This window comes from Nocardia stercoris (assembly GCF_003696265.1).
In the GTDB taxonomy this organism is placed as follows: domain Bacteria; phylum Actinomycetota; class Actinomycetes; order Mycobacteriales; family Mycobacteriaceae; genus Nocardia; species Nocardia stercoris.
In genome coordinates, this window is sequence record NZ_RFFH01000006.1 from 227,487 (window position 1) to 283,148 (window position 55,662).

Annotated in this window: 46 protein-coding genes (1 of these 46 cut by a window edge); 19 read left to right on the plus strand and 27 right to left on the minus strand. The window is 69.1% G+C overall.

Annotated features, from left to right (window positions below):
* From tsaD to EBN03_RS16655, 7 genes are all read right to left on the minus strand, one after another.
* Positions 1-137, minus strand: the 5' end (the start) of a protein-coding gene (gene tsaD / locus EBN03_RS16625) for a tRNA (adenosine(37)-N6)-threonylcarbamoyltransferase complex transferase subunit TsaD (protein WP_122189088.1). Its footprint begins 898 nt before the window's first position; only the first 137 of its 1,035 coding nucleotides appear in the window; it begins with the start codon at positions 135-137; the stop codon falls past the left edge of the window.
* A gap of 11 nt (positions 138-148) precedes the next feature.
* Positions 149-619, minus strand: coding sequence for a ribosomal protein S18-alanine N-acetyltransferase (gene rimI, locus EBN03_RS16630; protein ID WP_122189089.1), 471 nt, complete (start codon positions 617-619; stop codon positions 149-151).
* Positions 620-645: 26 nt separating this feature from the next.
* On the minus strand, positions 646-1,338 hold the full coding sequence (gene tsaB / locus EBN03_RS16635) for a tRNA (adenosine(37)-N6)-threonylcarbamoyltransferase complex dimerization subunit type 1 TsaB (protein ID WP_122188944.1): 693 nt from the start codon (positions 1,336-1,338) through the stop codon (positions 646-648).
* 264 nt (positions 1,339-1,602) lie between these two features.
* Positions 1,603-2,055, minus strand: coding sequence for a tRNA (adenosine(37)-N6)-threonylcarbamoyltransferase complex ATPase subunit type 1 TsaE (gene tsaE, locus EBN03_RS16640; protein ID WP_122188945.1), 453 nt, complete (start codon positions 2,053-2,055; stop codon positions 1,603-1,605).
* The gene (locus tag EBN03_RS16645) at positions 2,048-3,136 is read right to left on the minus strand and encodes an alpha/beta fold hydrolase (protein ID WP_233608423.1); all 1,089 of its coding nucleotides are present in this window, start codon (positions 3,134-3,136) and stop codon (positions 2,048-2,050) included. The genes tsaE and EBN03_RS16645 overlap by 8 nt, the downstream gene beginning before the upstream one ends.
* 9 nt (positions 3,137-3,145) lie before the next feature.
* Positions 3,146-4,297, minus strand: coding sequence for an alanine racemase (gene alr, locus EBN03_RS16650; protein WP_122188946.1), 1,152 nt, complete (start codon positions 4,295-4,297; stop codon positions 3,146-3,148).
* On the minus strand, positions 4,276-5,760 hold the full coding sequence (locus EBN03_RS16655) for a bifunctional ADP-dependent NAD(P)H-hydrate dehydratase/NAD(P)H-hydrate epimerase (protein ID WP_122189091.1): 1,485 nt from the start codon (positions 5,758-5,760) through the stop codon (positions 4,276-4,278). Before EBN03_RS16655 ends, alr begins: the two co-directional genes overlap by 22 nt.
* Before the next feature lie 268 nt (positions 5,761-6,028).
* Here EBN03_RS16655 and EBN03_RS16660 point away from each other — a divergent pair, with 268 nt between their 5' ends.
* Positions 6,029-6,460, plus strand: coding sequence for a plastocyanin/azurin family copper-binding protein (locus EBN03_RS16660; RefSeq protein ID WP_122188947.1), 432 nt, complete (start codon positions 6,029-6,031; stop codon positions 6,458-6,460).
* A 49-nt stretch (positions 6,461-6,509) separates the two neighbouring features.
* Positions 6,510-7,346 carry an SDR family NAD(P)-dependent oxidoreductase gene (locus tag EBN03_RS16665; protein ID WP_122189092.1) on the plus strand — a complete coding sequence of 279 codons (837 nt, stop codon included), beginning with the start codon at positions 6,510-6,512 and terminating at the stop codon, positions 7,344-7,346.
* Between the two features lie 5 nt (positions 7,347-7,351).
* Here the strand turns inward: EBN03_RS16665 and glmS are convergent, their stop codons facing one another.
* Positions 7,352-9,217, minus strand: coding sequence for a glutamine--fructose-6-phosphate transaminase (isomerizing) (gene glmS / locus EBN03_RS16670; protein WP_122188948.1), 1,866 nt, complete (start codon positions 9,215-9,217; stop codon positions 7,352-7,354).
* Between the two features lie 172 nt (positions 9,218-9,389).
* On the opposite strand from glmS, the gene EBN03_RS16675 reads away from it, so the two are divergent.
* On the plus strand, positions 9,390-10,259 hold the full coding sequence (locus EBN03_RS16675; RefSeq protein ID WP_122188949.1) for a dienelactone hydrolase family protein: 870 nt from the start codon (positions 9,390-9,392) through the stop codon (positions 10,257-10,259).
* A 3-nt stretch (positions 10,260-10,262) separates the two neighbouring features.
* Here the strand turns inward: EBN03_RS16675 and EBN03_RS16680 are convergent, their stop codons facing one another.
* Positions 10,263-10,568, minus strand: coding sequence for a DUF6802 family protein (locus EBN03_RS16680; protein WP_122189093.1), 306 nt, complete (start codon positions 10,566-10,568; stop codon positions 10,263-10,265).
* 370 nt (positions 10,569-10,938) lie between these two features.
* On the opposite strand from EBN03_RS16680, the gene EBN03_RS16685 reads away from it, so the two are divergent.
* Together EBN03_RS16685 and EBN03_RS16690 are read left to right on the plus strand one after the other, a co-directional pair.
* Positions 10,939-12,579 carry an ABC-F family ATP-binding cassette domain-containing protein gene (locus tag EBN03_RS16685; RefSeq protein ID WP_122188950.1) on the plus strand — a complete coding sequence of 547 codons (1,641 nt, stop codon included), beginning with the start codon at positions 10,939-10,941 and terminating at the stop codon, positions 12,577-12,579.
* A 55-nt stretch (positions 12,580-12,634) separates the two neighbouring features.
* On the plus strand, positions 12,635-13,084 hold the full coding sequence (locus tag EBN03_RS16690; protein ID WP_122188951.1) for a hypothetical protein: 450 nt from the start codon (positions 12,635-12,637) through the stop codon (positions 13,082-13,084).
* Between the two features lie 16 nt (positions 13,085-13,100).
* Here EBN03_RS16690 and EBN03_RS16695 read toward each other — a convergent pair whose 3' ends face one another.
* The 9 genes from EBN03_RS16695 to EBN03_RS16735 form a co-directional block, all read right to left on the minus strand.
* A complete protein-coding gene (locus tag EBN03_RS16695) occupies positions 13,101-13,436 on the minus strand; it encodes a VOC family protein (RefSeq protein WP_122188952.1) in 336 nt (111 codons plus the stop codon).
* A gap of 290 nt (positions 13,437-13,726) precedes the next feature.
* Complete coding sequence (locus EBN03_RS16700; RefSeq protein WP_147471611.1) at positions 13,727-14,620, minus strand: hypothetical protein; 894 nt, start codon at positions 14,618-14,620, stop codon at positions 13,727-13,729.
* Positions 14,607-16,115: a hypothetical protein gene (locus EBN03_RS34200; RefSeq protein WP_158675650.1), complete on the minus strand. Its 1,509-nt coding sequence runs from the start codon at positions 16,113-16,115 to the stop codon at positions 14,607-14,609. The genes EBN03_RS16700 and EBN03_RS34200 overlap by 14 nt, the downstream gene beginning before the upstream one ends.
* On the minus strand, positions 16,112-16,432 hold the full coding sequence (locus tag EBN03_RS16710) for a hypothetical protein (RefSeq protein ID WP_122189094.1): 321 nt from the start codon (positions 16,430-16,432) through the stop codon (positions 16,112-16,114). The genes EBN03_RS34200 and EBN03_RS16710 overlap by 4 nt, the downstream gene beginning before the upstream one ends.
* A gap of 128 nt (positions 16,433-16,560) precedes the next feature.
* Entirely contained in the window at positions 16,561-17,928 is a 1,368-nt protein-coding gene (glmM, locus tag EBN03_RS16715; RefSeq protein ID WP_122188954.1) for a phosphoglucosamine mutase, read from the minus strand.
* A 234-nt stretch (positions 17,929-18,162) separates the two neighbouring features.
* Positions 18,163-18,681, minus strand: coding sequence for a 30S ribosomal protein S9 (gene rpsI, locus EBN03_RS16720; protein WP_122188955.1), 519 nt, complete (start codon positions 18,679-18,681; stop codon positions 18,163-18,165).
* Positions 18,678-19,121 (minus strand): 50S ribosomal protein L13, encoded by a 444-nt coding sequence (rplM, locus tag EBN03_RS16725; RefSeq protein WP_122189095.1) that lies wholly within the window; start codon positions 19,119-19,121, stop codon positions 18,678-18,680. Before rplM ends, rpsI begins: the two co-directional genes overlap by 4 nt.
* A gap of 170 nt (positions 19,122-19,291) precedes the next feature.
* Positions 19,292-20,860, minus strand: coding sequence for a hypothetical protein (locus tag EBN03_RS16730; RefSeq protein WP_233608424.1), 1,569 nt, complete (start codon positions 20,858-20,860; stop codon positions 19,292-19,294).
* A 79-nt stretch (positions 20,861-20,939) separates the two neighbouring features.
* Positions 20,940-23,630, minus strand: coding sequence for an ATP-binding cassette domain-containing protein (locus tag EBN03_RS16735; RefSeq protein WP_122188956.1), 2,691 nt, complete (start codon positions 23,628-23,630; stop codon positions 20,940-20,942).
* A 96-nt stretch (positions 23,631-23,726) separates the two neighbouring features.
* Between EBN03_RS16735 and EBN03_RS16740 the strand changes: the two genes are divergently transcribed.
* Positions 23,727-25,169, plus strand: coding sequence for a neutral zinc metallopeptidase (locus EBN03_RS16740; RefSeq protein ID WP_122188957.1), 1,443 nt, complete (start codon positions 23,727-23,729; stop codon positions 25,167-25,169).
* Between the two features lie 232 nt (positions 25,170-25,401).
* Here the strand turns inward: EBN03_RS16740 and EBN03_RS16745 are convergent, their stop codons facing one another.
* The gene (locus EBN03_RS16745; protein WP_233608425.1) at positions 25,402-26,778 is read right to left on the minus strand and encodes an FHA domain-containing protein; all 1,377 of its coding nucleotides are present in this window, start codon (positions 26,776-26,778) and stop codon (positions 25,402-25,404) included.
* A 166-nt stretch (positions 26,779-26,944) separates the two neighbouring features.
* On the opposite strand from EBN03_RS16745, the gene EBN03_RS16750 reads away from it, so the two are divergent.
* The 7 genes from EBN03_RS16750 (at position 26,945) to EBN03_RS16780 (ending at position 36,418) form a co-directional block, all read left to right on the plus strand.
* Positions 26,945-28,189 carry a DUF7373 family lipoprotein gene (locus EBN03_RS16750; RefSeq protein WP_122188958.1) on the plus strand — a complete coding sequence of 415 codons (1,245 nt, stop codon included), beginning with the start codon at positions 26,945-26,947 and terminating at the stop codon, positions 28,187-28,189.
* Complete coding sequence (locus tag EBN03_RS16755; protein ID WP_122188959.1) at positions 28,189-29,424, plus strand: DUF7373 family lipoprotein; 1,236 nt, start codon at positions 28,189-28,191, stop codon at positions 29,422-29,424. Before EBN03_RS16750 ends, EBN03_RS16755 begins: the two co-directional genes overlap by 1 nt.
* Positions 29,425-29,604: 180 nt before the next feature.
* Positions 29,605-30,846 carry a DUF7373 family lipoprotein gene (locus EBN03_RS16760; protein ID WP_147471612.1) on the plus strand — a complete coding sequence of 414 codons (1,242 nt, stop codon included), beginning with the start codon at positions 29,605-29,607 and terminating at the stop codon, positions 30,844-30,846.
* Positions 30,843-32,093 (plus strand): DUF7373 family lipoprotein, encoded by a 1,251-nt coding sequence (locus EBN03_RS16765; RefSeq protein ID WP_122188961.1) that lies wholly within the window; start codon positions 30,843-30,845, stop codon positions 32,091-32,093. Before EBN03_RS16760 ends, EBN03_RS16765 begins: the two co-directional genes overlap by 4 nt.
* A 116-nt stretch (positions 32,094-32,209) precedes the next feature.
* The gene (locus tag EBN03_RS16770) at positions 32,210-33,919 is read left to right on the plus strand and encodes a serine/threonine-protein kinase (RefSeq protein WP_122188962.1); all 1,710 of its coding nucleotides are present in this window, start codon (positions 32,210-32,212) and stop codon (positions 33,917-33,919) included.
* Positions 33,920-33,938: 19 nt separating this feature from the next.
* On the plus strand, positions 33,939-35,204 hold the full coding sequence (locus EBN03_RS16775; RefSeq protein ID WP_147471613.1) for a DUF7373 family lipoprotein: 1,266 nt from the start codon (positions 33,939-33,941) through the stop codon (positions 35,202-35,204).
* A 20-nt stretch (positions 35,205-35,224) separates the two neighbouring features.
* A complete protein-coding gene (locus EBN03_RS16780; protein WP_158675651.1) occupies positions 35,225-36,418 on the plus strand; it encodes a DUF7373 family lipoprotein in 1,194 nt (397 codons plus the stop codon).
* 76 nt (positions 36,419-36,494) lie between these two features.
* On the opposite strand, the gene EBN03_RS16785 is transcribed toward EBN03_RS16780, so the two are convergent.
* From EBN03_RS16785 to eccCa, 5 genes are all read right to left on the minus strand, one after another.
* Complete coding sequence (locus EBN03_RS16785) at positions 36,495-36,794, minus strand: WXG100 family type VII secretion target (RefSeq protein WP_122188965.1); 300 nt, start codon at positions 36,792-36,794, stop codon at positions 36,495-36,497.
* Between the two features lie 43 nt (positions 36,795-36,837).
* The gene (locus EBN03_RS16790; RefSeq protein ID WP_122188966.1) at positions 36,838-37,164 is read right to left on the minus strand and encodes a WXG100 family type VII secretion target; all 327 of its coding nucleotides are present in this window, start codon (positions 37,162-37,164) and stop codon (positions 36,838-36,840) included.
* Positions 37,165-37,498: 334 nt separating this feature from the next.
* Complete coding sequence (locus EBN03_RS16795; protein ID WP_158675652.1) at positions 37,499-39,013, minus strand: alpha/beta hydrolase; 1,515 nt, start codon at positions 39,011-39,013, stop codon at positions 37,499-37,501.
* Between the two features lie 214 nt (positions 39,014-39,227).
* A complete protein-coding gene (locus EBN03_RS16800) occupies positions 39,228-40,751 on the minus strand; it encodes a type VII secretion-associated protein (protein WP_122188968.1) in 1,524 nt (507 codons plus the stop codon).
* Positions 40,751-44,779, minus strand: coding sequence for a type VII secretion protein EccCa (eccCa, locus tag EBN03_RS16805; RefSeq protein ID WP_122188969.1), 4,029 nt, complete (start codon positions 44,777-44,779; stop codon positions 40,751-40,753). The genes EBN03_RS16800 and eccCa overlap by 1 nt, the downstream gene beginning before the upstream one ends.
* Before the next feature lie 243 nt (positions 44,780-45,022).
* Between eccCa and eccD the strand changes: the two genes are divergently transcribed.
* The 3 genes from eccD to EBN03_RS16820 all read left to right on the plus strand — a co-directional run bounded on the left by eccD (position 45,023) and on the right by EBN03_RS16820 (position 49,127).
* Positions 45,023-46,498, plus strand: a complete 1,476-nt coding sequence (gene eccD / locus EBN03_RS16810) for a type VII secretion integral membrane protein EccD (RefSeq protein ID WP_122188970.1) — start codon at positions 45,023-45,025, stop codon at positions 46,496-46,498.
* 53 nt (positions 46,499-46,551) lie between these two features.
* Positions 46,552-47,919 carry a type VII secretion-associated serine protease mycosin gene (gene mycP / locus EBN03_RS16815; protein ID WP_233608426.1) on the plus strand — a complete coding sequence of 456 codons (1,368 nt, stop codon included), beginning with the start codon at positions 46,552-46,554 and terminating at the stop codon, positions 47,917-47,919.
* Between the two features lie 197 nt (positions 47,920-48,116).
* Positions 48,117-49,127 (plus strand): hypothetical protein, encoded by a 1,011-nt coding sequence (locus tag EBN03_RS16820; RefSeq protein WP_233608427.1) that lies wholly within the window; start codon positions 48,117-48,119, stop codon positions 49,125-49,127.
* Here the strand turns inward: EBN03_RS16820 and eccB are convergent.
* Positions 49,124-50,623, minus strand: coding sequence for a type VII secretion protein EccB (gene eccB / locus EBN03_RS16825; protein ID WP_122188971.1), 1,500 nt, complete (start codon positions 50,621-50,623; stop codon positions 49,124-49,126). The two genes, EBN03_RS16820 and eccB, sit on opposite strands and share 4 nt — an antisense overlap.
* Before the next feature lie 115 nt (positions 50,624-50,738).
* Between eccB and eccE the strand changes: the two genes are divergently transcribed.
* The gene (gene eccE / locus EBN03_RS16830) at positions 50,739-52,472 is read left to right on the plus strand and encodes a type VII secretion protein EccE (RefSeq protein ID WP_233608428.1); all 1,734 of its coding nucleotides are present in this window, start codon (positions 50,739-50,741) and stop codon (positions 52,470-52,472) included.
* A gap of 441 nt (positions 52,473-52,913) precedes the next feature.
* Entirely contained in the window at positions 52,914-53,609 is a 696-nt protein-coding gene (locus EBN03_RS16835; RefSeq protein WP_233608429.1) for a hypothetical protein, read from the plus strand.
* 75 nt (positions 53,610-53,684) lie between these two features.
* Here EBN03_RS16835 and EBN03_RS16840 read toward each other — a convergent pair whose 3' ends face one another.
* Complete coding sequence (locus EBN03_RS16840; protein WP_122188974.1) at positions 53,685-54,245, minus strand: NADPH-dependent FMN reductase; 561 nt, start codon at positions 54,243-54,245, stop codon at positions 53,685-53,687.
* A 45-nt stretch (positions 54,246-54,290) separates the two neighbouring features.
* Complete coding sequence (locus EBN03_RS16845; protein ID WP_122188975.1) at positions 54,291-55,100, minus strand: S-methyl-5'-thioadenosine phosphorylase; 810 nt, start codon at positions 55,098-55,100, stop codon at positions 54,291-54,293.
* Between the two features lie 130 nt (positions 55,101-55,230).
* Here EBN03_RS16845 and EBN03_RS16850 point away from each other — a divergent pair, with 130 nt between their 5' ends.
* A complete protein-coding gene (locus tag EBN03_RS16850; protein ID WP_122188976.1) occupies positions 55,231-55,587 on the plus strand; it encodes a metal-sensitive transcriptional regulator in 357 nt (118 codons plus the stop codon).
* Positions 55,588-55,662 lie beyond the last annotated feature (75 nt).

The window sequence follows — 55,662 nt, forward strand, 5'->3', positions numbered from 1 at the left end:
ACCCCACCGAAACGGGCGTGCTGATCGACGCTGGAGGCGACCTCGTCGGCCAGGAGCTCGCAGCTGCCGTCCCCGTGCCAGCGCACGATGCCCACACCGGTCTCGTCGCAGGAACTCTCGACACCCATGACGATCATGCCGTCGCCGATCACGCGAGCACCTCACTGACGATCGACCCGGTCAGCGCCGGACGCCGCATGGTGTAGGCGTCGGCGCCACTGGGCTGGTAGTAGTTCTTGCGCAGGCCGATGATGTGGAACCCGTGCCGCTCGTACATCGCGATGGCGGCGGCGTTGTCGGTGCGCACCTCCAGGAACACCGGTCCCCCACGCTCCCCGGCCGCGGCCAGCATCGCCAGCAGCAGCAGGGTCCCGATCCCGGCGCGGTGGCAGGCGGGATCGACGCCGATGGTGTGGATCTCGGCCTCGGGATGCGCGTCGGTGCCCAGCAGCGCGACCCCGCAGTAGCCCACGGTGCGGCCGGTTTCGGTGCGCGCCACCAGATATCGGTTGTGCGGTCCGGCCAGCTCCGACCGGAACGACACCTCGGTCCACGGGTCGTCGTCGGGGAACAGCACCTGTTCGAGTTCGACGCAGCGCGCGATGTCCTTGGGGCTCATCGCATCCACCACGATGCCGGTCGGTTTCACGACACCACCTGATAGCTGCGCTCGACCGCGTCGGGCCGCCGCAGGTACAGCGGCACCAGCGGTGCGGCGGGCGCGCCGGTGAGCAGCTCGGTGGCGGCGCAACACACCAGTCCGGCCGGCGACGGTGTCTCGACCGGCAGTACCGGCAGGTCGAAATAGTCCACGTGCGAGGCGGATCCAGCGATCGCGGTGGAGTCGCCGACATCCAGGTCGCCCGGTTTGGACACCTGCGGACCGGCCACCCGGACGAATCCGGGGCCGTCGGTGGTGGCCCGGTAGCGGGCCCAGTAGACCTCGCGGCGGCGCGCGTCGGTGACCACCAGCAGTTCGGCGTCGGGGCCGGTGAGGTCGCGCCGGGCGTCGGCGGCGATCGCGTCCAGGCTGCAGACGCCGTACACCGGAAGCCCCAGCGCGTCACCGAAGGCGGCGCCGGTGGCCATCCCGACCCGCAGCCCGGTGAACGGGCCCGGCCCGACTCCGACCACGACCGCGTCGAGGTCGGCGCGGGTGCGCCCGGCGATTTCCAGGCACGCCAGAATCTGCGGTGTGAGCACCTCGTTGTGTGCCCGTGCATCGACCGTCACCCGGGCGGCGAGCGGCCGGACCCGCGGCAGCGGTGCGGCCTGCTCCAGATCCACCAGTCCCGCCGTCACGGCGGGCGTCGCAGTGTCGACAGCAAGTACAAGCATGATTAGCCCAACGATACCGGTTGGTCACCTGCCCGACGCCATCACCGGCCTCGTCCCACCCCTACTGTTCAACCGGCGTGCTCTCTGCCCCGACCCCACGCCACCGCACGCCCGCGAGCAACGCCCAAGCGCCACAACCGGAACCGCAGAACCGGACGATTCACCCGCCGGCTGGCCCGCCCGTCGCGGTGCGCCCCGGCCGTTGTGCCGCAGCACTCGTGGCGGAAATCACCTCGGAACAGCGAGCCCACGCGACCGGGCGGCCTAGGAGATCCACTCCCACACGATCGTCCGCACATCCGACTCCGGCTCCCGGTGCAGCTGGATCCGCAGGTGCCGATCGGTGAGATGCTCGACCACACCGAGACCCCACTCCACCACCACCACCGCGTGGTTCAGGTCGGTGTCCAGGTCCAGGGCGTCGAGTTCGTCGAGGTCACCGCCCAGCCGGTAGGCGTCGACGTGGACCATCGGGATGGCGCCCGGGTGGTCGCCGGCGCGGTGCTGGCGGGCGATGATGAAGGTCGGCGAACTGACCCGGCCCTGCACCCCGAGCCCGGCGGCGATCCCGCGGGTAAGCGCGGTCTTGCCGGCACCCAGCGGGCCGTCGAGGATCACCAGGTCGCCGGGGCGCAGGTCGGCGGCGAGCTCGCGGCCGAAGGCCTCGGTGTCGGCGACGGTCGGCAAGGTCCGCCGCCCGGATCCGGTCTCAGGCATTGGCCACCCGTCGGCGGCCGGCCGTCCCGGACCGCACGAGCAGCCGGTCCAGGGCGATGTTCACCAGCTCCGGGTACTGCAGATGCACCATGTGCGCGGCGTCGGTGACCCGGATCAGGTCGGCGTCGGGCAGATCCTCGGCCAGGACCCGGGAATTGCGGAACGGGATGATCAGGTCGTGGCTGCCACCGAGCACCAGCGCGGGCAGCGGCGCCAGCGCCGGCAGCGCCGCCCGCTCGTCGTGCACGGTCAGCGGCTGCAGGAAGTGCGCGATCGTCTCCATCGGGGTGCTGTCGATCATCGCCGTGGTGAACCGGGACAGGGTCGGGCTGACGTCGCCGTAGAACGAGCTGGCGTGCAGGACCGGATTCAGAATCCGTTTCGCGGTCTCCCGGCTGAGCTGCACCAGTTCCGGCGAGGTCGCGACCGCGAACCGCAGGCTGTCGGCGACCGGCAACCGCAGTAACTGGGTGACGCCGGAGGAGGTGATCCCGAACGCCGTCGTGGACAGCAGGGCGACCCCGCGCACCCGGGCGTCGAACAGTTCCGGGAACTGGCGGGCGGCCGACAGCACCGCCATCCCGCCCATCGAATGCCCGACGAGCACCAGCGGGCCGCGCGGCGCGCACTGCGCCACCACGTCGACGAGGTCGCGGCCGAGCTGTCCGACCGTGCAGTTACGGGCCGGGGACAGCCCGGAACGGCCGTGGCCGCGCTGATCGTAGAAGACCATCCGCGTCCGCGCCCCCCACAACGGTTCCAGGTCGCGGCGCTGAAAGTGGAAGGACTCCATGGCATTACAGAAACCGTGCGCGAAGATCACGGTGACCTTGGGCCGATCCGGGCCGCACACCCGCACGTTCAGCCGGACGCCGTCGGAGGTGGTCACCGTGGTCGCCGGATCCCGTTCCAGCAGAGCGAAATCCTCGTCCGCCAACTCGTCGGGACTGGCCGGCCACACCACGTGCGAGCCGAGCCGGCGCAGGGCGTGCGTTCCGGCCATGGCGCCCAGGACACCCGCCGTGGCCAGGCCCCCGTACTTGACGGTCGACCACATCGTATGCCGCCGTGCGGAATTCATCGGCTCCCCTTATCGACCGGATCCGGTGTACCGGCGCACCACTCGCCCGCGTGGCGCACACACGATCTCGTAGTGGATGCTACCGAGCGCATCCGCCCACTGCTGGGCGTGCGGACCGCCGGGCACACCACCGAACAGCACCGCGGTGTCGCCCTCCCGCACACCCGCGGGGTTGGCGCCGAGGTCGACCACCAGCTGATCCATGCATACCCGGCCGATATTGGGGTAATCCCGCTCGCCGATCCGGACGGCGAATCGGCCGCCGATACCGCGCGGCACCCCGTCGGCGTATCCGGCGGGAATCAACGCCACCGTAGTGTCCTGGGCCGCGATCCACTCGTGCCCGTAGGACACGCCTTCACCGGCGGCGACCTCCTTGACCAGGGCGACCCGGGCCCGGAAGGTCATCACCGGGCGCAGCCCGTAGTCGTCGCCCTCCACCGGCGACAGGCCGTAGATCGCGATCCCGGGCCGGACCATGTCGAAGGCCAGATCCGGCCGGGTGAGGGTCGCCGCCGAGTTCGCCATGTGCACGAGTTCCGGTTTCAGCCCGTGCTCGGTCGCGGCGGCGACGGCGGCCAGGAACCGGTCGCGCTGACGGTCGATCACCGGATGCCGCGGCTGGTCGGCGTGCGCGAGATGGGTGAACACGGCCCGGAACCGCACCACCTCCTCGGCGACCAGCTCGCTCAGCAACTTCAGTACCTGCGGGAACTCGGCGTCCGAGACGCCGTTGCGGTTCAGGCCGGTGTCCACCTTGAGCGTGACGGTGGCGGTGGTACCGGTGCGGCGGGCGGCCTGCTCCACCGCACGCACATGCGCGACCGAACTGACGCCGATCTCGATACCGGCCTCGATCGCGGACCCGTAGTCGGCGTCGGAGGTGTTGAGCCAGGTCAGGATCGGCGCGTCGATTCCGTTGCGGCGCAACTCCAATGCCTCGGCGATCGTGGTGACACCGAGTTCGGCGGCGCCGGCCGCCAGCGCGGCGCGCGCGACGGGCACGGCGCCGTGGTTGTAGGCGTCGGCCTTCACCACCGCCATGACGGCGGCGGCACCCGCGTGGTCGGCCAGGACGCGCACATTGTGCTGGACCGCATCCAGGTCGATTACCGTCTCGACCTGCGGTTCTGCGCTACTCACAGCATCAGATCCTGCCATCCCGCGACCGTTACGCAACATTCGCCTGTCCCGGGCACGCCGTCGGCCGCCACCGCCGCGGCCAGCGTGCGCAGCGTACGGACCGCCGGCCGCAGGTGCGCGAGCAGTGTTTCGGCGGCGATCGGGGCGCCGTCGGCGGCCAAGCTCGCGGCGAGGGCGTGCGCCCGAGCGGCGGCCGCGGCCGCCCAGGCCGGGTCGGCTCCCGCGGCCAGCAGCGCGCCGATCACGCCGGACAGCACGTCGCCGGAGCCCGCGGTCGAGGCCCAGGCACCGCCGGCCACGTTCACCAGCACCGGCCGGCCCGGAGTGGCGATCAGGGTCGCGTACCCCTTCAACAGGACGGTGACCTGCCACTGTTCGGCCAGCTGCCGGACCGCGGCGACCCGGTCGGCGCCGGGTTCGCAGCCGGCCAGCCGCGCGAATTCCCGGTCGTGCGGGGTCAGGACGGTCGGCGCCCGCCGACCGGACAGCAGGGCCGGTTCGGAGCCGAGCAGGGTCAGCCCGTCCGCGTCCACCACGACCGGCACGTCCTCGGCGAGCACCTGCCGCAGATGCGCTTCGGCCGCGCCACCGGTCCCGCTGCCGGGGCCGACGACCCAGGTCTGCACCCGCCCGGCGTCCGCGACCGAGGACGCGGCGACCACCTCCGGCCAGTGGGCCAGCACATCCGCGGTGCCCGCGTACCGGACCATGCCCGAGGTCGCGGCCACGGCGGCGCCGGTGCACAGCACGGCCGCGCCCGGATAGGTGACGCTGCCCGCGCAGATCCCGGTCACACCCTGGGTGTACTTGTCGTCGTCCGGGCCGGGTACCGGCCAGCCGGCCCCGACGTCGGCCGGGTCCAGCGCGATCAGGTCGGGGGCGGGCAGGCGCAGCCCGATCGGCACCAGCTCGACGCGACCGCAGCGCGGTGCCGCCAGCGCGTGGACCGGCTTGTAGGCACCGAACGCGACGGTGACGTCCGCGGTGACCGCGGGCCCGTCGACCGCGCCGGTATCCGGATCGACCCCACTGGGCAGATCCACCGAGATGATCGGAACCCGAACCGCCGCAACGAGTTCGGCGGCCCGCGGGCGCAGCGGCCCGCGGCCGGACAGGCCGACGATGCCGTCCACCACCAGATCGGGCGCGCCCAGCTCGTCGACGACGCGGCCGCCGCGCCGAATCAGCGCCGCCAGTCCCGCGGCGTGCGCGCGTTCGGGATCCAGCAGCAGGGCCGACACCGCCACACCGCGACCGCGCAGCTCGGCACCGGCCCACAGCGCGTCCCCGCCGTTATCCCCGGAACCCACCAGCAGCGTGACCGCACGCCCGTACACCGCCCCGGTCCGGACCCGCAGCTCCTCGGCGACCACCCGGGCCAGCCCGTGCGCGGCGCGCCGCATGGGCACTCCCGCCGCGACCCGCGTGAACAGTTCCGCTTCCGCCGCCCGTACCTGGTCGGCCGTGTAATACCCGCGCACCCGCACCACCCTTCGGTGCAGGCTGCCCGGACCCCGACGAGCGTCACCGCACCATATTTCGGACTCCATCGAGGGGTTTCCGTCGTTCGTACCGCGAACAGTGCGCTGCGGGCACTGTTCGCCCGCCACCCTATTCGCTCAGCGATACTCGGGGGCGGATGCCGAGAACGCTCGATGAGTCCGCGTGAGAGAAACGGCGCTGACGCGCGCGTCCCGTGCCGCTCAGCGGCCGCGCAACCCCCACCCGCGGGGGCATAGGCTGGCGCGCATGATCTTCGCGCACCGCCGAGCCGTCCGCCTCACCTGTCTCGCGCTGACGGCGGCCGGCGCCCTGACGATCGCCGGATGTGGTTCGGGGACAACGTCGTCGCACCCCACGAGCGCCCACCACACCACGACCACCACCCCGCCGCCGACGATGACCACGCCCGGCGCACCCGGCACCAGCACGGTCACCGTCGAGGTGAACGACATGAAGTTCAGCCCGGCGTCGGTGACGATCAAGACCGGCGACACCGTCGTCTGGAAGTTCGACGACAAGTTCCCGCACAACGTCCAGGGCATCGGCGACTCCGCGATGGGACTCAACAGCCCGATCTTCAACCGAGGCGAATGGAGTCACACTTTCACCATCGCCGGCACCTACCGCTACATGTGCACCCTGCACCCGGATATGCGCGGCACCGTCACCGTGCAGTAAAGCGGTGCGGCGGCTGGATCCGCGCCCGGGTTGCTGCTGGGATGAGCCGGTGACCGACAAAGTTGTGCTCATCACCGGAACCTCGACCGGAATCGGCTTCGACACCGCGGTGGCCACCGCCCAGAGCGGATTCACCACCGTCGCCACCATGCGCGACCTCGCGAAGGCGCAGCCCCTGCGGGAAACCGGCAGCGGCGTGGACATCCGCGAACTGGACGTCACCGACCCCGCCTCGGTCGAGGCCTGCCTGCGCGGCGTGCTCGCCGACTACGGCCGGCTCGACGCCGTGGTCAACAACGCGGGCGCGGCAGCCTTCGGTACCGCCGAGACCCTCACCATGGCCGACATCCGGCAGGCCATGGAAGTCAACTACTTCGGCGTCGTCGAGGTCACCAAGCAGGCGCTGCCCCACCTGCGCGCGGTCGGCGGCCGCGTGGTCACCGTCACCAGCGTCGGCGGCGCGATCGGGCAGCCGTTCAACGATGCCTACTGCGCGGCCAAATTCGCGGTCGAGGGCTTCATGCAGAGCCTGGCACCGGTGGCCGCCACCGTCGGTGTCGGGGTAAGCGTCATCGAACCCGGCGCGGTGGCAACCGCTTTCGTGGCCAACGCCGATGTCGATCCCGCGCAGGCGATCGCCGACGCGGGCCCCTACGCCTCGGCCCTGTCCCGCTACCTCGAACGCACGCTCACTTCCTACACCGAGGCGCAGACCGGCGCCGAGGTCGGCACGGTGGTCCTGCAGGCGCTCACCGCCGAGCCGCCGGTCTTCCGCTGGCAGACCTCGGACTGGGCCCGCACGTTCGTCGGCACCAGCCTCGCCGACCTGGACGGGTCGGGCGTGCTCGGGCTGACCGGCGCCTGGGTGCGACCGCCGCGAGAGTGATCGAGCTACTCGACGGTGACAGACTTCGCCAGGTTGCGCGGCTTGTCGATGTCGTAACCGCGCTGCATCGCCACCTCGGCCGCGAAGATCTGCAGCGGCACCGTGGACAGCAGCGGCTGATACAGCGTCGGCGCGGCCGGGATCTCGATCAGGTGATCCGCGAACGGGCGCACGGTGTCGTCGCCCTCCTCCGCGATCACGATCGTGCGGGCACCGCGCGCCTGCACCTCGCGAATGTTGCTGAGCAGCTTGGAGTGCAGCACGGCGCGGCCCTTCGGCGACGGCATCACCACGATCACCGGCACGCCCTCCTCGATCAGCGCGATCGGGCCGTGCTTGAGCTCACCGGAGGCGAAGCCCTCGGCGTGAATGTAGGCCAGCTCCTTGAGTTTCAGCGCACCCTCGAGCGCCACCGGGTAACCGACGTGGCGGCCCAGGAACAGCACCGTCGACTGGTGGGCGAACTCGCGCGCGATCGCCCGCACCTGCGGCGCCGACTCCAGCACCTTCGCCACCAGCTTCGGCATGAGTTCGAGATGGTTGAACTCGGCCGCCACCTCGTCCGGGTACTTGACGCCGCGCGCCTGCGCCAGCGCCAGCCCGACCAGGTAATTCGCGGTGATCTGGGCCAGGAACGCCTTCGTGGACGCCACCCCGATCTCCGGCCCGGTGCGGGTGTACAGCACCGCGTCGGCCTCGCGCGGGATCTGCGCGCCATTGGTGTTGCAGATGGCGAGCACGCGCGCCTTCTGGTCCTTGGCGTGCCGCACCGCCTCGAGCGTGTCGGCAGTCTCACCGGACTGCGAAATCGCCACGACCAGCGTCGACCGGTCCAGAACCGGGTCGCGGTAACGGAATTCGGAGGCCAGCTCGACCTCGACCGGGATCCGGGTCCAGTGCTCGATCGCGTACTTGGCCAGCAGGCCCGCGTGATACGAACTGCCGCAGGCGACCACGAACACCTTGTCGATCTCGCGCAGCTCCTGGTCCGACCAGCGCTGCTCGTCGAGCACCACCTGCCCGTCCGCGTAATGCCCGATCAAGGTGTCGGCGACCCCGGCCGGCTGCTCCTCGATCTCCTTGAGCATGAAGAATTCGTGGCCGCCCTTCTCGGCGGCGGCGAGGTCCCAGTCGATGGTGAACGGCTTGGTGACCACATCGGCGTCACCGTCGAAATCGGTGACCGTGTAGCCGTCGGCGGTGATCACCACGACCTGGTCCTGTCCGAGCTCGACCGCCTCGCGGGTGTGCTCGATGAAGGCGGTGACATCGGAGGCGACGAACATCTCGCCCTGGCCGACCCCGACCACCAGCGGCGTCGAGCGGCGAGCCGCGACGATCCGGTCCGGGTGGTCGGCGTGCGCGAACACCAGCGTGAACGCGCCCTCGAGCCGGCGCAGCACCGACAGCGCGCTGGCCACGAAGTCGCCGGCCGTCGGCCCCTCGGCGTAGGCGCGGGCCACCAGGTGCACGGTGACCTCGGTGTCGGTGTCGCTGTTCAGCTCGACACCGGCGTCCTCGAGCTCCTTGCGCAGCGGGGCGAAGTTCTCGATGATCCCGTTGTGTACGACGGCGACCTTGCCGGTGACGTCCCGGTGCGGGTGCGCATTGCGGTCGGTGGGGGCGCCGTGGGTGGCCCAGCGGGTGTGGCCCATACCGGTGGCGCCGGCGTAGGCCGCGCGGCCGGTCTGGTCCAGCTCGGCTTCGAGATTGGCGAGCCGGCCGGCCTTGCGCTCGACGGCGAGGGCGCCGGAGCCGTCGACGATCGCCACACCGGCCGAGTCGTACCCGCGGTACTCCATCCGACGCAATGCGTCGACGACGACGTCGAGCGCATCCCGGTATCCGACGTACCCCACGATTCCGCACATGGCTGTCAGCCTACTGGGAGCGCCGGCGTGCGCGAGTCGGGTGCGTCGCCTCCCGAGATGTCGGGTGTGCCGGGCGCCGCGATGCCGGTGTGGCGTGCGCGACGCGGGTCCGGTCGACATCGTGTGCGATCGGATCCCCCGATCCCCTTCGCTATCCGATAAATTCGAGGGCGTGTCCGAGTCTGTGAAATCGCTTCTGAGCACCTTGACGAGCCCCGGTGAATACCGGGTGCTGCGTGGCAATCTGGGCATTGCCGGGCAGCAGGGAGTGGTGTTCACCCCTGATGAAGGGCACAATCTGCCTGCGGTCGCCTTCGGGCACGGCTGGCTGACCGGTGCGGCCAACTACCGCAAGCTGCTGCAACACCTCGCGTCCTGGGGATTCGTGGCGGCCGCGCCCGACAGCGAACGCGGCCCGATCCCCTCGCACCTGAACCTCGCCGGCGACCTGTTGACCACCCTCGACATCTGCACCGGTGTGCGGCTGGGCGCCGGAGATATCACCGTCCACCCGGACCGCTTGGCGCTCGCCGGCCACGGCATGGGCGCGGGCGCCGCGGTGATCGCCGCCTCGCACCGCCCGGTGCGGGCCGTCGCGGCGCTGTTCCCGGCGCCGACCTCGCCGTCCGCGGTCTCGCTGGCCCCCGGTATCGAGACCCCGGCGCTGATCCTGGCCGGATCCGAGGACATCGACGCGATGAACTCCGACGCGATCCCGCTGGCCCGCGCGTGGGGCGGGCCGGCGGTGCTGCGCTCGATCGCCAAGGGCTCACACAACGGGATCGTGGAAGGCCGTCGCGCCCTGTCCGCGCTCGGCGCGAGCAAGCACGAACCGAAGACGGCCCGGCTCACCCGCGCGCTGCTCGTCGGCTACCTCAAGTACGAGCTGCTGGGCGACAAGAAGTACAAGGCCTTCGCCGACCCGGAGGAGATCATCGCCCGCACCGAGGTCGTCGATCCGCACGCCGAGGTGGAAGCCAAAGAGCCCGAACACCTTTCGAAGCGGCAGCTGCTGGAGCTGGCCACCCTGCTGCGCCGCTGAGCCTCAGCCCAGGTGGCCCTGGTCGGTCCGCACCCACTCCGTGGTGCCGTCGGGGTGGTGGTGGAACTCCCAGGCCGCGAAGTCGCCACCGTCGTCGACGATCGTGACGTGGTCGGCGAGACCGTCGTGGTCGAGATCGGACCACACCTCCAGCGAATGGCCGTCGTGCACGGTCTCACCGTCGGCGATGCCGGTACCGCCGATGTCCTCGTTCGGGTGGGTCAACTCCACCGCGCCCAGCCCGCTCAGGTCGGAATGCACATCGACAGCCGGTAGGTCGAGCCCCGGAAGGCCTTCCGAAGAGAACATGAACGGCTCCTCCAGACACATGATTCGGTTGTCACCATGGTGACATCCGAACCACCGCTCGGGTAGCCAGCCCCGCACAGCCGCACCCGCCGCCGCACCTCCCCGGCGCTGCGGAGAGAATCTGGGCATGTGCATGAGAGCCGGGAACCGGCGTGAGCGATCCGGGTGGCAGCCGGCCACCATGGCGCCGGAACCGAACACCGGCGAGGTGGAGGCGTGAGCGAACGTAGTGAGCGAACCGGAGATGCAGTGCGCCGCGCGCACGCCGGAGCCGAGCGAAGCGAGGTGGAGGCGTGAGCGAACGTAGTGAGCGAACCGGAGATGCAGTGCGCCGCGCGCACGCCGGAGCCGAGCGAAGCGAGGTGGAGGCGTGAGCGCGACGCTGCACGCGAAGGGTCTGGGAGCCGGGCACGCCGAGCGGACACTGTTCAGCGATCTCGACCTGGTGCTCGCGCCCGGTGACGTGATCGGCCTGGTCGGGGTCAACGGGGCCGGGAAGTCCACGCTGCTGCGGATGCTCGCCGCCCGGCGCGCCGACGAGGGCGAGATCACGCTCAGCCCGCCCGACGCCACCGTCGGCCACCTCACCCAGGAACCGGAACGGATCCCCGGCGAGACCGTGCTGGAATTCCTCGCCCGCCGCACCGGAGTCGCTGCCGCGCAACAGGAGATGGACGCCGCCGCCGAACGGCTGGCCGAGAGCACCGACGACGAGTACACCCCGGCCCTCGAGCACTGGCTGGCACTCGGCGGCGCCGACCTGGACCAGCGGGCCGAGGAGGTCGCCGCAGACCTCGGCCTGATCGCGAGCCTGCCCGACGGTCTCGCGACCCCGATGACCGGACTGTCCGGCGGGCAGGCCGCCCGCGCCGGACTGGCCTCGGTGCTGTTGTCCCGCTTCGACATCCTGCTGCTCGACGAGCCGACCAACGACCTGGACCTCGACGGCCTGTCCCGGCTGGAGAGCTTCGTGCGCGGCGTCCGGGCACCGCTGATGGTGATCAGCCACGACCGGGAGTTCTTGGCGCGCACCGTGAACCGGATCGTCGAACTGGATCTGGCGCAGCAGCAGGTCGGGTTGTACGACGGCGGTTACGAGTCCTACCTGGCCGAACGTGAGATCGCCCGCCGCCATGCCCGCGAGGCGTACGAGGAATTCGCCAACACCAAGGACGACCTGCAGTCCCGCGCCCAGATGCAGCGCAACTGGATGGAACACGGGGTGCGCGACGCCCGCCGCAAGGCGAAGGACTCGGACAAGATGGGCCGCAAGACCCGCGCCGAGGCGACCGAGAAGCAGGCGTCCAAGGTCCGCCAGACCCTGAAGCGGATCGAGCGCCTGGAGGTGGTCGAGGAACCACGCAAGGAGTGGGAACTGCAGATGTCGATCGCCGCCGCGCCCCGCAGCGGTTCGGTGGTCGCGACGGTGTCCGGTGCCACCGTGACACGCGGTGAGTTCACGCTCGGACCGGTGACCGCACAGATCGACTGGGGTGACCGCATCGTGCTGACCGGCGCGAACGGCTCCGGCAAGTCCACCCTGCTGGCCTTGCTGCTGGGCCGGGTCGCCGCCGATACCGGTACGGCCACATTGGGTTCCGGCGTCGCGGTGGGCGAGGTGGACCAGGCGCGCGGGTTGTTCCGGGGCACCGCGACCCTGACCGAGACCTTCGGTGCCGAGGTGCCGGACTGGAACGAATCGGAGGTGCGCACGCTGCTGGCCAAATTCGGTCTGCGCGGCCCACATGTGTTGCGCCCCAACGACACCCTGTCCCCCGGTGAACGCACCCGGGCCGCGCTGGCCCTGCTGCAGGCGCGCGGGGTGAACCTGCTGGTGCTCGACGAGCCCACCAACCACCTCGACCTGCCCGCCATCGAACAGCTGGAGCAGGCCGTCGAATCCTTCGACGGCACCATGCTTCTGGTCACCCACGACCGCCGCATGCTCGACAACGTCCGCGCCACCCGCCGCTGGCACATGGACTCCGGCACACTCACCCAGAGCCTGTGACCGCAGCCGTCGGCGCGAATCACCGCCCGCCACAGCACCGTTGATCGGAAGACCCGTGAACTCTGCCCGCACCGAACTCGTTCTCGGCCTCGACACGAAAGTGACGCTGCTGGTCACGGGACTGCTGTTCCTCTGGGCGTTGGCGCTCGGCGTGTGGAAGTACCGGCAGATCCGCACCAGCCCCGACGGATCCGCGCACGTCTATGTGGACATCGCCCATCGCGCGGCACTGATGTACAGCTTCGCGGGCGTGCTGCTGGCGGTGTTCGTGGCGCTGTCCGACTGGCCGACCGCGGTGAACCTCACCGCCGCCCTGATCGTGGAGGCGCTCTTCGCCGGCGCCGTCGCCCAGTACTGTCTGCACGGCCTGCGCCGCGACACCACCAACCAGTTCCACGGAACCGTCTCTCCCGCTTTACGATTCGCCATGTACGCGCTGATCGCCGGCGAGTTCGGCGGCTTCGGCGTCCCGTTCACCGGTTTCCTGCACGCCCAGTTCGGCTGAACCGCAGCCGATTCCGCTACTCGGCCTGCCACACCGCGAGCTCGCTCCCACCCGGCTCCCGGAAATGGAACCGCCGCCCACCCGGAAAGTCGAAGGGCTCCACGGTGATCACCCCACCCGCGGCCTCCACCTCCCGACAGGCCCGATCCAGATCATCGGTGCGCACGATCACCAGGGGTGCCCCGGCCTGCTCGGCAGTGTCCGACTGGAACCCGAGGGTGATACCCCCACCCTGCACATCGGTGTAATCGGGACCGTACGCGGTGGACTTCCACCCGAACGCCCGCTCCATGAAGGCCGCGGACTCCGCGGCCGAACTGGACGGAAACTCCACGAAATCGATGGTGAACATCCCCGAACGCTACCGCCGCGCACCGACCCGTTCGGGATGGGCGTGCGAACAATCGCCGCCGGTCGACCCGGATGTAGGTGACTGCGCCCTGCACGACGACACTCGGACCCAGCGGCAGCGCCGAAGCGAGCGCGTCGAACAGAGGAGACGGTGGTTACCTTCAGCCGGTCGCACCCGCAGGCCGCGTTACCGCAACCACGGTGACGATGTCGTCAATTCCGGCAAAGTCTTTCGGGTTCGTCGTGTACAGCGGCACGTTGTTCCGTGCCGCAGTCGCAGCGAGGCCGGCCTCAGCCTGCGCTGATGGTGGAGATCAGTGTCCGGCCGGCGATGGATCGGGTGGTGATGATCTGGGTGAAGATGCTCGCGCGGTCCGCGGGGGGCTGCTGGGTGAGGCGGACCTCGTACTGGCCGTCGACGGCTGGGACGCGGGTGATCTGCACGCAGTAGCGGGTGCCGGCGGGGACCTTGTCGATGCCGCGCTGGATCTGGGTGGCCGGCGGGACCTGGGCGTCGTCGGCGACCACGGCGCGGGCGGCGAAGCCCGAACGCTGCACGTAGTAGGCGCGTTCGAAGGCGAGGATCGCGTCGGGGCCGGAGGTGGTGCCGCCCGGATCGGTGCCCGACACCACCTCCGGGGTGTTCTGGCTGCGGCAGTCGTCGGTGGCGATCGCGGCCGGCGCCGGGGCGGCGGAGGTCGTCGCGGCCACGCCCGCGGGGATCGGCGTGGCCCGCGGGGATGCCGCCATGGCTGGCGTCTTGTGCCGCCCGGTGTGGATCACCGTGAGCAGCACGCTGACCACCACCACCGCGACACCGAGCATGGCCAGCACGCCGAGGATGCGATCGGATCCTCGCCGCGCGTTGCGATTTCGCGGCCGGCGCACGCGCGGCCCCGGGTTGCCGCCGGAGCGGTCGATCAGCACCGGCACCCGGACCGGTGCGTCGTCCTCGGTGGGATCGATGCGGTGACTGGTCGAGGGCCGGGGTGGCTCGGGCGGCCCGGCCGGGCGCGGATCGAGCCATTCCGCCCAGTCACCGGCGGCCGGTGCGGCGGGTGGCGGCGCGACGGGTTCTTGTCGGCGCGCCCGGCGCCCGCGCCGGCTGGGCTCGGGGATGCGCAACATGGGCAATCCGAGGTCGAACGGATTGTCCGGTGGCACTTCGGGTTCAGAGGGAGTCATCACCGAACTCGCCGATGACGGCGGCCGGAACCAGTTCCAGCGCAGCCGGTTCGGTGACGCCGAGCTGACCACTGTCGGGCTTGGGGGCCGTCGTACCGGGCGACGGCGTCGCGGGCAACGCCATGCCGCCGACCGGGCCGGGATCCTGATGGGCGGGCGCGGGCGCGGCGGTACCGGCGGCCGGTGGTGCGGTCGTCGCCGGGTCCGGTGCGGCGGGACCCGGATCCGGTGGGAGCACCGAATAGTTCGGCGTACTGGGCACACTCGGCCCCGCCGGTGCCGGAGTGCTGCCGAGCCCGGGGAAGGTCGTGCCGGTCGACGGCGGCGCACTCACCGAGGGCGCCGGCGTGGACAGCGAGGGTACCGGGGTAGAACCGGAGGGGGCCGGCGTCGACAGGCCCGGGAACAATGTGCCGGTACCGGACGGCGCGCCCGGGATCGCGACCCCGGTCTGTTCGGTGCCCGTCCCGGACGTGGTCCCACCGGTCTCGGTCGAGGCGGTCCCGTTCGGCTGCGGCAGGTGCAGCAGTTCCGGCACCACGGTCTCCGCCTCGGTGGCGACCGAATCGATAAGGTGCGTACCGAGTTCGGCGATCTTGTCGATCAGATGGGTACCGATATCGACCCCGGCGTTGATGGCCGAGGTGCCCAATTGCACTCCCGCGCTGATCAACTGCTGTTGCAGCTGCAACTGGGCCGCCTGCGCCGGATCGGCCGGCACCGCACCGGTGGCCGTCGCGGCAGGCACCACCGACTGATCCCCGGACCGGTTCGCGCTCGCCGGCGCGGCCCCGGTGTTCGGCGCCGGATCCGGCCCGCCGTACTGGGTGGAATTCGCCGGATCGGTTGCCCCGTACTGGTTCACGCCCGTCTGGTTCGACCCGTCGTACGGCGCCGACACCCCCTGCACGACCGTCATCGGGCCGATGTCGGAGAGCCGCTGGGTGTGGTCGGCCATCTCGGTCTGCGCGGTGGTGACGGCGGTGATCGCGTCACGCAAGGCTTGTGCGGCCCGGTTGATCAGCGCATCGGTATCGGGTGCCGCGGTGGCACCGGCCAGGATGGTCTTCGCGTCGGCCCGGAAGTTCGCGATAATCCGGTCCACCTGGGTGGCGGCGCGGGCGGAGGTGTTCTGCGCGTCGGCCAGCACCCCGAGATAGGCCGGCCCGCGGTCGGTGATGTCGCCGAGCTGAGTCTGCGTGGTGCGCAACGCCGGAACCGCCGCCTGCGCGCCCGGACCCGACCAACTCGATTCGAGCGTGTACACCCCGTCGCGGTGCTGGGATTCGGCATCGGCGTTGTGCGAGGAGGCACTGGTGAGCGCGGTGGTGATGACCGGATTCGGCGCGGGCCGCCCGCTGCCCAGCGCGGAACGCAAGGCCAGCAACGGTTTCACCAGCGCCGCCACGATCGGCGGATCCATGGTGCCGAAATGCCCGGTCGCTACCGAGGTTTGCGCGGCGGGCTGGACCGGGCGCGGTTTCAACAGCCTCACAGCTGCTCACCGACTCCGCGCAGCGCGGCGGCGGACGCGGCGTCGGTCGCCTGCTGCTCGCCGGAATACCCTTGCAGCACAGCACCATACGTGGCCACCAGCTGCCCGGCGGTGGCCATCGCCGCGGCGTGCGTGCCGACCGCCTCGGTGAACCGGGCCGCGAACTCGGCCCCGATCAGGCCCAGATCGTCGGCCAGCACCTGGGGCTGCACGGCCTCGGCGGCGGCCGACGACGCCGACGCCAGTTGTTGCGACACCGTCTGTGCGAGTGCGGTATAGGTGGCCATGGCCACCGGATCGAGTCTCAGCGCGTCCATCAGTTCCCCCTCGCGGGACAGCCTCACAGCGACCGAATACGTCTCCACCATAACCCGCACAAGGGACAGATGCGGCGGGACACCGGATCCCGCACCGTCCCAGCCGAATCCGGTCCGGCGAACGAAGATCAGACCGAGGCGACGAGTTTCGCGAGGTCGTCGGCGATCCGGTGTGCGCGGTCGGCGTCGGTGGCCTCCACCATGACCCGCACCAGCTGCTCGGTTCCACTGGGCCGCAACAGGATCCGGCCGGTGTCGCCCAGCTCGCGCTCGGCCTCGGCGACCGCCTGCCGGACGTCGACGGCAGCGGCCACCGCCGCCTTGTCGGCGACCGGAACGTTGACCAGCACCTGCGGCACCGTCTGCAACACACTCGCCAGATCGGCCAGGGTGCGGCCGGTGTCGGCCATCCGCGCCATCAGTTCGAGCCCGGTCAGCACGCCGTCACCGGTGGTGCCGTACTTCGGGAAGATCACATGCCCGGATTGTTCACCGCCCAAGCTGAATCCACCGCGCCGCAGTTCCTCGAGCACATAGCGGTCGCCGACAGCGGTGGTGCGCAACTCGATTCCGGCCTCGCGCATGGCGATGTGCAGGCCCAGATTGCTCATGACGGTGGCGACCAGTGTGTTGTGCGCCAGATCGCCGGTCTTCTGCATGCCGAGCGCCAGGATCGCCAGGATCGCGTCCCCGTCGACGACCGCGCCGTTCGCGTCGACCGCCAGGCAGCGGTCGGCGTCCCCGTCGTGCGCGAGCCCGAGGTCCGCGCCGTGTTCGAGAACCGCGCGCTGCACCTGCTCGAGATGCGTGGATCCGCAGCCGTCGTTGATGTTGAGCCCGTTGGGCGCGGCATTGATCGCGATGACCCGCGCGCCCGCCTCCTGGTAGGCCGCCGGGCCGACGTCGGAGGCGGCGCCGTGCGCGCAGTCCACGACCACGGTGAGCCCGGTCAGGTCCTGCCCGGCCGCCTCGACCAGGTGCTCGACATAGCGTTCGTGGGTGCCGGCGAGACTGTAGAGGTCCTCGACCTGGCCGTCCGCGCCGGACTGGCTCAGCACCCGGCCGATACCGGCACCGGTCGGGCGGGTGAAGGAACCCGCGCGGACCAGTTCCTCGATCCGGTCCTCGATCGCGTCGTCGAGTTTGTGCCCACCGGCGGCGAAGATCTTGATCCCGTTGTCGGGCATGGGATTGTGCGAGGCGGAGATCATCACGCCCAGGCACGCGTCGTAGGCGGCGGTCAGGTAGGCCACGGCCGGGGTCGGCAGCACGCCCACCGAGAGCACGTCGACGCCGGCCGAGGTGAGACCCGCGGTCACCGCGGCCTCCAGCATCTCGCCACTGGCGCGCGGGTCGCGGCCGACGACCGCCACCGCGCGGCTCTTGCCGCGACTCAGGACCTGTGCGGCCGCCGCCGAAACCTGTAGTGCCAGTTCCGGACTCAACGTCCCATTGGCAAGGCCACGGACCCCGTCGGTGCCGAACAACCGTCCCATACTCTCGCCCCTCATAGGTTCATCTGCGAAGTTTCGGACCGAGGCCGCGCGGACACATCCGGCGTACCCCCGGACGCACCCGGCGAAACCACCGACAACCACCTCGTCCTTACAGCACGAAAGCAGGCGTCCCGGTCCGAAAACGAACGGGAGCGCCTGCTCTCGTACAGGTGCCGGTACGACCGTACCCTGTCCCCCGTGGAGGCAGGAAGGGCACGGTCGCACCCGCGAACATCAGCGCTTCGAGTACTGCGGCGCCTTACGGGCCTTCTTCAGACCGTACTTCTTACGCTCGGTGGCACGCGGGTCACGCGTCAGGAAGCCGGCCCGCTTCAGGGCGGGGCGGTCGTCCGGGGTGACCTCGATCAGCGCCCGGGCGATGGCCAGGCGCAGCGCGCCGGCCTGACCCGAGGGGCCACCACCGACCAGGCGAGCGTGGATGTCGAAGGTCTCGACGCGCTCGACGGTCACCAGCGGGGACTTGACCAGCTGCTGGTGCACCTTGTTCGGGAAGTAGTCCTCGAGGGTGCGGCCGTTGAGGGTGAAGTTGCCCGAACCCGGCACGAGGCGGACGCGCACGACCGCTTCCTTACGACGACCGACGGTCTGCACCGGGCGGTCGATCAGGATCGGCTCGGCGGCGAAGGAAGCCTCGGCCTCGTAGCTGTAGTCCTCGTCGACGACCTCGGCAGCGGCGTCCTCGACGACAGCGTCCTCGACGAACTCTTCGGTGTATTCCTCAGGAGCGGTCACTGGGCCACCTGCTTGATCTCGAACGGAACCGGCATCTGCGCGGCGTGGGGATGCGTCGGGCCGGCGTAGACCTTCAGCTTGCGGGCAATGCTGTTGCCCAGCTTGTTCTTCGGGATCATGCCCTTGATGGCACGCTCCACGAGACGGTCCGCGCGGGTGTCGATCAGCTCGCCCACGGTGCGGGACTTCAGACCGCCCGGGTAGCCCGAGTGGGTGTAGAGCTTCTTGTCCTGACGCTTGTTGCCGGAGACGGCAACCTTGTCGGCGTTGATGATGATGACGAAGTCGCCACCATCGACGTTCGGCGCAAAGGTCGGCTTGTTCTTGCCGCGCAGCAGACCAGCTGCCTGCACGGCAAGGCGACCGAGCACCACGTCAGTGGCGTCGATGACGTACCACTGGCGGGTCACGTCACCCGCCTTCGGGCTGTACGTAGGCACAGTGCTTCCCTGTCTGTCGTCGTGTTCTGCCAGCACAAGGCGTGCGATCGAGGTATCCCGGCGGCCGGTAGAGACCCGGGGCTCGTGGGACGACGCGAGCGAACCCGCGACGTATCGCACGCCGACGGGGTACTTTACCAGCCGCTTCCCGGCCCTCGAAATCGCCCGGGTCAGATGTGCAGCGGCGGGCCGGGGTCGGCGGCCGCGGGCACGATCGGCATCCGGTAGTGCAGGTTCTCGGTGCCGTGGGTGGCGCAGTCGTCGGCGGCGGTCCGCGCCCGCTTGACCGGCGGCGCGGGTTGCGGCGCGCATCCGTCGCGGGCGTCGGCGGGCAGCACGACGTCGGCGACCGGGGCGTGCGTGGTCACCTGGGGTTGCGCCGCGGTGGCGGGCCCCGCACTGCCGTGCAGGCCCACGGTCGCGGCGGCGACCGCGCCGGCCAGCATCGAGGCACCGAACAGGCTGTTGCGCGCCTTGTTCCAGCCCCCACCGGCCTGCTCGGCTCCGCTGGATCCGGTTCCGATCGGGCCGGAATTCTCCGGCGACCGCGATACCCGGGTGGTGGCACCGAAGTCGTCGGCGGACGGCTGGGTGAGCCGCGGCCGGGCGGCCGGCGCTTCCTGCGGCCGGCGGATCTCACCCGATCCGGTGTCGTCGGGGGCGGCGCGGCGGGCCTGCGCACCCGGCGGTGTGGCACCCGGCGGCCGCGGCACCGGGCCGGTCGGCGGCCGGTTCGCCGAAGTACCGGGCTGCATCGGGATACCGGCCGGCGAACTGCCTGGCGCAGCCGCGCCACCGAGCTGTCCGCCCTGCGGCGCGGCGCTACCGCCGTGCGGTCCCTGCGCACCCCAGCCCGGCTGCGGTGCCGGACGGCCCGGCGGTGTGGGCTGCGCCGCTTCACTCTCGGTCACCAGCAGATGAGCCGCGCCGAGGACCAGCGCGTGCATCGGATGGTCGGCCACCCGCAACCGGCTGCCCAGATGGTTCTGGAACGCCAGCCGCAAGGCGTCGTTGAAGCAGACGTTGCCGGTCAGCAGCACACTCGAGGTGTCGGCGCCGATCGAGCGCGCGGCGGCCATCACCTCGATCACGGTGTTGTCGGCGGTACGCGAGTCGCGCAGCGCGTCGGAGGTGATCGGCACCCCGACCGATTCGGTGGGCCGCTCGTCGTCGGCGTCGACGGCGACCACCAGGCATTCCCGGCCGTCGGAGTACACGCCGGTGATGCCGGGGGCCTTACGCCCGCCGGTCGACGGGCGGACCAGGCCGAGTGCCCGCAGGTAGCCCGACAGCGCGACCGATTCCGGGATCGGCTCGGCCGCCACCCCGAGGGTTTCCACCAGCCGGGCGTACTCGTCGACCTTCTCGTCGGGCCAGTCGTCGGGGAACGGGAGGGCGACCACCTCGGGCCGGGCCTTCAGGTGCGCGCCGATCGCGGCGAGCGGGTTGTAGAGCCGGGCGCGGAACACCAGCTCGGCCGGCCAGGTCGCGCCGGCGATCACGATCTGCTGGTGACCGAGGATGTCGCGCACGTCGGAGACCGCCAGGCCCAGATCGGGGCGCCGGCGGTCGAGACCGGCGGTGTGCAGACCGCCCTTCGCGTCCGCCAGCAGGTACGCCGGCGGCGTGAATGTACCTTCCACCTGGACCGGACGGATCGGCATCCCGCCACCGCCGGCAGCGACCGAAACCACATCCCAGCCGAGATGTACGGCCCCCACTCGAGCTGTCACAGCCATAAGTGTGCCTGCCGTCTCGACACCGCGCGCGGCAGGTCGTCCCAATAGCGCGAACAGCGTCGCTGCGACACGATCGCCACTACGCCGAGCTGGATTTCTTCAGCCGCAGCCGCCACCAGGTCACCACCGACAGGACCACTGCGAGGACCACGAGCATGGCGACGTCCAACGCCCAGTAGCCCACCTGGTGTTGCCACAGCGCGTCTTTCTGGGCGGCCGGGAAGATGTTGCGGATGTCGACGGTCGCGGAACCGGCGGCGAAACCCCAGCGCGCGGGGAACAGCCACGACACCTGCTCCATCCCGACCCGGCCGGTGACCGGGATGATGCCACCGGCCAGCACCAGCTGACACATGACCACACCCACCAGGAACGGCAGGGTCTGCTCGCTCGACTTGGACAGCGACGACATGAGCAGCCCGATCACCACCGACGACACCGCGGTCAAGGCGATGGCGATGTACAACTCGACACTGCCGTTGTGGATCAGCACACCCGCGCCCGGCGGCTTCTTGCCGAACACCACCATGGCGACCAGCACCGCCGACTGCAGCAGCGCGGCGATACCGAACACCACGATCTTCGACATCAGGTAGGCCGAAGGCAGCAGGCCGACCGCCCGCTCCCGGTAGTAGATCGGCCGTTCGCCGACCAGGTCACGCACGGTCAGCGTGGAGCCCATGAAGCAGGCGCCCAGGATGAGCACGATGAGCAGTGTCTGCACTTCACCGCCGCCGGTGGGCACGAAGACCGGTGCGCCGTCGGCGCCGGTGACCTGGGTGAGCGGCCCGCGCGCCAGACCGTTCTTCCCGGGCACCACGAGGGTCAGCACACCGAGCAGCAGCGGCAGCACGATGAGGAAGATCAGGTAGCCGCGGTCGGCGAAGATCAGCCGCACCTGCCGCCGGGACAGGGTCGAGAACTGTTTCCACGCACTGGATTTCGGCGGGGCACCGGTGTCGCCGCGCGGGGTGACCGGTGGTGGCTGAGTGGTCGCGGCTTGGCGGGAACGGTAATTGGCGAAGGCGCCGTCCGGATCGGCTGCGACCCGGCCGAAGATGTCGGCCCAGTCGCTGGTGCCGAGGAATTCGCCGACCGCGCTGGGCTTTCCGCAGTACGCGGTCTTGCCGCCGGGCGCCAGCAGCAACACCTGGTCGCACATGTCGAGGCAGGCCACCGAGTGGGTGACCACGATGACGGTGCGGCCGGCGTCGGCCAGTTCCCGCAGCATGACCATGACCTGACGGTCCAACGCCGGGTCCAGACCCGAGGTCGGCTCGTCGAGGATCAGCAGCGACGGACCGGTCAGCAGCTCGAGGGCGACCGAGGCGCGCTTGCGCTGACCACCGGAGAGCTTGTCGACCCGGGTGTCGGCGTGCTGGGTGAGCGAAAGCTCTTCCAGCACACCGTCGATGACCTGCTTGCGGTCTTCCTTGCTGGTGTCGGCGGGCAGTCGCAGCTGGGCCGCGAAGTTCAGTGCCTGGCGGACGGTGAGCTGGCGGTGCAGCACGTCGTCCTGCGGGACCATGCCGATCCGGGAGCGCATCGCCTCGTATTCGGCGTGCAGGTTGCGGCCTTCGAAGGTCACCACACCCTGGGTCGGATGGGTAAGGCCCGCAATCAGTTTCGACAGCGTGGACTTGCCGGCGCCGGAGGGGCCGATGAGCGCGGTCAGCGTCCCGCGACCGGCGCGCATGTTGACGTCGACCAGCAGCTGCTTGTGGCCCTCCACGGTGAACGCCACGCCGTGCACGTCGAGTCCCTGCTCGGCGGCGGGCTTCTCACGCAGGACGAGAATGCCGTCCTTGACGGCGAAGTCGGCGTTACCGATGGTGACGACGTCGCGTTCCCGCAGCACCGTGCGGGTTTCGCGGCGGCCGTTGACGAACGTACCGTTGGCCGAACCGGCGTCCTCGATGACCAGACCCTCGGGCGCCTTCACCAGACGCGCGTGCCGGCGCGAGGCCAGCGGGTCGTTGACCACGATGTGGTTGTCGCTGGTACGACCGATGTTCAAGCCACTGGCCGGAATTCGGTCGGCCTTGGCGATCGGGCCGCTCGGCGGCCGCTGCCGCACCGGGGGCAGCGAAGAGGTGTCGGCCTTGCGGGTCATGTTGATGTTGTCGGTCTCGGGGCGCGGCTGCTGCTTGCCGAGGTCGTTGCTCACCGGCGGGCGCAGCTGGTTCGGCTGGCGCGGCGGCACATTCTGCATCGGCCCGCTCTGCGGCGGCGTGGGTGGCCGGTTCTGGGACGGCACGACGGGCTGCTGGTAGGCCGGGGTGGCGGGGCGCGGCTGCTGGTGCGGTCCCCGGTTGGGTTGCGCGCGGTTGTCGAACTGGCCGTGTCCCTGCTGTGGCGGGCCCGGCCGATTCTGCTGCGGGAACTGGGGGTGCGACGGCTGCGCCTGCCGGATCAGGTCGGGATCGACCACCCGGGTCGCGGCCGCGGCCGGGGGGCGGCTGGGCGGAACCAGCTGCACCGCGGGTCCGGTGTGCGCGTCGCCGAGCCGGATCAGCAGCGGCCGGTCGACCGGAACCTCCTGCGTGATCCGGCGAGCGTCCAGGAACACACCGTTGGTGCTGCCGTTGTCGGCCAGTACCCAGGCATTACCCTTCCAGGCGAGCACGGCGTGCACGCGCGAGACGAGCGGGCTGTCGACGAACAACGTCACCTCGGGCGCCCGCCCCATGGTGACCTGCTGACCCGGCTCGAACGCCCGGTCGGTTCCCTCGTAGCGCACGGTGATTCTCTGCGCCCCCGGTGATGACATGGCCCGGATAATATTCGATCGGCCGGACATCGGTGCGGGGTGAATCCGTACCGGCCGCGGGGCGCGCGGTATGGAGTGGACAGACGGGTTGCGGTAGTGGGGAAACGTCGGGTGATCGCGGCGCTGGGGGTGCTGGCGATCGTGGCGGGTGCGACGTCGGGATGTGTGAGAACCATAGACGGCCACGGAGTATCGGTGTACGACAACGCCTTCCAGGTGGCCGGGCTGCCGACGACCGGTGGCCCGTCGGGGCCGCGCCCGGGCGCACCGGCGAGTACCCGGACCGCGGTGGGCGGCGACGGCGGCGAGTTCGACGCGACCGCGCTGAACGCGATCGACGATATCGAGGCCTACTGGCGCGACGAGTATCACACCGAATTCGACGGCACCTTCGCCCCGCCGGCCACGTTCTACTCCTGGAACGCGCGCGCACCGCGGGTGGACGAGACCCAGTTCTGCGGTGCGACAACGAATCACCTGGTCAACGCCGCGTACTGTCGCAACGACAATTCGATCGGCTGGGATCGCGGGCTCCTGATGCCGATGATGAAGACCAGTTTCGGCCCGATGGCGGAGGTGATGGTGCTCGCCCACGAGTACGGTCACGCAATTCAGTCAATGGCGCATCTGGTCGGTCCGAACGATCCGATGATCGTCCGGGAACAGCAAGCGGACTGCTTCGCCGGCGCGTTCATGCGGTACGTCGCCGAGGACAAGGCCGCGCATTTCGTGCTGAACACCTCCGACGGCCTCAACAGCGTTCTGGCCGCGACGGTTTCGATCCGCGACAACAATCCCGGCGACGTGGAGGCGGTGCACGGCTCAGCGTTCGAACGGGTCAGCGGCGTGCAGATCGGGTTCACCGACGGACCCGCCGGATGCAAGAAGATCGACCTGGCCGACGTGAACCGCCGCCGCCACGGGCTGCCACAGAGCTTCGACGGCGACCAACAGCACGGGCAGCTCGCGGTGACCAGGCGCACGCTCACCGAACTGAGCCGGGCCCTCACCGCGCTCATGCCCATCCCCGCGGCACCGGTGTTCGACTATTCGGGCGCGCAGCTGCCCTGTGCGGACGGCAAGGGCACCGAACCGGTCAGCTACTGCCCCACCAGCAACACCATCGGCACCGACGTCCCGGCACTGGCCCAGCGTGGCCAGGTACCGGCCGATCAGGACGAGTTCCCGGCCCGGATCGACGGCGACTACAACGCCTACGTCGTATTCGTCTCCCGCTACACGCTCGCCGTCCAGCACGCCGCCGGCCAGGAACTGACCGGCGCCAAGGCCGGATTGCGCGCCGCCTGCCTGTCGGGGGTGATCTCGGCGAAACTCGCCGACCCCACCCGGACCGCCGCCGCCGGCGACATCGCCCTGTCCGCGGACGATCTCGACAAGGCGGTCTCCGGCTTGCTCGCGGACGGCTTGGCCGCCAGCGACATTCAGGGAAACACGGTGCCCAGCGGATTCTCCCGCGTGGACGCCTTCCGCGCCGGCGTCCTCGGCACCGAGCAAACCTGCGAGTCCCGCTACGCGTGAGGCTCCCCCGCCTCCCCGGGTTTTTTGCGGGCGGCTGGGTGCCGTTGGCGGTTTCGTACCCGTGGCGGCGGTGGGGGTGCGAAGCGATTTTGGGCGTACCCGGTGAGTTACCCGAGCCGCACGAAATCAGTTGCCGCCTTTGGGTTGCGGTTTCGGCCTTCGGTTCACGGGTTCGGATGCGCGCCAGCGCATCTCGTCCTCGCGACGTCGGCGGGCGTGCGTAGGTGCTCGGTCAGCCGAACGGTGGTGGTGTTGTCGGATCCAAGCGCAATACTCGGTTGCCCAGCATCACTTCGGTGCCGTGTTGCAGAGGAATGGGCTGGTTCGGTTGGACGCGAACCCATTCCGGGTAGCCGGGGGGACGGATGCGGGTGCCGTTGGTCGAACCGCGGTCCACGACCGTCACATCCCAGTTGATCAGGCGGAATTCGGCGTGGGCGCGGGACATTCCGCCGGAGGCGTCGTCGATCCGGATGGGCAGCAACCCGTTTCGGGCCGCATCCGAGGTCTCCGGTTCGCGGCCGATCACCACGTCCACCGCCAGCGGGATGGTGGTGCCGTCGTCGAGCATCAGCACACCCAGCGGCGGGCGCAGCACCTCGGTCGGGGCCTGGGTCTGGTCGACCGGCATGCCGCACACCGTGCAGAACGCCGCCCGCGGATCGGAGGGATGCGACCGAGCGCACTTGAAGCCCAGCACTTTCAGCGCCGACAGGTCGGCCTTGGCCGTGGCCTCCAGCCGGCGTTCCAGATCCGGGTCGGGCTGCGGTAGCGGCGGCGGCGTGGCCTGCGGCTGCGGCAGTGGCGGCGGGGTCGCCGGCTGCGCGGCGGTCGGCTGCGGCAGTGGCGGCGGGGTCGCCGGCTGCGCCGCGGTCGGCTGCGGGAACGGCGGCGGGTTGGTCGGCGGCACCGGCTCGAACGGCGGGCGCTGCTGTGGGCGCTCGCCCTGCGGCCGACTCTCCGGCTGCGGCCGACCGACGACGTCGAGTTGCTGTGCGGTGGGCGGCTGTTGGGGCCGCGGTCGCTGGGTGAGCATGGTCGGGCCGTCCTCGTCGCGGGCTCGCGCCCGGTCGGCACCGAACCAGGCGATCGCCCCCGACCCGGGCAGCACGCCCTCGGTCAGCGCGCCGATCCCCCGCTCCGGCAACGCGGGCACCTGTCCGCTGTCGTCGTCGAGGAACACCGCGACGGCGTGCGCCGGCTGTTCCACCACCCGGTCGATGGTGAAGGCCGCGTCCACACCGCGATAGGTCTCGATGCCGTCGGCCCCCGCGAGCAGCGCGGTCACCCGGCCGTGCAGGAAGATCGCCACCCCGCCGGTGTCGGCGGTCGAGAGGATGCCCAGATCGATGGCCCGCTCGGGAATGATCTGGTCCGCGTCGCGGATCAGCCACCGGGTCGCCTCCCGGGCGATCAGCCGGCCCGGGCCGTCGGGCGCCTGGTCGGCCGCCTCGGATACCAGTGCGGCCAGGGCCTCGGCAGCCTGCAGCGCCGGCGACGCGGCGGTCAGCGGACCGCGCTCGCGGTGCCCGACCACCACGATCACCCCGGACACCCGCACCACGACATGGTTGCCCGCAACCACCTCGACCTGCGCACGCGTCACCACCCGATCAGGTTAGCGCCCGTGGCGCGGTTCGCGACCGCTGCCGCCATAAGGGCCTGTGACCTGCGCCGACTCCGAACGCTGAGAACGGATGCTATGTTCGTCGGGCGGCGAACCGGCACGCACACGAGGGTTCGTACGGCATGAGTTCCACGGGAGGGGGACCATCGTGCGCAGATCTTCCGGTGCGCTGGCGGCGCTCGTCCTGGTCGCGGGGCTGGTGACGGCGGGGTGCGGCAGTCACGGTGGCGCAGCCACTCCCGCCGAGGCCGCGGTCGACCTCAGCACGCTCGATGTCGGCCCCTACAAGGCGGAACCGGGCACCTGGGACAAGCCCCGCAATACGGCCCAGGCCATTGCCATGGAGGCCGAACGCCTGGGCAATGTGGTGCCGCTGCCGTCCGACATCGATCCCGCCTTCCAGTACATCGGCGCCCAGAACAGCCTGGTGCTCACCGACGACATCAAAGGTTCGGTGATCTCGGACTTCTGGAAGGACGACCATTTCGCCGAGGACGGCCCCGGCTACGCGGGCGGTTTCGCCACCTACGCCCGCGACGACGCGCACAACAACGGCACCGAACTGCTCAATGCCGTCCTCATTTTCGGCACCCCGGACCAGGCCGCCGCCGCGGCGACCGCCTATCAGGCGCGTGCGTTCGCCGCACCGGCGACCGACGGCCTCGGCGATACCCCCGATCCCGCCCAGCCGGCCAACGAGGTCGTGCCCATCGCCAAATACCCGGGCGCGCACGCGCATTGGCGGCCCGGTCAGCAGGCGATCTTCAGCTGGTTCGCGTTCCGTAATTTCGTGGTGTTCACCTCGGTGTACGGGCAGGACGCCATCGCGTTGCACCATGCCGACCGCGCGGTTCTGATCGACCTGGTCACCCACAGCCTGGACGCCGAATCGGCTGCCCTGCAGAACTACAACTCGACGCCGCCGGACAAGCTCACCGATCAGCCGATGGATCCCGACGGGATGCTGAACCGCACCCTGGAACGTCCCAAAGCGGCCACCGGCGAATGGGTGAATCCGCCGGGCGTCTACAACGCCCGTGCCGCACTGAATTTCACCGACGACCAGAAGGGCGACAAGGTCTGGTTCGAGCGCGACGGCGTGGATCGCTTCTCCGACTACGGAACTCGCCTCTACCGGACCCGCGACGCCGCGGCCGCCCTGGACGCACGTGACGAATTGGGCGGCGGTAGTAAACATTTCAAACCTTCGGAGGCGCCGAAGAATCTGCCCGCAGCGATCTGCCGCGAGTACCGCGGCAAGGAGCTCGGCACGATCCGCTACTACTGCGCGGTGAATTACGGCCGCTACGCGGCGATGTCGTGGTCGGACCAGCTGCTCGACGCTCAACAGCGCATCTCGGCGCAGTACGCGATCCTGGTGAAGGCGAAGTGATGAAGCGATCGATGCGCATCCTGGCGACGGCGCTGGTCGCGGCCGCCTGCACCGTGACCGTCAGCTCCTGCGGCACGGCCGCGAACAAGCCCACCGCGGGCGAGATCGACGTCCGCACTCTCGATGTCGGCAAATACCCGATCGAACCGCTGGACATCAACGCTGATCAGGAGCCCGGCACGCTGGACTGGTCACAGGCCGGCTCGGTGCAGATGGCCGAGGTGGTGGCCACCCCGGATCAGGTCGACCCGAAGCTGATCTACAACGCCGGGGAATACCAGTCCGAGTCGTTCACCGCCGCGGTCCCCAAGCAGATCCTCGGTGATTCCGATCTGCTGGGCCCGATACTGCAGCGCGACCACATGTACTTCGGTTTCACCACAACGGGTTTGGACAAGGCGTCCAACGACTTCTCCGACTACCACTGGCCCGCTTTGAGTTCCCCGGGCAAGGGCTTGGCCATCTCGGTGATGCAGTTCGGCACCGAGGACGACGCCAAACGCGCCGCCACCGACCTCTACAACGCCCGCTTCGACACCTACCACGACCAGAACCAGCCGGTGCCGCTGCCGAAATACCCGGACGCACACGCCCAATGGCAGCCCGGTGTCGCCTCCCTGGAGGCCTTCCTCCCGCACGGCCGGTACGTGACCGTGGCAATGGTGGCCACCCCCACCGCGGACCTCGGTGCCCTCACAGCCCTGGCCCAGCAGACCTTCGACGTCCAGCAGCCCCTGCTGGACACCCGCAAACTGATCAGCGACATGGACGCGGTCCGGCTCCCGCTGGACCCGGACTACCTGCTCAGCCGCACCCTGAACCCGGAACAGTCCGAGAGCCCGTCCTTCGACGACGTCAACCTCGCCGTCGGCGCCCATACGTACCTGCACTACACGATGGACCGGCACGCGTCCCGCACAGTCCTCGACGCCCTCGGCGCCACAGCCGTGGCCCGCACCGACGCCGCCGTCGTGGTCAAAGCCCGCGACACAGCCACCGCGAAAAAAGCCGTCACAGAACACCTCTCCACCCGCCCCAACGGCGCCCCCGCCGACGCCCCACCACGAGTACCGGATTCGGCCTGCATGGAGTACCCGAACTCCTCCAGCTCCCGCTACACCTGCATGGTCGCCTACCGCCAATACGTCGGCTACGTCCAAGCCGGCCAACTGACCGACGCCCAACAACGAGCCGCCGCCCAGTACGCACTACTGGCCAACAGCCAGTGGGAGTGAGCGGGAAGCATCCGTGCCGTCGCCTGGGTGAGGTTCGCTGACCTGCCGAGTCGCCACGCACCGACGAAATTCGGTCGAGGACTCCGGGGTGGTGGATGTTAGGTTCGAGACGTAAGGCGGGAACGCGCGGGGGTCGGCAGCTCGCCGGGGAGGGAAGTCGTGCGTAGTTCAGTGGGGTTGGTGACTGCACTCGTCGTGGTGATGGCGATGGTCACGGGCGGGTGTGGGGACCACGCGGGCAATGGGGTGAGCGATCCCGTCGTCGATCTCAGCCAGCTGGATGTCGGGCCCTATGACCCTGAGCCGCATCCGTTGCCAGCGCCGAAGAACGCGGCCGAGGCGGCACTGTACGAAGGAATACGGCTGGGGAACGTTCTTCCTTTGGCTTCGGACATCGACCCGAAGTTCAAGTACTCCGGAATCCAATCCGGTCTGGTCCTTGGAGCCGGCCCGGACGTGAAGAACGACTTTGTCGGCGCGCTGTGGGCCGACGATCAATTCAGTGAGGACGCTCCTGGCTATATTGGCGGATACACCACATACGGCACCGACAGCCCACACACCCTGGGCAACCAACTGGTCAACGCCGTGATGATCTTCGGCAATGAGCAGCAGGCGACCACGGCAGCAGCGGCCTTCTCGGCACGCGCCTTCAGCGACTCTCACGCCGGCATTTACGGCACACCCACCGACGCCTACGGTAATCAGCTTCCGGACACTGCGAACGAAGAACTTCCGATCGCCAAATACCCGGGCGCACACGCACACTGGAAGTCCGGGTGGCAGCAAGTCCACAGCTGGTACCCCACTGGGAAGTTCGTCGTGTACACGGGGTACCGCGGTCAGGCCGACCTGAAGCTCGGTCACGCCAACCGGACTGTACTGACTCAATTCGTATCGGACAGTCTCGATCACGTGGTCCCGGCACTGCAGAAGTTCACTCCCACCCCACCGGATCAGCTGATGTCGGTTCCGGTGGATCCCGAGAAGATGCTGGAGCGAATGATGCGCCCACCACGAGGGGACAGCGACGACGCGAAGCTGCAACCGGTGGTGTACAACGCACACACGCAACTCAACTTCGAATCCGATCAGGAAGTGGCACGCGCCAGGTTCGATCGCGACGGCATCGATCTCATCGCCGACTACATGACTGTGCTGTATCGCACGCGCGACTCCGCGGCGGCCCTCGAAGTTCGCGATGAACTCGGTGGACCGCACCGGCACAATCGCGCCGCCGCGCCACCGAAGGGTCTGCCACCTGCGCTGTGCCGCGAAGACTTGACTGCGGGCAGGATGGCCAACCGCTTCTACTGTGCGGTGAAGTACGGGCGCTACGCCACAATGTCGTGGTCCAATCAGCTGACCGATGCCCAGCAGCGTATCTCGGCGCAATACGAGATCCTGGTGAAGACGAAATGACGACCATGCGCGGCCTCGCAGTCCTGATCATCGCCATCCTGACCGCCGTGTCGCTGTCCTCCTGCAGCGTCGTGTCCGGCGGACCGACAGCGGGCGAGATCGATGTTCGAACTCTCAATATCGGCAAGTATCCGGTCAAGCCACTCGACATCAACAACGACGCGGAACCCGGAATGCTCAGCTGGTCACAAGTGGGCAGCCTGCGCTTGGGCGAGGATGTCGCCACGCCGGATCAAGTATCGCCCGGACTGGTATCCAACGGTGACTATCACCCTCGGACCTTCAGCGCCCAGAGCCCGGCGAAGGATCTCGGAGACTCGAGCGACATGCAGTCGGTCGCACAACGGCACCGCCTGATGTTCGGTTTCGAATCCGAAGGGTACGACACAGATACCATTTTCGCCCGCTACGATTGGCCGTACATGGCCCAGAACGGTACCGGTCTGAGCATCATGGTCATGCAGTTCGGCTCCCCCGCAGAGGCATCCGCCGCCGCCACCGAATTCTACGAAGCAGATTTCGGACGGTACCAAGACCAGAACCAGCCTGCTCCGATTGCGAAATATCCTGATACACATGCCCATTGGCGTCCAGGGACGCCCACACTGCGGAGTTTTCTGGCACATGGTCCCTATGTGACGGCCCTGCTCGTGGCAACTCCCACCGCAGATCTCACTGCACTAACCATGTTGGCCCAACAGGCCTATGACGTACAACTACCGAAGCTCGATGCACGCAACCTGATCACCGACGAGGACGCGGTACACCTTCCGCTGGACCCCGACCACATCCTCAGCCGAACCCTCAATCCTTATGCGTTCGAGATGCCGCTGGGAAGTTCCAACGACCAGAACACCGTCGTCGGTCCGCACACGCTCCTCAACTATGAACCGAACTTCGTGCGAGCGAAGCAGACGTTGGACGCGCTCGGGGTTACCTCGGCTGCATTCACCGACTCCGCGCTCGTACTGCGTACCGCCGACCCCAACCATGCTCGAAAGGCCGTCACCGATCATCTCACAATGGCGGTCGACGGGTCAGTGGTCGACGTACCGCCCGGCGTTCCCGACGCGACCTGTCTGCAGTACACCGGGTGGGCCGGAATCGGTTCGGATGACGGCTTTAAATTCCTCTGCATCGTGGCGTACCGCCAGTACGTCGGTTACGTCGCCTCCCTGCAACTGACGGACGCGCAGCAGAAGGCTGCTGCCCAGTACGCATTGTTCGCAAACAGCCAGTGGGAATAGCCCAGGCACGCGGCTCCGCCCAAGACCATGATCAGCACCTCGACCGGAATCAGACCAGCCCGGTATGCTCCGGCAGAGGTTGTCTCCCCCACCGTACGAGCAGGAGTTTGTGACAGATGGCGATGAGTCCCGGCACCATCGTCGGTGGGTACCGAATCCAGCGCCTGCTCGGCCAGGGCGGCATGGGCGCGGTGTACCTGGCGAAGCACCCGAGTCTGCCGCGGATGGACGCGGTCAAGGTGCTGTCCTCGGAGATGTCCAACGACGCCGAGTTCCGCGGCCGTTTCGAGCGCGAGGCCAATCTGGTTGCCGCGCTGGATCATCCGAACATCGTCTCGGTGTACAACCGGGGCGAGGAGAACGGCCAGCTGTGGATCGCCATGCAGTACGTCGACGGCACGGACTGCTCAGCGGAACTGGCCCGCGACCCGCACTCGATGACTCCGCTGCGTGCGCTGCGCATCGTCACCGAAGTCGGCAAGGGCCTCGACTATGCCCACCGGCGCGGGTTGCTGCACCGCGACATCAAGCCCGCGAACTTCCTGCTGGCCAAGGGTGACGACGACGAGGAGGAACGAGTCTTCCTGGCCGACTTCGGTGTCGCCAAATCGGAAGAGGACACCAACGAGCTCACCCAGACGGGCAGCTTCGTGGCCACCATCGCGTACGCGCCTCCGGAACAGCTGCAGGGCGGTTCCGTGGACCACCGCGGTGACATCTACAGCCTCGCCTGCTCGTTCTACAAGCTGCTGACGGGCCAGAACCCTTATCCGGCAACACAACCGGCGATGGTGATGATGGGTCACCTCTACGAGCCGCCGCCGCGCCCCACGGCAGTAAATCCGCACTTGCCTGCCGGACTGGACCAGCTGTTCGCCAAAGCGATGGCCAAGAACCCGGCCGACCGTTTCAATACCTGCCGCGAATTCACCGAGGCAGCGACGGCAATCCTCAAGCCGGGTTACCAGCCGACCGGCAGCCACACTGCACCGTCGTACCCGATCCAGACCTACGCGCCCACCGGCACGGATCCTCGTGGGGCACAGGTTAATCCGACCACCGGATCGTACGGGCAGACCTACTCCCAGCAGTACGGGCAGGCGGGCAACTACACCCAGACCGGGAACTACGGCCAGACGGGGAACTACGGCCAGGCCGGCGGCTATCCGCAGCAGCCGCCCGCCTCCTCCGGATCCTCGACCTCACTCACGCTGAAGCCGACCACCCAGCCCCGCCGCAAGCTGATGATCGGCGCCGGCGCTGCGGTCGTCGTGGTTCTGGCCATCGTCATCGGGATCGTCGCCACCAAGGGCAGCAGCCCGAGCACACCCGCCGCTTCGTCGACCTCGAGCGCGGCCCCTGCCATCGCGACGCCCGGCACCTATACCTCACCGGACCAGGCCGCCAAGGCCAACCCTCTGTTCAAGGGCAAGTCCGTCACCATCGTCGATGTCACGAACAACGACAAGATGGCCATCTATCTGAGCAGCACACCCCAGACCCAGTTCATGGAGGCCCTGGGGTTCGTCTACAACCTGAACTACTCCAAGTCCGGGGACGAGCCGTCGCCGCGCCCGCTGAGTGACACCGACTACAACGGTATCGAAGCGTCCTCGGACAGCTACATTCTCGCCGTCCGCAGCGATGCCCAAGCCGGCAACGGTGGCCTGCTCGGCATTCCGTACCAGCTGCAGAGTTCGCGAGCGAAGGTCATCCCGCTCGACGACCCGGCGGCGGTGTCGGCTATGCGGAACTGGAGTCCCGGCTCGCAGCAGATACTGCTGGACAAGCTGGTCCCGGCGCTGCAAAAGGGCGTCACGAAGTAAGGCCGCCGGGGGGGACATCATGCACAGGGCAACAGCTATTTTCGGCGTGTGCCTGATCGCGGTGGTGCTGGCCGTGAGCGGGTGCGGTTCGAGCACACCGAAACCGCCGCCGCCGGCGCCGGTGGATCTGAGCCAGCTGGACGTCGGTAACCTGCCGACGCAACCGAAGGACTTCGGCAAGACCACGACGGTCGACAAGGGCCGCTTGGTCGAGGCCGCCCGCCTCGGCAATTACGTCCCCCTGCCGGCGGAGATCGACCCCGCGCTGAAGTTCGCGCCGGGCGGGACATCCGGTGTCGTGCGTGAGTTCATCTCCTTCGACTCCGCCGCGATCCGCCTGCGAACGAACGCCGACCCCGGCGCATTCACCGCAGCGGCTCCCGGATTCGTCTCGGGGTTCGTGATCAGTGGATCGACCGACCGCATCGGAAATCTGGCGGTCGACGTCGACAACGTCGTCATGATCTTCACCGATGACAAGGCAGCAGCGGCCGCCGCCACCGGGATGGGCAACGCCGATTTCGCCGACGGGGCCGGGAAGAACCGGGTCACCATAGACCAGTATCCCGGCGCCCTCGCATACACCGGAACGTCCGCGGGGGTACTGACCTCTTGGTTCCCGTATCGCAACTACGTGATACTCACCGCCGTCGACGATAATGTGCTGAGCGAGATCAACTTCTTCGACGGCCCGGGTGGTAAGCCGAAACCATTGGACCCCAACGATCTTCCCCGGCTCACGAAGTGGGTCACCGAGACTATCCATGCTCTCGGACCACAGCTGGACAAGTTTCCGCTCACCCCACAGGACAAGCTGACCGACCTCGACGTGGATCTGGACGGCGTACTGAGCCGCACCCTACCGACCGCGGTTGCCGACACGTCGAGCTTCAACGGCGGAATCCCCGCTGCCTACGACGCGCACGGTGGCCTGCAAGTATCCCGCTGGCCCGACCACGATATCGACCTCTTCCGGGAAACCGGCGTGGACCGGGTCGCCAAGAACGGCGGAACCGTCTATCGCGCAAAGGATCCGGAGTCGGCGGAGAAAATCGCGGTCGCGCACACGACGCTGGGACGGACCTATCGACCGGCCGCCGCACCGCGCGGCCTACCGAACGCGCGCTGCACCGAGGACCGGCTCGCCAATCAGTACAACCAGCTACCCCGCTTCTACTGCTCGGTGACCTTCGGACGCTATGCGGCTGACGTCGCAGCCACCCAGCTCGCGGACGCGCAACAGCGGATCTCGGCACAGTACGCGATCCTCGTCAACAGCAAATGATCGAGGACAGAACCGAAATCATGTGGGCACGAGCAGCTTCCGTCGCGGTCATCCTGGCTACCGCCCTGTCCGCCACGAGTTGCGGCACGCACACGGCCGGTACCGCCCGCCCCGCCGAACCAGACGTCCGCACCCTCGACGTGGGGCAGTATTCCACTGATCCCTTGGATCTCCGCTCGACCTATTACCCGACCTACCTCGATGCCAAGGAACTCGCTGTCGCACGGCTGGCCGACCAGGTCCTCACCGGCGAGGAGATCGACCCCAAGCTGAAATTCGGGCTCGGAAGCAAGGCGGTCACCGAAGGATACGACACATCCGTGGATCCCGCGGCCCTCGACGACAACGGGCTCATGTTCGGCTTCGCGTCCGCGGCGACCGATCGCGAATCCGACCGGTACGGGGGCACTCCGCACGACGGTCTCGGCGCCACCTTGCTGGTCATGCAGTTTCCGACCGCAGACAACGCCGCCACCGCCGCCGCCCAGATCGACGAACGAGGCTTCGCTGGAGCGGCGGGGAGCCAGCATCTACAGCTCGCCGATTACCCTGCCGCACACAGCTATTGGAATCCCGATACTCCGACACTGCACTCGACCGTCGCCCACGGCCAGTATGTGGTCAGCCTGGTGGTGCAGCAACCCACAGCCGATCCGGCCGCACTGACCCGGATGGCCGCGACCGCCTACGCCGCCCAGCTGCCGAAGCTGGACGCACTCGCGCCGCTGACCCCAGAACAGATCCTGCGCCTGCCGTTCGACCCGGACCGCATGCTGCTGCGCACGCTGAATCCGGACGGCTTCACCATTCCTTCGTTCACCGACCGAATCTCGGGGGAACCGGCCGGCTTGCTGCATCAGAGCCGCGACCGCGACTATTGGCAGCATCTGCTGGCACGGGAAGGGGTCGATCGTTTCGCGCTGACCTCCCTGCAGACGCGGGCGATCCTGCTGCGCAGCCGTGATTCGGCCAGTGCCGATCGCCTGGCCGAGGAGATCGTGCACCACGGCTACCCCGGTGACACCGCACCGCCGCCCGGAGTGCCGACCGCGAAATGCGGTGAGAAGAAGCCCGACGACGACGATTACCACACGAAACGGTTCCGCTGCACGGTGTCGTACCGGCAGTACGTCGCCTGGCTGGACAGTGATCAGCTGCAGGATGTACACCAACAGGCTGCCGCACAATACGCGCTGCTGGCCAACAGTCAGTAGCTTCCTGCCCCCGAATACACCTGTGCCCCGGGCATTTCGAGATGACCGGGGCACAGTCGCACGTGCGACTCCAGGCTCAGTGGAACAGCTTGGAGAGGTTCTGGTCGGTGTTCTGCAGGTCGTCGTTGCCCGCGCCGACCGTCTGACCGGCCGAGTGCAGCGTGGTCTTCAAGTCGGTCATCCGCTCGTTCCAGTTGCCCAGTTTCTGCTGGAACGAGTCGTTCATCTGGCCGTCGGCCTGCTCGCAGTACTGCTGGACGCCCTTGTAGAACTCCTGCAGGTCGGCCTCGAGCGCGCCGGCCTTCTTGACAATGGCGTCGGCCAGCTCGTTGACCTCGTGGAACTTGGAAAAAACGACACCGGGATCGGTGGCCATGATTGAACTCCTAGGTTCGAAAGTGAGAGAGAGTGTCCGCAGCTCAGAGGCCGGGCAGATCCAGCGAGCCCATGAGCTGCGACACCTGGGCCTTGTTGGTTTCGTCCTGAGCCTGGAAGGTCTTGCCCGCAGTCTTGAGGCTGTCGGCGGTCTGCATGAGGGTGTCGTTCATCGACTTGAACTTGTCCGTGAACGAATCCATGAGCGTGATGAACGCGTTGGCCGCAGTGCCGCCCCACTTCGACGGGATCGCGTCGGTTTCGGTCCGCAACTCAGTGATGGCCTTGTTCAGAATGTCGTGCAGGTCGGTGAAGTCCTGGACCTTCTGGTCGAGCTGTTCCTGGCTGTACTTCATGTTTGCCGCTGCCATGTGCAACTCCTCTTTCGCTTGTAGATCAACGTCCCAGTTGCCCAGTTGACCTAGTTCATTCACTTGGACGCACTCACAGCCACACCGGTTCCGACCGGACCCCGAGATACATGTGATCTGCGCCACAGCTTCGCCAGTGGGCAACGGACCGAACGGAATCGACCCGCGGATCCCCCGCACGCGGACGTACCGATCGACGAGTCATGAGTTCGAACCCCCTCCCCCCTTGCCATCTGCGCCGGGTGCGAACCCTGGCGTCGACTGGCTCAGCATACCCCGGCGTTCCCAGCCGAGCATCCCTGATTCTCGGCTCCCGCAGGCCTTCTTGCCGCGGCTACTGCGGGAAGAAGCTCGCCTCCGGCTGACAGGTCAGGTCGCCGGACGGCAGCACACCGGTCGAAAGATAGGTGTTCGCGGCGTCGTTCACGCACGGGCTCAGGCCGGGCCGGAAGGCGCCGTGAATCCTGGTGTTCTCCAACGTGACCAGCACAGATCCCCTCAATTCCTGGTGGGCGGCAACACCTTCCCAGTAGGCGGTGCGCGGGTCGTGGTCGGAGGCCAGGATCAGGGCCGGAACGTCGTTGTGCACCTCGGTGGTCGGCTCGAGCGGGTCGGGCCAGAACGCGCAGGCGGTGATGTCGTTGGCGAAGGCGCCGAACACCGGCTGGGTGGCGCGGGCCGCGTCGACCTGCGCCAGATACCAGGACGGATCGCGCGGCGCCGCCCGGTCACCGCACATGACCGCGGCCTCCGCACCGGGTTCGATGCGGGCGGATCCGGCTGTGCTCTTCAGCAATTCGTTCATGTCGACCGGCTGACCGTCGACCGCCCGGTCCACCACGGCCAGGATGTCGGCGAGATCGCCGTTGGCCTGCGGGTTCGCCAGCTGCGAGAACATCATGACCGGCACGGTGTGCTCGTCGATCAGGTTGATCGGCGAGAGGCTCGCCACCGGATGCGCGGCCGCCCGGCGAATCAGGTTTTCCACCCACGCGCGCACCGCCGGCGCGGTCGTACCGAAGTGGTACTGGTCGTCGTGGCGGGCGGCCCAGGCGGCCCAGTCGTCGAGCGCGTACTCGTTGATCGGCCCCCAGTCCTGCACCATGCCCAGCCAGTAGCGGTTCGGGTCCAGGGCGCTGTCGAGCAGGATCCGCCCGGCCTTGTCGCCGAACATCTGGGTGTAGACCGCACCCAGGTAGGTGCCGTAGGAGACGCCGTAGTAGTCCAGCTTGTCCTCGCCGAATACCCCGCGCAGCACGTCCAGATCGCGAGCGGTGTTGCGGGTGGTGATGTTTCGGACCTTCTCCGGATCCGGGGCCACACACGACGTCGCCCAGGCGCCCGCGACCGCACCGTCGCGGGCGAAGCCGAGGGTGTCGAAGCCGGAGGAGAACCACATGGTCGGCAGCGGGATCGCACAGTGGACCGAGTCGGAGCGGCCGATACCACGGGGATCCATGCCGATCAGGTCGTACTTGTCGCGCACGTCCTGGCTGAGCCGGGATGCGATTGCCGCGTTCATCGTCAGGCCCCGGCCGCCCGGACCGCCCGGGTTGGTCAGCAGTACGCCGCGCCGCTTCGCGGGGTCGGCCGCCGCGATCCGGGACAGCGCGAGGGTGAGGGTGCGGCCGTCGGGTTTGCTGTAATCCAGTGGCACCGTGACGGTTCCACAGTCGGCGCCGGCCGCGTCGAGGGTGTCGTCGTGACACGGTCCCCAGGTGATGTCCTGGTGGTAGAAGCGTTCCAGCCCGGCCGGCGCGTCACCAGCGGGATCCGCGGCAGCGGAGGCAGCCGGAAGTGCCGAGGCCACAACGACACTCAGCACGAGACACCGAATCCACGGCTTCATCGACAGTTCTCCTGGTCGGCCCGGCGAGACGGTACGACCGTACCTCCTCCCATACCGCTCGCGAGGGCGGACGCGAGCCCCCAATTCCAGGGGCACGACCACCGAGCCGAACAGCATGCCGGACGGCGTCATCGGCAGGTGCTGACGGGCGTACCGCACTCGCGGCCCCGGGGCAACCGAACCGAGCGCGGGGGTGCCGGGTGACTGCCGGACCCTACTGCGGTGTGATCCGCAGTCCCGCGACCACCCGCTCGCAGACCGCGGAGATCCGCGGCCACTGTTCGTTCGGATACTGACAGCCGACACTGACCTGCATCCCCTGGTCGACCATGACGTGCCAGTAGATCGTCGTGCCGTCGGTGCGGAACTGCTGATACGACAGTCCGGGACGGTCGGCGAACACCGCCTCCCGGTCGAGTTCGCTCACCTGGCCGGCGGGCTGCGCACGCAGTTGCGCGGCAAGCGAATTCGCCACGTCCTCGACGGAGGCGCCCGGCTTCAGCGCGGTCTGGGCGACGGTGATGCGCTGGTGGGCGTCGCCTGCGGGCTGCATTTCCGTACGGTCCGCGGCGGGCGTGGTCACCTGCCAGCGGGCCGGCACCGGGAACTCCACCCGCCCGGCGGTACGGACGGTGTCGGAGTCGGAGACCGGACTCGCCGTGGCCCCGCTGTTCGCGTCCCCGCCTCGGTGCCCGAGCAGTACGGCACCCACGACCACTGCCGCGACCAAGACAACGGCCGCCGCCACCACCCAGCGCAATCGGCTCTGCCCCGAACCTCGTCCCCCGGTTCCGTGGACCATGTCGACACCGTAGCCGCTGAGCTGCGAATTCCGGTCCGAGCCGCGCCGCGGTCCGGACGAATCGGGCTCGACGCCGGAGGTTCGCCCCGCGGGCCCGTGCTTGCGGCTCTGCCGTGCCCGGTCACGCAGCGAACCGCCCGGATCCATCGGGACCGGCGGGCCGGACGCCGGGCGCACCGAGTTCCGACTCACCACGCCGTGGATCAGGTCGGGCACGGGCACCGGCCGCACGTCGACCGGCACCCCGCAGCATCCGGATACCCCGAGCCGCACCGCCTCCAGCCGCTCCGCATCCGATAAACCCAGGGCCAGAACATAATTCGGCACCAGGCCGTCGAGCAGCCGGGACATCAGCGCCGCGACCGCCGCCGCACCCGCCGCGCCGGTCAGCTCGTCGGCACCCAGGTTCGGCTCGAATTCACAAGCCTGCACCCAGGTCTCGTCACGGGAACGCCCGATCACCGTGGCCGTCGTCGACAAGGTCGCGACCTCGAGCACCACGATGCGTTGCTGCTGACCGGGATCCGGGTACAGCGCCGTCGCGCGCGTGGCCAGCGAATCGATCCGCACCCGGGCCGCCACCCGCCGCCCCGCCGCCTCGAGCACCGCGCGGCGCCGCTCACCCCAGCTCGACGGGCAGAACACGGTCAGCTGCTCGCACGGTGCGGCCAGGCGCAGACCGGCCAGCGCGGTATCGAACACCACCGCGAGACCCTCGGCCGGAGTCGGCGGCGCCGCCGGGGCCGGGAAGGCGATCCGGTCGGCGTCGAGCAACTCCACCACCGACACCGCCGGTGACGTCGCCTGCAGCGGCGCACCGGCGACCAGACCCGCGCCGTCGCTGGTCGGCAGGACCGACGGGACCCCGTCCCAATGGGTGGAGTCACTGCGCGCCCACAGGCGCGTGTCGGTCAAGACCAGCTCGACGCGTGTCATCAGCTCAGCGGCGACCAGTCGGTCTGGATCAGTCCTTCACCGTTACGCGTCACCAGGATGCCGCGGCCCGGCGGCATCGCCGACGGCCGCGCGGTACCCATCAGCACACCCTCGTCGCGGCTGCCGCTCATGATCAGACCGGCGGAACCGAGATCCTTCATCTTGGCCAGCACACCGCCGTACATCGCGCGACCGGCACCGCCGGAGCGGCGGGCGATGATCAGGTGGAAGCCGGCGTCGCGTGCGAACGGCAGCACTTCCGACAGCGCCTGCACCGGGTCACCGGAACTGGTGGCCACCAGGTCGTAGTCGTCGACGATCACGTACAGCTCGGGACCCTTGCGGAACGAGCCGTCGCGCAACTGTTCCGGCGTCACGTCCGGCCCGGGCATCCGCGCGTTGAGATAGGCGGCCAGTTCGCTCATCTGCTGGGTGAACTGCGGGGCCGTCGACCCGTATCCGGACAGGTACCCCTGCGGGACCAGGCCCAGCAGCGAACGCCGGTAGTCACCGATCAGGATGCGCGCCTCGTTCGGGGTGTTGGACGCGCAGATGGAGTCGATGATCGACCGCAGCACGGCCGTCTTACCCATCTCCGAGTCACCGATCACGATGAAGTGCGGGCTGACCGAGAAGTCCAGGAAGGCCGGGGCCAGCTCGGATTCGTTGATCCCGATCGGGAAGCGCAGGCAGCGGCCCGCCCGGTCGGTGTGCTGCTGCCAGTTCCCGGCCGCCGCGAGCATGTCGGCGCGCTGCAGCATTTCGGGCAGCATGCGCACCCGCGGCGCCGGCCGGCCGGGCGTCATCTGAGCGATCGACGAAACCGCCGCTGCCACAGCCGAACCCAAGGTGTCCTGATCGGTGCGCCCGTCGACGCGAGGCAGCGCGGTGAGCATGTGCAGGGTGTCGGCGGTCATACCGCGGCCCGGGCGGCCCATCGGCACCAGCGTGGCGAACTTGCGGCCCAGGTCGGAGTCCATCGGGTCACCGAGGCGCAGCTCGATGCGGGTACCGATCTGGTCCTTCAGCGCCGGACGCGCCTCGGCCCAGCGCGACAGCGAGATCACCACGTGCACACCGTACGAAAGCCCTTGCACCGCAAGGTTCATGATCGGCTGTTCCAGTACGTCGAAGTCCTGGCGGATGGTGCCGAAACCGTCGATCACCAGGAAGACGTCACCGAACGGGTCCTCGTGCGCACCGGCCGCGGCCGGGCTGGACGCCGGGTCCTGCGCGCGCAGGCGGCGGAACTCGGTCATCGATTCGATCCCGAGCTGGCGGAACCGCAGCTCGCGCTGGCGGATGATGCCGGCCATCTCCGACAGGGTGCGGCGCACCGCGTCGCCGTCGAGCCGGGAGGCCACCCCACCGACGTGCGGCAGCCCCTGCAGGCTGACCATGGTGCCACCACCGAAGTCGAGGCAGTAGAACTGCACCTGTTCGGCGGTGTGGGACAACGACATCGCCATGATCAGCGACCGCAGGGCGGTGGACTTGCCCGACTGCGGGCCACCGACCACCGCCACATTGCCGCGCGCGCCGGACAGGTCGACGACCATCGGGTCGCGACGCTGGTCGTACGGGCGGTCGACGATGCCGATCGGGGCACGCAGCGTGGCGACCGCGCTGTACTCGCCGGTGAGGATCGAGCGCGGCAGCAGCTGGTCCATGGTGGGCGGTTCGTTCAGCGGCGGCAGCCAGATCTCGTGCGCGGGGCGGCCGTGGCCGTTGATCCGCGACACCAGCATCCCGATGTTGGAGATCTCCTCGCCGTCGTCGCCGATCTGGGTCTCGGCCAGTTCGGGCGCCGGGGCGACCGGAACGTAGTCGCTCGGGCGGTAATCCACGTGCCCCGCGACGAATTCGCGGGAGCGCACGTCGATCGCGCCGCCGGCGATACCGGCCTGGGTCACCTCGCGCTGCGCACCGCCACCGACGTAGGGGCCGGATACATAGGACGCCTGGAAGCGGCGGATCTCGCCGTCACCGGACTTGAGGTAACCGCCACCCGGGCTCGGCGGCAGGTTGAACGCGTCCGGCACACCCAGCACCTGCCGGGATTCGTTGGCCGAGAACGTCTTCAGACCGATCCGGTAGGACAGGTGCGACTCCAGGCCCTTGAGCTTGCCCTCCTCGAGCCGCTGCGAGGCGAGCAGCAGGTGCACGTGCAGCGAGCGGCCCAGCCGGCCGATCATCACGAACAGTTCCGCGAAATCCGGGTGCTGGGTGAGCAGTTCGGAGAACTCGTCGAGCACCACGAACAGCGCGGGCAGCGGGTCGAGGTCGGCGCCGGCGGCGCGGGCCTTCTCGTACTCGGAGACGTTGGCGAAGTTGCCGGCCTGGCGCAGCACTTCCTGGCGGCGGTTCATCTCACCGGCCAGCGCGTCGCGCATACGGTCGACGAGGTCGGCCTCCTCCTCGAGGTTGGTGATGACCGCGGCCACGTGCGGCACACCGTCGAGCCCGAGGAACGTCGCACCACCCTTGAAGTCGACCAGGACCAGGTTCAACTGGTCGGGCGAGTGGGTGGCCAGCAGCGAGAGCACCAGGGTCCGAAGGAATTCCGACTTACCCGAACCGGTGGCACCGATGCAGAGACCGTGCGGGCCCATACCGGATTCCGCGGCCTCCTTGATGTCGAGGTAGACCGGCAACCCGTCGGCGCCGACCCCGAACGGCACCCGCAGCCGGTCGCGGCCGTAGCGGGGCTTCCAGGCGTTCTCCGGGTTGAAGTGACCGATATCGCCGAGCGACATGAGCTGCGCCCAGGACGAGATGACCTCGGCCGCTTCCTCGGTGACCTCGCCCTGCCCGGCCACCCGGTAGGGGGCCAGGCGCCGGGCGACCTGCTCGGCCTGCCGGGCGCTGATCCGGTCGATGACCGCGAAACGTTCCATGGCACCGGTGGCGCCGCGGCCGGCGCATTCGCCGTTCTCCACCACCATCTGGATACCGCGCGAGGCGGCCAGCCGGGTGGCGTAGCCGCACAGGTCGACGACGGTGACGCCCTCGTACCCGGCCTCACGCAGCTGGTCTTCCTCGGCCTCGAGCAGACCACCGTCCACCACGACCACCAGGTGCACCAGGTTGGAATTGCCCGGGGAGTTGCGGGAGTAACGGGTTCGGTTGTGCAGCAACGGGTTCAGTCCCGCCGCCATTTCGCGGATCGAGCCGTAGACCATGCGCTGCGACCCGACGCCGTCCTGCTGCTCGGGGTGCTGGGTGTGCGGGAGCCACTTGGCCCATTCCCATTCCGGGGCGGTGTCCGCACCACAGACGACGGCGACCAGGACCTGGTCCGGGGCTTGGAACATGCACAGCTGCAACAACATCGCGCAGGTCATCTCGCGGGCCTGCACCCGGTCGCCGTTGAGCTGGATGGCGGCGAAACCCTTGATCGCCACCGCGGTCGGCAGATCGGGCACGGTCGAGTGGGTGCGCACGAAGCGGCGCAGCGACACCGCCGCGATCGGTTCCAGCTCCTCCACCGGGCCGGTCTCGGGCGCCACCAGCCGGGTCGCGAGCCGCTGGCTGCCCAGGCCGATACGGGCGTGGCAGAAGTCCTTGTCGCCGGGGCGGCGCTCCCACATGCGGCTGGTGCCGGCCAGCATCCAGATCAGGCCGGGCTCGGGGTGACTCCACTCGACGGCCGAACGTTGTTGGGCGGCAGTCTCGTCGACGTCCTTGCGGACCTGGTCGAGATAGCGCAGATAGTCCTTGCGGTCCTCGTTGGCCTCGGCCGCCTTCTGGCCCTTCCCGCCCTGGCCGGCGAACATGCCGACCATCGAGACGACCATCATCATCGGGAACATCATCATCGTCGGGTTGGAGGAGATCCCGCCACCCCGCGTGAACATGATCGCCATCATTCCGACCATGCCGACCACCATGACGACCGGCATCAGCTTGCCGAGCAGGCTTCCCGGTACCGCGCGCGGGATCTCCGGCGGCGGCTGCAATGTCACCTCGCCGCCGGGCGTGCGCGGGATCTCCCGGCGCTGCCTGCGATGGAACCGAACCGTGCTCATCTGTGCCGCTCCCCCTTCTGAGCTTCTGGCCGGGCTCAGTGTAGAGGGACCCCCCGACATGCCGTACAGTTCGGGCAGCATCGGCACTGTCCCGCCGGAGGTGAACCGGCCGCGGACATCTGCGAACGCGCAGGTGGAGGCGATCGCTCATCGGCGGCGTGCGGGCACGCTGCTCATTCCAGACATGCGTTGCCCCCGACGGTCGCTGCCCGAAGCGTGACAGCAACGAATTTGGGGGGAAGTGTGACGCACGCGCGTCTGGGCCATATCGAAGAGGAATCCGCTCGCGGGGTCGTCCGGGCGCCGGATCTGACCCGAGTCACGGTGCTGGCCAAGCACACTCAGGTCGACATCGCCATCCCGGTGGATGTGCCGATGGCCCTGGTGATCCCGAGCGTGGTCGACATGGTCGCGCAACACAGTCGCAGCAACGACTTCGACGAGAGCGGCGAACAGTTCGAGCCCGCCGAATGGGTGCTGTCGCGGATCGGCCAGCCGCCCTTCTCCAGTTCCCTGAGCCTGGGTGAGCACGGGGTGCGCGACGGTGAGCTGCTCATGCTGACCAGCGCCGATCAGGTCGCGCCGCCGCCGCTGTTCGACGACATCATGTACAACGTGGCGATCGCCGACGCGGACCACTTCCGCAACTGGTCGCCGCGCACCGCGCAGATCACCGGCGCCATCATCGCCGCGGCCGCGGTGTTGACCGGCTGCACCGGACTGCTCGCCGCACCCGACGCGCTGGTCAGCTGGATCCCCGGATCGATCGCGGCCTTCCTCACCCTGCTGCTGGTGGTGACCGGCACGGTGCTGGGTCGGATGTACGGCGACCGGTCCACCGCGCTGGTGCTCGGCGGCTGCGCGCTCGCCACCGGCTTCACCGCCGGCATGCTGCTGGTTCCGGTGCACGACAACCACTTCGGCTGGGCGAACCTGCTGCTCGGCTCGGTGTTCACCGGCGCGATCGCGGTCCTGGCCTGGCGGGTCAGCGGGGTCGGGTCCACATTGTTCATCGGTGCGGCCGCGATCGCGGTGTTCGCGGTGCCGGCCGCGTTGGTCGGGCTGCTGACCGATCAGCCCAACAAGGCCATCGGCGCGGTTGCGGCAGCGCTCGGCCTGGGCGCACTGTCGCTCGCGCCACGAATCTCGATGCTGCTGGCCGAACTTCCGCTGCCGCCGGTCCCCACGCCCGGCACACCGATCGACCCGACCGAGGACGACCCGGACGACCACCGCGCCCTCCCGACCATGGATGTGTTGCGCGCCAAGGCCGATCGGGCCCGGAAGTACATGGCCGGCCTGGTCGGGGCCACCACCCTGGTGACCGCGGTCGGCTCACTGGCCGCCGTCGACGTCACCGCGAAGCACCCGTACTGGCAGGGTGTGGCCCTGGCGCTGGTGTGCGCCGCCGCGCTCATGTTCCGCAGCCGCACCTATGCCGGCGCGGTCGAGGCGATCGTGCTGATCAGCGGTGGCGCCCTGATCACGCTGGCGGTGCTGGTCGGTGCGGCGTTCACCCAGCAGCAGCCGCTCGCGATCTTCGGTGCGGCCATGGTGATCCTGATCGCGGCCCTCGTGCTGGGCACGGTGGTGCCGAAGCAGACCGCTACCCCGCCGATGCGGCGCGCGGTGGAACTGCTCGAGTACGCCTTCGTCGCCGCTGTGGTGCCGCTGGTGTTCTGGGTCGCCGATCTGTACTCGCTGGTGCGATCGCTGTGAAACGGCCGCTGCGACAACTTGTTCCGTTGGCCGCCGCGACTGCAGTACTGGCGGTGAGCGCCTCGGTCGGCGCCGGCGCGGCCTACGCCGACCACCCGCCGACGGTGGTTCCCGGCCTGATGCCGCCGGGCCCGCCGATGGGGCCCCCGGACGACACGGAACAGAACGCGAACACCGCGTGCGCCAGCACGCAGTCCGGTGGCGACGGTCCCGCGGTGCCCGACAACCAGGCGAGCCTGAATCTGCCTGCGGCCTGGAGGTTCTCGCAGGGCGAGGGCCAGCTGGTCGCCGTCATCGACACCGGAGTGGCACCGAATCCGCGGCTGCCCGGCCTGTCCGGCGGCGGCGACTACGTCTCGCACTCCGACGGCCTGTCCGACTGCGACGGACACGGGACCGCGGTGGCCGGTTTGATCGCGGCCAGCCGGGTCCCCGGGCAGGGTTTCGCCGGCGTGGCACCGCTGTCGCGGATCGTGTCGATCCGCCAGACCAGTAACTTCTTCTCCACCAAGGGAAGTTCGCAGGGCAAGAAGCCCGAGGACATGCCCGGGTACGGCACCACCTACACGCTGGCGTGGGCCATTCGCCGGGCGGCCGATCTGGGCGCGCGGGTCATCAATATCTCCGAAGCGGCCTGCAAACCCAGCTACGAGGACATGCCGGACGGCCCGATCGGTTCCGCCCTGCAGTACGCGGTGGACGAGCACGACGCCGTGGTCGTGGTCGCGGCCGGCAACAAGGACCACGACTGTAAGGACGTGGCCAACAAGACGATCGACCCGCTGGACCCGGCGGCGGATCCGTGGACCAAGATCGACTACAACTTCAGTCCCGCCCGCTACGACGACTACGTCCTGGCGGTCGGTTCGGTCGACGCGAACGGGCAGCCGTCGAAGTTCTCGGTGCCGGGCCCGTGGGTCGGGGTCGCGGCCCCCGGCGAGCACGTGACCTCGCTGGACGTCAACTACGAACAGCCCGGCAGCAAGGGCACCATCACCGGCATGGGTGACACCCCCAGCGGAAAGGCGGGCGACCCGATCATGGGCACCAGTTTCGCCGCACCGTATGTGGCCGGAGTGGCCGCGCTGGTCCGGGCGAAGTTCCCGGACCTGCCCGCGCGGGACGTGATCAAGCGCATCGAGGCCACCGCACACGCGCCGGCCGAGGGCTGGAACCCCTACATCGGTTACGGCACAGTCGATCCCGTCGCCGCGCTGACCGCCGAGGTACCGGACAAGCTGCCGCCGAAGCACCCGCTCCCCGCCCGCAGCCTGCAGCTTCCCGTACCGGCAAATCCACCGGCTCCCGACAACACCGCCCGCAACGTGGCCCTGATCGGCACCGGGGCGGTCGCGCTGCTCCTCGTCCTGGGCTACCTGGGCTCGTTCCCGATCCGCCGCTTCCTGGACTCGAAGAACTAGCACTCCGCATTACAGTGCCCGGTCGGCCTCACCGACCGGGCACTGTTCACGGATCCGTTGCGCGACAACGGTGTTCGTGGACCACACGGGAACGGCCACGGCTCATACCGCCGGGCGGTCCCCATACCCGGGTACTACGCGCCGCCCCCACCGCAGGGGGACGTGGCGTGGGGAATCGCGGACCTAGCGTCACCGTCATGACCACGCTCGATCGCCCGGCGCTCGCGCCGCTCACCGCCCACACCCCATCCCGACGACTGCACCGCCCCCTGCTGGTCACCACCGCGGGCATGGCGGCCCTGGCCGTATTCTCGCTGTGCGCCACGACATTCGACGACCGACTGCTGCTCGGCGAATCGGTCTGGCTCAAACCGCTCAAGTTCGGCATCGCCATGGCCCTGTACTGCGGCACCTTGGCCTGGCTGGTGTCGTTCCCGCATCGCGGACAGCGCCTGACCTGGTGGATGGGCACCGTCTTCGCCGCCACCAGCGTCGTGGACGTCGGATTCATCGTCGTGCAGGCCGCGCGCGGCACCTTCAGCCACTTCAACACCCAGCACGACGCCGTCAACACCATCGGCCAATGGGTGTTCATGACCGGCGTGCCCGGCCTGTTCCTCGCGAATCTGGTGATCGCGGTGACTCTTTCGTGGCAGCGCGTCACCGACCGGCCGACCTCGCTGGCCATCCGCGCGGGCCTGGGAATCGCGGTATTCGGCATGGCGCTGGGGTACACGATGGGCTTCAGCGGCGAACAGCAGACCACCGACGCCTACGGGCACCCGGTGCGACTCGGCGCCGGCCACACCTTCATCAGCGGACAGCCCGCCGTCCGCGACGGCCTCGACGGTATGCCGGTCACGCACTGGAGCACCGCGGGCGGCGATATGCGGATCGCGCACTTCGCCGGCCTGCACGGCATCCAGTTGCTCATCGTCGCCGCCATCGTGCTGGCCCGGCTCGCCCCGTCCGTGCCATGGCTGCGCCCCGAACGCACCCGCACCCGCCTGATCGGGGTCCTGGCGCTCGCATACACCGGCCTCGTGGCACTGCTCCTGTGGCAAGCGCTGCGCGGACAGGCCGTAACCCACCCGGACAGGGAAACCCTCACCGCCCTGAGCCTTGTAGCCGCCATCACCGCCCTCGGCATCGGCACCGTGTACGCCCTGAACCCCCGCCGCCGACAAGTCGCGGCCGGCAAGCCCTAGTTGGGTTTGGCGGGGGCGGCGGTGGTGACCAGGGTCTTGGCTGGGGTCGGGTCCGGGGCGACACCGTCGTGGGCGACCATGGCCTCGGTGCGGCCCAGGGTCGGGCCGGAGGCCAGCAGCGCGACGATCGGCCACGGTGCGGGTTCGGGCTTGGCGTGGTCGGAGTCCATGCCCAGGGCCTTGGCCGCCTCGCCGTCCTTGATGTCGTAGCGAACTCCGGTGTCGGCCACGAAGAATTCGCTGTCACGGCGCTGGCTGTCGGGTTCGATTCCGGTGCTCTGCGCGAAGATGCCGTCGCCGGGGGTCTTGTAGAACTGGTCGGCCTTGGCGCCGCCGGAGTCGGCCTGCGCCAGCCGGGTCGGCACCGCCTTGTCGGGGATGGGCAGCACATGCCCGGCCAGCAGCGACAACTCGGCGTGCGAGCTGCCGTCGGCCTTGGCGCCGGCATTGGTCAGCGGCTTCCAGGACAGGCAGCTCACCGGGGCGTCCTTCGAATTCAGCAGCTGCGGAGCCGTTTCCGGGTAGTCGGCGACCGCCAGCGCGTGCGAGGCCGGCGCGTTGGCCTGATCGTGCTGGCTGATCGAACGGGCAGCGCCGTTGTCCGGGTTGGCGTTCCGGATGATCTGCACGGTCAGCGGCGAGATCTCCTGCAGGCCGTCGCGCAGGACCACGTAGTCCTTGTTCAGGGTGTCCACGTGCACGACGTCACCGTTGTGGTGGTTGCCGGCGAGCGCGAAAGTCGGTGTGCCACCGGGGTCCACGATCTGCGGCGGCACGATCGGCAGCACCTCGGGGATCGCGTTCAGCAGGCCCTCGCTGACCGGCCGCGGCGTCTCACCCCGAATATTCAGTGCGACAGTGACATTCGAGTCGTTCATGTCGACCTTGGCGCGGTGCTTGCCGTAGACCAGGTAGGTGGCGTCCTTGCCCTGCACCAGCAGCGCCTGATTCGGATCCAGCACCTTGGCCTTGTCGCCCAGCGAGAGGCTGCCCGCGATCACGGTGTCGGTGACCTTCCCGGTGCCGTCGTTGCGCAGTTCGTCGCAGACGGTCCACGGGCGGCCGGCGCCGTCGGTGGCGAAGTTGAGCGAGGACGGGGCGCCGGGGATACCGATCAGCGCGCCGAGCGGCTTCTTCGCCAGCTCGGACTCCTTGATCGACACCGGCTTGGCGGGATCGCCCACCGCCAGCCGTGCCGACGCCAGATTCAGCGCCGGATGCACGGTCCCGTCGACGACGGCGTACACCGCACCCGAATCCTTGCCGAGCAGAATCTTGTTGTCCCCGATGGCACCCTGCGGGCGCAACAACGCCAGCACGCCACAACCGGCCAGCGCCACGACACCGAGCACCGCTCCCGCGACATAGGCCCGAGACTGGGATCGCATCGGGTCGTGCAACATTCGCACGTCACGCCGCACCAGCGCGTGTTCCATGCGGCGGACAAGGAAGCGATACCCGCTGATCTGCCAGCGAGTCGTGGGCTTCGAAGGCATCCGAACCCTCCCCCGATCGGTGCTCGTGTACGACCGACACAGTACAGTTCTGCACAACCGACGTTGACTTCGGCCGCACATGTGGGGGCCGATACGGGTGCTTGGGGGGACCACCGTGGCGACCACACGCCGCCCGTTGTTCGGGCGTATTTCGCTGGGGAATCTGATGGCCGCGCAATTGATCGCGCTGGTCGTGGGGCTGATCGTCCTGGCCGCGGGAGCGCAGGGGCGCTACGCGCTGGCCGGCGCGGCGGTCGCGGGGCTGATCGTGCTGATCCCGCTGCGCAAACGCACCGTCGCCGACTGGTGCGCGACGCTGTGGCAGCACTGGACCCAGCGCGGCTACACCCTCGGCGACACCACCGATTTCCGCGGCGCCGACGGTCGCTCGCTGGGCCTGTACTGGGAGGGCAGCCGGGTCGTCACGGTCGTCGAGGTGCTGCCGCCGAAGGGCGGGCTGACCCGCATCGACCGCAACACCGTGCACGCCTCGCACCTGCTGCCGCTGGCGGAACTCGCACAGTGCTTGCAGCAGCACGACATTCAACTCTCCGGGATCGACATCATCAGCCACGGGCACCGCAGCCGCTCGGGCACCCCGGCCGGGCCGATCTACGAATCGCTGCTCGGTCCGCTGCCGGCCACCGCGCACCGCACCGTATGGCTGGCGATCAGCTTCGACACCCTGGACTGCCCGCAGGCCGCCGACCGCCGCGGTGGGGGCGCCGAGGGCGCGGGCCGGGCGGTGACCATCGCGACCCAGCGCATCGTGCGCGCGCTCGAGGACGCCGACTGCAGTTCCCGGGTGCTGACCGCGCCGGAGATCCGCAAAGCGGTCATGCAGATCAGCGCCGGTGTCGACCCGCGAACCCTCACCGGCCGTTGGCGTTACACCGAACTCGGCAACAGCGTGAACATCGGCGCGGCGGTGGATCCGGCCCACCTCGGGTCCGACCTGCTGGCCCAGCTGTGGGTGGCGCCCTCGCGCGGGACGACGGTCGCGGTGCGGCTGCGGCCCGGACGCGTCGAGGGCACCGTCGACATCGGCGCCGCGTGGCGGCTCACCGCCCGGGAACTCCCGGAACCGGTCAAGCGCAAGGGAATGATCCCGTTGAGCGGCCGGCACCGGCGCAGCCTGCTCGCCCATTTCCCGCTGGCCATCCCGGGTCTCGACGACACCGTGCCGATGGCCGAGTTCCCGATCGACGTGGTCGGCGCGTTGCACCTGCCGTCCTCGGGCTGCGGTCAGCTGCTGGGCTCCGACGAGCAGGGCAACGGTGTCGCGGTTCGGCTTGTGGGACAAGGTATTTCGTCGGTATATGTGGCCGGTGAGCTGTATCTCGCGCAGCAGCTGGTGTTCCGGGCCCTGGCGGTCGGCGAACGCATCCTGATCCGCACCGACCGGCCGCAGGCCTGGTACCAGTTGGTGGAGACCATCGGCAACCCGGAACGGCTCACCCTCGCGGTCGAAACCCACCAGAGCGACGCGGGATTCACCGCGACCGTGGTGGACGGCGTCCTGGCGCCCGCGCCGCACGCCGGTGTCACCACGATCTACGTGACCGGCGACCCGACCGGATGGCCCACCACGCGCCCCGATCTGTCGCTGCACCAGCCCGGCGCGATCGGCACCCGGGTCGTGCTGCGCACCGGGACCACGCAGGTCGACCTGAGCCTGGTGTCGATTCCCCGGGAAGCCACCTACATCGGCAATCCGCGGGCGCCGCGTCCGGCGGCCCCGCCGCAGCCGGTCGGCGCCGGGTACGGCCGGCGCGGGCAGCAGTACCCGCAGCAGAGTCAGCAGCAGCATCCGGGGCAGCAGTACCAGCAAGGGCAGCACCGGCGCTGACCTGCTCCGCGACAACCGAAGTCGTCGGCTGAGCGCACGATCTTCGGCTCCTTTCGACAATTCCTGCCGATTTCAGCCGATCAATGTGCGCTCCGGCCGGGACCGCCGGCTCCGATACGCAATATACATCCCTCGCTGAATCGCACGAGAAAATTGCTCGACGACGATTCGCAAGATCAGGTTGTGGGTTCCTCGACTACGGAAAGGTTCTCGCCCACTACGGTAGAGCTGGTCATATCCGAGCGACATGCGCCGCACAGCTGTTGTCGCAGCGCAATCGACAATATCCGCTTGTGAATCATCCAGAAAATGTGATTTCAGTTCCCTTCCACGGTGTTCTACCGTTCCCGACGTGAGCTTCGGCTCGTTTTTCTTCGAATGAGCGGTAATCGGTTCCACTGTGCGGAGCCGGCGGAAGGAATCACGTTCAAGAATTCGAAAGTGGCAGCCGAACTGGCGGCCGCGAGCTTGGTCCTGGCCGGAGTAGCCGGCGTGGGCACCGGTGTCGCGTCCGCCGACACCACCCCGCCGGCGTGCCAGCAGACCGCGAACGCCACCCACAATTCCGGCTGGATGGGGGCGTGGATCAACAACACCTTCGCAAAGTCGGTCTCCGCGGCGAGCTTCGCGGCCGGCACTCAGGTCACCTACACCGACGTCGTGGGCACCACGAGCATCGGCAATCCTTATGTGAACACCTTCACCGACTATCCGCCGCCCGGCTTCGGCAAGCCGATCAAGGCGCAGGTCACGGCCTATCACTTCGGGCAGGGTCAGGTCACCGAGGACGTCACCGCCGCGCCGGATCGCGGTGGCTGGAACGTCACCAGCACCGGCTGGTTCGTCAATTCGGGTAATCCCGTGACCATCACGATGACCTACCTGGTGCCCACCACATTGCAGGACGGGCAGCAGGTCGTCAGTGGCGGCATGAGCGTCGGCGGCACGGCCGGGATCAGCACCGACGTGCCCGAGGACGGTGTGTGCTTCACCGTGCGCGGCGCCAATCCCGGCGAAGCGCTCCTGGGCAGCGCCGATGCGACCGGCCTCGGCTCGGCCACGAACCAGCTCAGCTCGACCGGTTCGGTCACCGACGGCATCACCCGGATCATCAAGAATCTGATCCCGGGCAGCTGACTCGGATTCGGCCGGTCGCGGCCGACCGCCACCTACCTCGGGCGGTCGGCGCGCGGCCGGCCGCTCGTTGTGCGCTCACGCAGGGTAGGGGTCGCTAGCTCGCGCTGTCCGTAAAGCCCCACCCCACCAAGCCAATTGGCGCAGCAAGCGCCCGGCCGCGTCGATCGCCGCGCCGTCGGCGGTGTTCCCGTCCCGATCGAATTTGCGCTTCGCCTCGTGGAAGCTGACGGTCTCCCGGATGGAGACCATGTGCAGTTCGGCGACCACCTGCCGCAGCTGTTCGACGGCGCGCAGGCCGCCGGAGAGTCCGCCATAACCGACGAAACCCACCGGCTTGGCCCGCCATTCGTGTTTCACGATGTCCAGCGCGGTCTTCACCGAGGCCGGATAGCCGTGGTTGTACTCCGAGGTGACCACCACGAACGCGTCGGCGGCGCCGATCCGCTGCCGGTACGCCTCGACCTCGGGTGTTTCCGACAGGTCGGCCGGCAGCGGCGTGGTGAGCAGGTCGAGGACCCCGACCTCGAATGCGGGGTCGGCCCGTGCGGTCCGCAGGAACCAGTCGGCGACCACGGGCGCGAACCGCCCGGGTCGCACGCTGGCGACGATCACTTCCAGGCGCAGAGCGGAATCCATGGGCGGGAGCCTAATCCGGGCCCGGCTCCCGCACCGGTTGCCGCGTCAGGGCAGTTCGAACGGCAGCGCGACGCCGGTGTGTACCCGGCAGCGCTCGCAGGTGTCGGTGCCCTCGACTGCGGTGACCGCGGAGCGCACGAGTCGCTTGAACGGCACCAGGTTCCGCTCGAATTCCGCGAAAACGGCTGCGGCGCTGACACCTTCACCGGACTCCAGGCCGGCGTCCAGGTCGGTGACCAGAGCGATTGCCGCGTAGCACATTTCGAGTTCGCGGGCGAGCACGGCCTCGGGGTGGCCGGTCATGTTCACCAGCTCCCAGCCCTGGGCCGCGAACCACCGGCTCTCGGCGCGGGTGGAGAAGCGCGGGCCCTGCACGACGACCATGGTGCCGAGCCGCTTGAGCGGCAGCTCGTCGACGGCGGACGCGACCGCGGCGGCCCGCAGATCGGGGCAGTACGGGTCGGCGAAGGAGACGTGCACGCCGCCGTTGTCGAAGTAGGTCTGCGGGCGGCCGGAGGTCCGGTCGACCAGCTGGTCGGGGATCGCGACGGTGCCCGGCCCCCAGTCGGCGCGCAGGCTGCCGACCGCGCAGGGCGCGAAGATGCGGCGCACGCCGATGGACCGCAGCGCCCACATGTTGGCCTGATAGGGCACGGTGTGCGGGGAGTATTCGTGCTTGCGGCCGTGCCGGGGCAGGAACGCCACCTGCCGGCCGTCGACCTCGCCGACGGTGATCGGCGCGCTGGGCGCGCCGTAGGGGGTGTCGATCTCCAGGGTGACGGCATCGTCGCCGAAGAAGTCGTAGAAGCCGCTGCCACCGATGATGGCCAGCGCGGGCCGCGGAACCGAACTCATGCGGTGAATTGTTGCGTACCGGCCGACGTGCCCGCGCACCGCCTCCACGGTGACCGCGCCACCAACCTGACAAATCACTCCCGTGCGCGTACCCTAGGGGGGTATCATCCGCCCACGGAACGAGGCAGTTGTGACCGACGAGCCCACGCGCGAAGCCGCCGAACCCGCAGGTCCGGCCGCATCTTGCCACGACCACGCGGCCCACGGGTACATCACCGCCAAGCAGGATTACCTCAAGCGGTTGCGCCGCATCGAGGGTCAATCCCGCGGCCTGCAGCGCATGGTCGAAGAGGAGAAGTACTGCATCGACATCCTGACCCAGGTGTCGGCCATGAACAAGGCACTGCAGGCGGTCGCGCTCGAACTGCTCAACGACCACATCAGTCACTGCGTGGCCGACGCCGCGGCGAAGGGAGGCCCGGAAGCCGAGGAGAAGATCCGCGAGGCCAACGAGGCCATCGCCCGCCTCGTGCGCTCCTACGGATAAACCACGGCGGGGCGGCCCCCCCACGTGGCGGCCCCCCCGAAACCCACCGGGGGGGCGGGGTAACGCCAACCCCGA

Coding starts and splice junctions, on each gene's coding strand:
- rimI (WP_122189089.1), bottom strand. CDS start 619: ATGAGCCCCAAGGACATCGCGCGCTGCGTCGAACTCGAACAGGTGCTG.
- tsaB (WP_122188944.1), bottom strand. CDS start 1,338: ATGCTTGTACTTGCTGTCGACACTGCGACGCCCGCCGTGACGGCGGGA.
- tsaE (WP_122188945.1), bottom strand. CDS start 2,055: ATGCCTGAGACCGGATCCGGGCGGCGGACCTTGCCGACCGTCGCCGAC.
- EBN03_RS16645 (WP_233608423.1), bottom strand. CDS start 3,136: ATGAATTCCGCACGGCGGCATACGATGTGGTCGACCGTCAAGTACGGG.
- alr (WP_122188946.1), bottom strand. CDS start 4,297: ATGGCAGGATCTGATGCTGTGAGTAGCGCAGAACCGCAGGTCGAGACG.
- EBN03_RS16660 (WP_122188947.1), top strand. CDS start 6,029: ATGATCTTCGCGCACCGCCGAGCCGTCCGCCTCACCTGTCTCGCGCTG.
- glmS (WP_122188948.1), bottom strand. CDS start 9,217: ATGTGCGGAATCGTGGGGTACGTCGGATACCGGGATGCGCTCGACGTC.
- EBN03_RS16680 (WP_122189093.1), bottom strand. CDS start 10,568: ATGTTCTCTTCGGAAGGCCTTCCGGGGCTCGACCTACCGGCTGTCGAT.
- EBN03_RS16695 (WP_122188952.1), bottom strand. CDS start 13,436: ATGTTCACCATCGATTTCGTGGAGTTTCCGTCCAGTTCGGCCGCGGAG.
- EBN03_RS16700 (WP_147471611.1), bottom strand. CDS start 14,620: ATGACTCCCTCTGAACCCGAAGTGCCACCGGACAATCCGTTCGACCTC.
- EBN03_RS16710 (WP_122189094.1), bottom strand. CDS start 16,432: ATGGACGCGCTGAGACTCGATCCGGTGGCCATGGCCACCTATACCGCA.
- glmM (WP_122188954.1), bottom strand. CDS start 17,928: ATGGGACGGTTGTTCGGCACCGACGGGGTCCGTGGCCTTGCCAATGGG.
- EBN03_RS16730 (WP_233608424.1), bottom strand. CDS start 20,860: ATGGCTGTGACAGCTCGAGTGGGGGCCGTACATCTCGGCTGGGATGTG.
- EBN03_RS16735 (WP_122188956.1), bottom strand. CDS start 23,630: ATGTCATCACCGGGGGCGCAGAGAATCACCGTGCGCTACGAGGGAACC.
- EBN03_RS16755 (WP_122188959.1), top strand. CDS start 28,189: ATGAAGCGATCGATGCGCATCCTGGCGACGGCGCTGGTCGCGGCCGCC.
- EBN03_RS16765 (WP_122188961.1), top strand. CDS start 30,843: ATGACGACCATGCGCGGCCTCGCAGTCCTGATCATCGCCATCCTGACC.
- EBN03_RS16770 (WP_122188962.1), top strand. CDS start 32,210: ATGGCGATGAGTCCCGGCACCATCGTCGGTGGGTACCGAATCCAGCGC.
- EBN03_RS16775 (WP_147471613.1), top strand. CDS start 33,939: ATGCACAGGGCAACAGCTATTTTCGGCGTGTGCCTGATCGCGGTGGTG.
- EBN03_RS16780 (WP_158675651.1), top strand. CDS start 35,225: ATGTGGGCACGAGCAGCTTCCGTCGCGGTCATCCTGGCTACCGCCCTG.
- EBN03_RS16785 (WP_122188965.1), bottom strand. CDS start 36,794: ATGGCCACCGATCCCGGTGTCGTTTTTTCCAAGTTCCACGAGGTCAAC.
- EBN03_RS16790 (WP_122188966.1), bottom strand. CDS start 37,164: ATGGCAGCGGCAAACATGAAGTACAGCCAGGAACAGCTCGACCAGAAG.
- EBN03_RS16795 (WP_158675652.1), bottom strand. CDS start 39,013: ATGAAGCCGTGGATTCGGTGTCTCGTGCTGAGTGTCGTTGTGGCCTCG.
- EBN03_RS16800 (WP_122188968.1), bottom strand. CDS start 40,751: ATGACACGCGTCGAGCTGGTCTTGACCGACACGCGCCTGTGGGCGCGC.
- eccCa (WP_122188969.1), bottom strand. CDS start 44,779: ATGAGCACGGTTCGGTTCCATCGCAGGCAGCGCCGGGAGATCCCGCGC.
- EBN03_RS16820 (WP_233608427.1), top strand. CDS start 48,117: ATGACCACGCTCGATCGCCCGGCGCTCGCGCCGCTCACCGCCCACACC.
- eccB (WP_122188971.1), bottom strand. CDS start 50,623: ATGCCTTCGAAGCCCACGACTCGCTGGCAGATCAGCGGGTATCGCTTC.
- EBN03_RS16840 (WP_122188974.1), bottom strand. CDS start 54,245: ATGGATTCCGCTCTGCGCCTGGAAGTGATCGTCGCCAGCGTGCGACCC.
- EBN03_RS16845 (WP_122188975.1), bottom strand. CDS start 55,100: ATGAGTTCGGTTCCGCGGCCCGCGCTGGCCATCATCGGTGGCAGCGGC.